This is a genomic window from Vibrio sp. PID17_43, from assembly GCF_002608565.1.
Taxonomy (GTDB): Bacteria; Pseudomonadota; Gammaproteobacteria; order Enterobacterales; family Vibrionaceae; genus Vibrio.
Genome location: NZ_LIXM01000021.1, coordinates 1 through 56,958, shown reverse-complemented (window position 1 = coordinate 56,958; position 56,958 = coordinate 1). Strand labels below are relative to the sequence as shown.

General features: G+C 45.0%; 55 protein-coding genes, 1 tRNA gene, 4 pseudogenes and 1 riboswitch (1 of these 61 only partly in view). Of the genes and pseudogenes, 28 read left to right on the top strand and 32 right to left on the bottom strand.

The features are described 5' to 3' along the window. The 4 genes from AK965_RS15225 to AK965_RS15210 form a co-directional block, all read left to right on the top strand. Positions 1–915 carry the 3' portion of a prolyl oligopeptidase family protein gene (locus AK965_RS15225; protein WP_099080405.1) on the top strand. It extends 1,242 nt beyond the left edge of the window, so the window shows 915 of its 2,157 coding nt (coding positions 1,243–2,157); its start codon lies beyond the left edge, outside the window; it ends in the stop codon at positions 913–915. Positions 916–1,137: 222 nt separating this feature from the next. After that, complete coding sequence (locus tag AK965_RS15220) at positions 1,138–1,536, top strand: NUDIX domain-containing protein (RefSeq protein WP_099080404.1); 399 nt, start codon at positions 1,138–1,140, stop codon at positions 1,534–1,536. Positions 1,537–1,686: 150 nt separating this feature from the next. Continuing rightward, on the top strand, positions 1,687–2,850 hold the full coding sequence (locus AK965_RS15215; RefSeq protein ID WP_099080403.1) for a MerR family transcriptional regulator: 1,164 nt from the start codon (positions 1,687–1,689) through the stop codon (positions 2,848–2,850). 63 nt (positions 2,851–2,913) lie between these two features. Beyond that, complete coding sequence (locus AK965_RS15210) at positions 2,914–3,423, top strand: GNAT family N-acetyltransferase (protein ID WP_253252705.1); 510 nt, start codon at positions 2,914–2,916, stop codon at positions 3,421–3,423. Between the two features lie 74 nt (positions 3,424–3,497). Here AK965_RS15210 and blaCARB read toward each other — a convergent pair whose 3' ends face one another. Continuing rightward, a complete protein-coding gene (gene blaCARB, locus AK965_RS15205; RefSeq protein WP_099080401.1) occupies positions 3,498–4,361 on the bottom strand; it encodes a CARB/PSE/RTG family carbenicillin-hydrolyzing class A beta-lactamase in 864 nt (287 codons plus the stop codon). A gap of 210 nt (positions 4,362–4,571) precedes the next feature. On the opposite strand from blaCARB, the gene AK965_RS15200 reads away from it, so the two are divergent. Beyond that, a complete protein-coding gene (locus AK965_RS15200; protein ID WP_099080400.1) occupies positions 4,572–5,903 on the top strand; it encodes a ferric reductase-like transmembrane domain-containing protein in 1,332 nt (443 codons plus the stop codon). A gap of 42 nt (positions 5,904–5,945) precedes the next feature. Here AK965_RS15200 and AK965_RS15195 read toward each other — a convergent pair whose 3' ends face one another. From AK965_RS15195 to AK965_RS15175, 5 genes are all read right to left on the bottom strand, one after another. Continuing rightward, positions 5,946–6,506 carry a cupredoxin family protein gene (locus AK965_RS15195; RefSeq protein ID WP_099080399.1) on the bottom strand — a complete coding sequence of 187 codons (561 nt, stop codon included), beginning with the start codon at positions 6,504–6,506 and terminating at the stop codon, positions 5,946–5,948. Between the two features lie 73 nt (positions 6,507–6,579). Further along, positions 6,580–9,723, bottom strand: a complete 3,144-nt coding sequence (locus AK965_RS15190; protein ID WP_099080398.1) for an efflux RND transporter permease subunit — start codon at positions 9,721–9,723, stop codon at positions 6,580–6,582. Further along, entirely contained in the window at positions 9,720–11,432 is a 1,713-nt protein-coding gene (locus tag AK965_RS15185; protein WP_172438167.1) for an efflux RND transporter periplasmic adaptor subunit, read from the bottom strand. Before AK965_RS15185 ends, AK965_RS15190 begins: the two co-directional genes overlap by 4 nt. Before the next feature lie 101 nt (positions 11,433–11,533). Beyond that, positions 11,534–12,925: a TolC family protein gene (locus AK965_RS15180; RefSeq protein ID WP_172438166.1), complete on the bottom strand. Its 1,392-nt coding sequence runs from the start codon at positions 12,923–12,925 to the stop codon at positions 11,534–11,536. A gap of 137 nt (positions 12,926–13,062) precedes the next feature. Next, entirely contained in the window at positions 13,063–13,506 is a 444-nt protein-coding gene (locus tag AK965_RS15175; protein ID WP_099080396.1) for a hypothetical protein, read from the bottom strand. 192 nt (positions 13,507–13,698) lie between these two features. Between AK965_RS15175 and AK965_RS20735 the strand changes: the two are divergent. Then, positions 13,699–13,899: pseudogene (locus AK965_RS20735) on the top strand (4Fe-4S binding protein); the annotation flags it as partial. Positions 13,900–14,076: 177 nt separating this feature from the next. Beyond that, positions 14,077–14,457 carry a hypothetical protein gene (locus AK965_RS15165; protein WP_172438164.1) on the top strand — a complete coding sequence of 127 codons (381 nt, stop codon included), beginning with the start codon at positions 14,077–14,079 and terminating at the stop codon, positions 14,455–14,457. Between the two features lie 157 nt (positions 14,458–14,614). Here the strand turns inward: AK965_RS15165 and AK965_RS15160 are convergent, their stop codons facing one another. Next, positions 14,615–14,902: a hypothetical protein gene (locus AK965_RS15160; RefSeq protein ID WP_253252704.1), complete on the bottom strand. Its 288-nt coding sequence runs from the start codon at positions 14,900–14,902 to the stop codon at positions 14,615–14,617. Between the two features lie 168 nt (positions 14,903–15,070). Between AK965_RS15160 and AK965_RS15155 the strand changes: the two genes are divergently transcribed. The 3 genes from AK965_RS15155 to AK965_RS15145 all read left to right on the top strand — a co-directional run bounded on the left by AK965_RS15155 (position 15,071) and on the right by AK965_RS15145 (position 17,301). Continuing rightward, positions 15,071–15,463, top strand: a complete 393-nt coding sequence (locus AK965_RS15155) for a hypothetical protein (protein WP_099080395.1) — start codon at positions 15,071–15,073, stop codon at positions 15,461–15,463. Between the two features lie 295 nt (positions 15,464–15,758). Beyond that, complete coding sequence (locus AK965_RS15150) at positions 15,759–16,454, top strand: VC0807 family protein (protein ID WP_099080394.1); 696 nt, start codon at positions 15,759–15,761, stop codon at positions 16,452–16,454. A gap of 328 nt (positions 16,455–16,782) precedes the next feature. Continuing rightward, positions 16,783–17,301, top strand: coding sequence for an RNA methyltransferase (locus AK965_RS15145; protein ID WP_099080393.1), 519 nt, complete (start codon positions 16,783–16,785; stop codon positions 17,299–17,301). A 271-nt stretch (positions 17,302–17,572) separates the two neighbouring features. On the opposite strand, the gene AK965_RS15140 is transcribed toward AK965_RS15145, so the two are convergent. Beyond that, positions 17,573–17,649, bottom strand: a tRNA-Pro gene (locus tag AK965_RS15140). A gap of 126 nt (positions 17,650–17,775) precedes the next feature. On the opposite strand from AK965_RS15140, the gene AK965_RS15135 reads away from it, so the two are divergent. Then, complete coding sequence (locus tag AK965_RS15135; protein WP_099080392.1) at positions 17,776–18,654, top strand: NAD(P)-dependent oxidoreductase; 879 nt, start codon at positions 17,776–17,778, stop codon at positions 18,652–18,654. A gap of 181 nt (positions 18,655–18,835) precedes the next feature. Here AK965_RS15135 and AK965_RS15130 read toward each other — a convergent pair whose 3' ends face one another. From AK965_RS15130 to malK, 6 genes are all read right to left on the bottom strand, one after another. Continuing rightward, positions 18,836–20,272 (bottom strand): catalase, encoded by a 1,437-nt coding sequence (locus AK965_RS15130; protein ID WP_099080391.1) that lies wholly within the window; start codon positions 20,270–20,272, stop codon positions 18,836–18,838. A gap of 301 nt (positions 20,273–20,573) precedes the next feature. Continuing rightward, on the bottom strand, positions 20,574–20,855 hold the full coding sequence (locus tag AK965_RS15125; protein WP_253252703.1) for a hypothetical protein: 282 nt from the start codon (positions 20,853–20,855) through the stop codon (positions 20,574–20,576). Between the two features lie 67 nt (positions 20,856–20,922). Continuing rightward, positions 20,923–21,954, bottom strand: a complete 1,032-nt coding sequence (locus AK965_RS15120; protein WP_099080390.1) for an NADP-dependent oxidoreductase — start codon at positions 21,952–21,954, stop codon at positions 20,923–20,925. Between the two features lie 100 nt (positions 21,955–22,054). Beyond that, positions 22,055–22,642, bottom strand: coding sequence for a TetR/AcrR family transcriptional regulator (locus AK965_RS15115; RefSeq protein ID WP_099080389.1), 588 nt, complete (start codon positions 22,640–22,642; stop codon positions 22,055–22,057). Positions 22,643–22,691: 49 nt separating this feature from the next. After that, complete coding sequence (gene yqfB, locus AK965_RS15110) at positions 22,692–23,012, bottom strand: N(4)-acetylcytidine aminohydrolase (protein ID WP_099080388.1); 321 nt, start codon at positions 23,010–23,012, stop codon at positions 22,692–22,694. Positions 23,013–23,165: 153 nt separating this feature from the next. Then, positions 23,166–24,284, bottom strand: coding sequence for a maltose/maltodextrin ABC transporter ATP-binding protein MalK (malK, locus tag AK965_RS15105; RefSeq protein ID WP_099080387.1), 1,119 nt, complete (start codon positions 24,282–24,284; stop codon positions 23,166–23,168). Between the two features lie 667 nt (positions 24,285–24,951). Between malK and malE the strand changes: the two genes are divergently transcribed. The 3 genes from malE to malG all read left to right on the top strand — a co-directional run bounded on the left by malE (position 24,952) and on the right by malG (position 28,687). After that, entirely contained in the window at positions 24,952–26,130 is a 1,179-nt protein-coding gene (gene malE, locus AK965_RS15100) for a maltose/maltodextrin ABC transporter substrate-binding protein MalE (RefSeq protein ID WP_099080386.1), read from the top strand. Between the two features lie 79 nt (positions 26,131–26,209). Beyond that, positions 26,210–27,784, top strand: a complete 1,575-nt coding sequence (malF, locus tag AK965_RS15095) for a maltose ABC transporter permease MalF (protein ID WP_099080385.1) — start codon at positions 26,210–26,212, stop codon at positions 27,782–27,784. Positions 27,785–27,796: 12 nt separating this feature from the next. Further along, positions 27,797–28,687: a maltose ABC transporter permease MalG gene (gene malG, locus AK965_RS15090; RefSeq protein ID WP_099080384.1), complete on the top strand. Its 891-nt coding sequence runs from the start codon at positions 27,797–27,799 to the stop codon at positions 28,685–28,687. A 434-nt stretch (positions 28,688–29,121) separates the two neighbouring features. On the opposite strand, the gene AK965_RS15085 is transcribed toward malG, so the two are convergent. The 3 genes from AK965_RS15085 to AK965_RS15075 form a co-directional block, all read right to left on the bottom strand. Further along, the gene (locus AK965_RS15085) at positions 29,122–29,367 is read right to left on the bottom strand and encodes a hypothetical protein (protein ID WP_099080383.1); all 246 of its coding nucleotides are present in this window, start codon (positions 29,365–29,367) and stop codon (positions 29,122–29,124) included. 140 nt (positions 29,368–29,507) lie between these two features. Further along, positions 29,508–29,993, bottom strand: a complete 486-nt coding sequence (locus AK965_RS15080) for an acyl-CoA thioesterase (RefSeq protein ID WP_099080382.1) — start codon at positions 29,991–29,993, stop codon at positions 29,508–29,510. A 159-nt stretch (positions 29,994–30,152) separates the two neighbouring features. After that, the gene (locus tag AK965_RS15075) at positions 30,153–31,058 is read right to left on the bottom strand and encodes a DMT family transporter (protein ID WP_099080381.1); all 906 of its coding nucleotides are present in this window, start codon (positions 31,056–31,058) and stop codon (positions 30,153–30,155) included. Between the two features lie 98 nt (positions 31,059–31,156). On the opposite strand from AK965_RS15075, the gene AK965_RS15070 reads away from it, so the two are divergent. After that, entirely contained in the window at positions 31,157–31,945 is a 789-nt protein-coding gene (locus AK965_RS15070; RefSeq protein WP_099080380.1) for a helix-turn-helix domain-containing protein, read from the top strand. Here the strand turns inward: AK965_RS15070 and AK965_RS15065 are convergent. Continuing rightward, the gene (locus tag AK965_RS15065; RefSeq protein WP_099080379.1) at positions 31,940–32,857 is read right to left on the bottom strand and encodes a M14 family metallocarboxypeptidase; all 918 of its coding nucleotides are present in this window, start codon (positions 32,855–32,857) and stop codon (positions 31,940–31,942) included. The genes AK965_RS15070 and AK965_RS15065 overlap by 6 nt on opposite strands. Before the next feature lie 191 nt (positions 32,858–33,048). On the opposite strand from AK965_RS15065, the gene AK965_RS15060 reads away from it, so the two are divergent. Next, entirely contained in the window at positions 33,049–33,954 is a 906-nt protein-coding gene (locus tag AK965_RS15060) for a DUF808 domain-containing protein (RefSeq protein ID WP_099080378.1), read from the top strand. 111 nt (positions 33,955–34,065) lie between these two features. Here the strand turns inward: AK965_RS15060 and pyrC are convergent, their stop codons facing one another. Continuing rightward, positions 34,066–35,094 (bottom strand): dihydroorotase, encoded by a 1,029-nt coding sequence (pyrC, locus tag AK965_RS15055; protein ID WP_099080377.1) that lies wholly within the window; start codon positions 35,092–35,094, stop codon positions 34,066–34,068. Positions 35,095–35,237: 143 nt separating this feature from the next. After that, on the bottom strand, positions 35,238–35,402 hold the full coding sequence (locus AK965_RS15050; RefSeq protein WP_099080376.1) for a YqaE/Pmp3 family membrane protein: 165 nt from the start codon (positions 35,400–35,402) through the stop codon (positions 35,238–35,240). 242 nt (positions 35,403–35,644) lie between these two features. Here AK965_RS15050 and AK965_RS15045 point away from each other — a divergent pair, with 242 nt between their 5' ends. Next, positions 35,645–37,462, top strand: coding sequence for a hybrid-cluster NAD(P)-dependent oxidoreductase (locus AK965_RS15045; protein ID WP_099080375.1), 1,818 nt, complete (start codon positions 35,645–35,647; stop codon positions 37,460–37,462). Between the two features lie 84 nt (positions 37,463–37,546). On the opposite strand, the gene nadE is transcribed toward AK965_RS15045, so the two are convergent. Next, positions 37,547–38,377 carry an ammonia-dependent NAD(+) synthetase gene (gene nadE, locus AK965_RS15040; protein WP_099080374.1) on the bottom strand — a complete coding sequence of 277 codons (831 nt, stop codon included), beginning with the start codon at positions 38,375–38,377 and terminating at the stop codon, positions 37,547–37,549. A 209-nt stretch (positions 38,378–38,586) separates the two neighbouring features. Between nadE and AK965_RS15035 the strand changes: the two genes are divergently transcribed. Together AK965_RS15035 and AK965_RS15030 are read left to right on the top strand one after the other, a co-directional pair. After that, positions 38,587–39,120 (top strand): nicotinate-nicotinamide nucleotide adenylyltransferase, encoded by a 534-nt coding sequence (locus AK965_RS15035; RefSeq protein ID WP_099080373.1) that lies wholly within the window; start codon positions 38,587–38,589, stop codon positions 39,118–39,120. 14 nt (positions 39,121–39,134) lie between these two features. Next, positions 39,135–39,617: a hypothetical protein gene (locus tag AK965_RS15030; RefSeq protein WP_099080372.1), complete on the top strand. Its 483-nt coding sequence runs from the start codon at positions 39,135–39,137 to the stop codon at positions 39,615–39,617. Between the two features lie 75 nt (positions 39,618–39,692). Here AK965_RS15030 and AK965_RS15025 read toward each other — a convergent pair whose 3' ends face one another. Then, positions 39,693–40,301, bottom strand: a complete 609-nt coding sequence (locus AK965_RS15025) for an AraC family transcriptional regulator (RefSeq protein ID WP_099080371.1) — start codon at positions 40,299–40,301, stop codon at positions 39,693–39,695. Between the two features lie 197 nt (positions 40,302–40,498). Here AK965_RS15025 and AK965_RS15015 point away from each other — a divergent pair, with 197 nt between their 5' ends. Further along, complete coding sequence (locus AK965_RS15015) at positions 40,499–41,605, top strand: 1-acyl-sn-glycerol-3-phosphate acyltransferase (RefSeq protein WP_099080369.1); 1,107 nt, start codon at positions 40,499–40,501, stop codon at positions 41,603–41,605. A 101-nt stretch (positions 41,606–41,706) separates the two neighbouring features. Here AK965_RS15015 and AK965_RS15010 read toward each other — a convergent pair whose 3' ends face one another. After that, a complete protein-coding gene (locus AK965_RS15010; RefSeq protein ID WP_099080445.1) occupies positions 41,707–42,306 on the bottom strand; it encodes a hypothetical protein in 600 nt (199 codons plus the stop codon). 148 nt (positions 42,307–42,454) lie between these two features. Here AK965_RS15010 and AK965_RS15005 point away from each other — a divergent pair, with 148 nt between their 5' ends. Beyond that, positions 42,455–42,727, top strand: a complete 273-nt coding sequence (locus AK965_RS15005) for a YnjH family protein (protein ID WP_099080368.1) — start codon at positions 42,455–42,457, stop codon at positions 42,725–42,727. A gap of 53 nt (positions 42,728–42,780) precedes the next feature. Here AK965_RS15005 and AK965_RS15000 read toward each other — a convergent pair whose 3' ends face one another. Beyond that, positions 42,781–43,080 carry a YfcZ/YiiS family protein gene (locus AK965_RS15000; RefSeq protein ID WP_099080367.1) on the bottom strand — a complete coding sequence of 100 codons (300 nt, stop codon included), beginning with the start codon at positions 43,078–43,080 and terminating at the stop codon, positions 42,781–42,783. Between the two features lie 522 nt (positions 43,081–43,602). On the opposite strand from AK965_RS15000, the gene AK965_RS14995 reads away from it, so the two are divergent. Both AK965_RS14995 and AK965_RS14990 read left to right on the top strand, forming a co-directional pair. Continuing rightward, positions 43,603–44,064, top strand: coding sequence for a TetR/AcrR family transcriptional regulator (locus AK965_RS14995; RefSeq protein ID WP_099080366.1), 462 nt, complete (start codon positions 43,603–43,605; stop codon positions 44,062–44,064). 218 nt (positions 44,065–44,282) lie between these two features. Continuing rightward, a pseudogene (locus tag AK965_RS14990) lies at positions 44,283–44,441 on the top strand (ATP:cob(I)alamin adenosyltransferase); the annotation flags it as partial. A 96-nt stretch (positions 44,442–44,537) separates the two neighbouring features. On the opposite strand, the gene AK965_RS14985 reads toward AK965_RS14990, so the two are convergent. Next, on the bottom strand, positions 44,538–45,452 hold the full coding sequence (locus AK965_RS14985) for a chemotaxis protein (protein WP_099080365.1): 915 nt from the start codon (positions 45,450–45,452) through the stop codon (positions 44,538–44,540). Positions 45,453–45,721: 269 nt separating this feature from the next. Between AK965_RS14985 and ppiC the strand changes: the two genes are divergently transcribed. Both ppiC and AK965_RS14975 read left to right on the top strand, forming a co-directional pair. Further along, the gene (gene ppiC / locus AK965_RS14980; protein WP_099080364.1) at positions 45,722–46,000 is read left to right on the top strand and encodes a peptidylprolyl isomerase PpiC; all 279 of its coding nucleotides are present in this window, start codon (positions 45,722–45,724) and stop codon (positions 45,998–46,000) included. A 483-nt stretch (positions 46,001–46,483) separates the two neighbouring features. Then, the gene (locus AK965_RS14975; protein WP_099080363.1) at positions 46,484–47,833 is read left to right on the top strand and encodes an alpha-amylase family protein; all 1,350 of its coding nucleotides are present in this window, start codon (positions 46,484–46,486) and stop codon (positions 47,831–47,833) included. Positions 47,834–47,926: 93 nt separating this feature from the next. Here the strand turns inward: AK965_RS14975 and AK965_RS14970 are convergent, their stop codons facing one another. Beyond that, positions 47,927–48,274, bottom strand: coding sequence for a GNAT family N-acetyltransferase (locus tag AK965_RS14970; protein WP_099080362.1), 348 nt, complete (start codon positions 48,272–48,274; stop codon positions 47,927–47,929). Positions 48,275–48,297: 23 nt separating this feature from the next. On the opposite strand from AK965_RS14970, the pseudogene AK965_RS14965 reads away from it, so the two are divergent. Continuing rightward, positions 48,298–48,660: pseudogene (locus AK965_RS14965) on the top strand (permease); the annotation flags it as partial. A gap of 278 nt (positions 48,661–48,938) precedes the next feature. Further along, positions 48,939–49,232, top strand: a complete 294-nt coding sequence (locus tag AK965_RS14960) for a hypothetical protein (protein WP_099080361.1) — start codon at positions 48,939–48,941, stop codon at positions 49,230–49,232. 50 nt (positions 49,233–49,282) lie between these two features. On the opposite strand, the gene AK965_RS14955 is transcribed toward AK965_RS14960, so the two are convergent. From AK965_RS14955 to AK965_RS20950, 5 genes are all read right to left on the bottom strand, one after another. Continuing rightward, positions 49,283–51,241: a monovalent cation:proton antiporter-2 (CPA2) family protein gene (locus tag AK965_RS14955; protein ID WP_099080360.1), complete on the bottom strand. Its 1,959-nt coding sequence runs from the start codon at positions 51,239–51,241 to the stop codon at positions 49,283–49,285. Further along, positions 51,238–51,855, bottom strand: a complete 618-nt coding sequence (locus tag AK965_RS14950; protein ID WP_099080359.1) for an NAD(P)H-dependent oxidoreductase — start codon at positions 51,853–51,855, stop codon at positions 51,238–51,240. The genes AK965_RS14955 and AK965_RS14950 overlap by 4 nt, the downstream gene beginning before the upstream one ends. 750 nt (positions 51,856–52,605) lie before the next feature. Continuing rightward, on the bottom strand, positions 52,606–53,037 hold the full coding sequence (locus AK965_RS14945; protein WP_099080358.1) for a YccF domain-containing protein: 432 nt from the start codon (positions 53,035–53,037) through the stop codon (positions 52,606–52,608). 191 nt (positions 53,038–53,228) lie between these two features. Beyond that, on the bottom strand, positions 53,229–54,443 hold the full coding sequence (locus AK965_RS14940; protein WP_099080357.1) for an MFS transporter: 1,215 nt from the start codon (positions 54,441–54,443) through the stop codon (positions 53,229–53,231). 12 nt (positions 54,444–54,455) lie between these two features. Continuing rightward, entirely contained in the window at positions 54,456–54,641 is a 186-nt protein-coding gene (locus tag AK965_RS20950; RefSeq protein ID WP_367379318.1) for a hypothetical protein, read from the bottom strand. Between the two features lie 182 nt (positions 54,642–54,823). Continuing rightward, positions 54,824–54,923: riboswitch (purine riboswitch) on the top strand. Between the two features lie 94 nt (positions 54,924–55,017). Between AK965_RS20950 and AK965_RS14930 the strand changes: the two genes are divergently transcribed. Further along, on the top strand, positions 55,018–56,025 hold the full coding sequence (locus AK965_RS14930) for an adenosine deaminase (protein ID WP_099080356.1): 1,008 nt from the start codon (positions 55,018–55,020) through the stop codon (positions 56,023–56,025). Between the two features lie 59 nt (positions 56,026–56,084). On the opposite strand, the pseudogene AK965_RS14925 reads toward AK965_RS14930, so the two are convergent. Beyond that, positions 56,085–56,852 (bottom strand): annotated as a pseudogene (locus AK965_RS14925) (TRAP transporter substrate-binding protein); the annotation flags it as partial. Between the last annotated feature and the right edge of the window lie 106 nt (positions 56,853–56,958).

Genomic DNA, 56,958 nt, shown 5'->3' with positions numbered 1-56,958 from the left:
TATTACACTTTCACCAACTACAAGACGCCTAGCACCACCTATCGCCTAGGCATAGAAAACGGAGACAGCACGATCTACCACAAATCCGATGCGCCATTCAAACCAGAACAATTTGAATCTCAGCAAGTGTTCTACAAATCCAAAGATGGCACTAGGATTCCGATGATCATTACCTATAAGAAGGGGACGCCAATAGACGGCACAGCTCCGACTATCTTGTATGGTTATGGTGGTTTTAATGTCAGCTTAACGCCTTACTTCAGCCCAAGCCGAGCGGCGTGGCTAGAGCTCGGTGGCATTTATGCGGTAGCCAACATTCGTGGCGGCGGCGAGTATGGCAAAGAGTGGCACAACGCTGGTACAAAGATGCACAAGCAAAATGTGTTCGATGACTTTATTGCAGCAGCAGAATTCCTTATCGATAAAGATTACACATCTAAGGGAAAGCTGGCGATCAATGGCGGTTCGAACGGTGGTTTGCTTGTTGGAGCCGTAATGACGCAACGTCCAGAACTGTTTAAAGTGGCACTGCCAGCGGTAGGTGTATTGGATATGTTGCGCTACCACACTTTCACTGCTGGTGCTGGGTGGGCGTATGACTACGGCACCTCGGAACAGAGCAAAGAAATGTTCCAATATCTGAAAGATTACTCACCTGTGCATAATGTGAAACCTGGTGTTGAGTATCCAGCAACGATGGTCACCACAGGCGATCATGACGATCGCGTGGTTCCGGCACATTCCTACAAGTTTGCTGCCGAGTTGCAATCAAAACAGGCGGGTACTAACCCAACACTGATCCGTATTGAAACCAATGCTGGCCATGGTGCGGGGACCCCAACGAGTAAAATTATTGAAAAAACTGCCGATGTATACAGCTTTACGCTCTTTAATATGGGCGTCGAAAAACTGTAACCGTACCTTTCCCTTCTCAAACGCAGCTTATCGGGCTGCGTTTTTGTTTTGAAATCGAAGCTCTATGAACATTGAGCTGCCAGTTATTCTCCTTTGAACCCACCTTCATTTTTCATGGGGCAATATATAAGGCATTAGGCAAAATTAGCCCTGATTTGTATTGACGTCTATGACTTGGGTGTAGAATGCTGCGAGTTTTCAGTCGTGTTTTTAGGAATCTAAATGCATAAATCAGCAGGAATAATTATTAAAGACGGGGCGTTGTTGGTCTTGCGTTCAAAAGGCAAAGACACCTTCTACGCTCCGGGCGGGAAACTTGATAGTGGTGAAACACCAGAACAAGCGTTGTGTCGTGAACTACGAGAAGAAGTCGGTATTGCGGTTAGAGAAGGTGACTTAACGGCTTTTGGTCGCTTTGAGGCGCCCGCTCACGATAAAGTCGACGTGACTCTCATCATGGATGTATTTTTTGTTGATTCTTATGCTGGTCATGTTGTCGCAAGCAATGAAATCGAAGAGTGCAAATGGGTGGATTCTTCAAACGTAGATAACATTTCGATTAGCACGATTTTCCGCAATGATGTGTTCCATCAACTAGTTGTGCAAGGGTTAGTGAATTAGCCTGCTTTTAAATCACTGACAAAATTTAAAACGCCCACAATGCTTGTGAATTGTGGGCGTTTTGTTTTTTGAATCTTTTTCCAAAATTAAAGTTGACCTGTCTAAAACTCTACAGTTTAAGATGCTTTTATCAGCGCTGAGGAAACAAACATGTATCGGATATCGGAACTGGCAGAGATGCTGGGTTTGTCTCGCACCACATTGCTCTATTACGAGAAGATCGAACTGATAAAAGGGCAGCGGTTAAGCAATGGCTACCGTGTTTATAGTGATGCGGATTTACAACGTTTACGCTTGGTCCAGCAATTGCAAAGTGGTGGACTCACGCTTAAAGAGTGCAAAGCGTGTTTAGAGGCCAAAGTAGACCGCGAATTGATGTTAGAGAGGCTCAAGCAGCTTGATGAAGAGATCGAGCAAAAGCAGAAATCGCGTCAGTTGTTGGCGGCACTGCTTGGTGAAACGCCGTTAACCGAATGGCATGAATCTTTGGATGAAGTCGCGCCGGATGCGCACTTAAAATGGCTAATGACGCAAGGTTTTAGCGAGAAAGAAGCCCTTCACTTACGTTGGTTATCAAAAGACATGAATACTCACGAAGACTACATGGCGGACTTCTTCTGCGTATTTGAAACCTTGGAGTTCTGGGGCCCAGGCTCAGAGCAAGATACGTTAAAAGCGCTGAGTTTATTGCCAACGCAACCTGATGATATTCTTGAAATCGGCTGCGGGCAGGGCATTGCAACTCGCACCTTAGCAAAACACGCGCATGTCACTGCGGTGGATAACGATGCTCCATCGTTGCAACGCTTAAATGCTAAAGCACAAGCGCTTGGTTTGAGTAACAACATCACTACCGTGTGCGCTAGCATGACAGAACTGCCATTTTCTGAGGGTTCTAGCCAGCTAATATGGGCAGAAGGTAGCGCTTACATCATGGGCGTAGAAAACGCATTCAAAGCATGGCGTCCTTTGTTAGCTGGCGATGGCATTTTAGTGGTCAGCGATCTGGTGTGGAATACAGAAACGCCAAGCGAAGACACGGTGGCATTCTGGCAGAAAGAGTACCCAGATGTCAGCCGTGTAGAGAAGCGCATTGCGCAGGCGACAGCCGCAGGTTATCGAGTGTTAGAGACGTTTCCAATTAGCCAGCAGGCTTGGGACAACTACTACCAGCCTTTGGATGAACGAGTGCAAAGCTTGAAAGCCGAGATGTTGGAATCACAAGCACTAAAAGACATACAACGAGAAATAGACATCGTTAAACGCCGAGGCAATGAAGTGGCGTATCAGATGTTTATCCTACAAAGAGATTGATAAAAAATGAGCGCAGCGACTAATAAAAAAATAAACTACACACTTTCTCCATACGAGAAAACAATGAGCGGCGATATGATCGCGCTATTTACGCAAACATTCTCTGATTCAGAGGGTGAAGCAGAAGGTAAAACGATTGGTGCGCTAGTCAGTGATTTATTGACCACAACACCAGAGCAAGAGCTTCAAGGTTTTGTTGCTAAACAAGGTGAACGCTTAATCGCAGGCGTGTTGTTTACGCCATTACGTTTTGAAAATGGCGAAGTTGGCTACTTATTGTCACCAATGGCAACACTGACTGAATGTCAAGGTCAAGGTGTGGGGCAAGCTTTAATTCGCTTTGGTCTTAATCACTTGAAGCAGCAAGGGATCGAATTCGTGTTTACCTATGGTGATCCTAGCTTCTACTCGCGCGTTGGTTTCCAACAAGTGACGGAAGAGCAATTCAAAGCACCACATGCATTGAGTTACCCGCACGGTTGGTTGGCGCAATCACTGACGAATGAAACGTTAATGCCAATTGCTGGTGGCTCGTCTTGTGTACAAGGTCTAGATAACCCGAGCTATTGGTAACTTCTTACCACCAAGATGAGCATAAAAACGGAGCTCAAAGCTCCGTTGAATTTTATAGGGTAACTGTTAAGCCGTTAACCTGCACTCGGGATGTTTATATATTCTTCTAGAACTAACTGACTAATTTTAGCAATCACTTGATCACGGGCTTGCAGTGATAAATCGGTCTCAGTGATGTAAATACTGATAAAGACAGGTTTGTGGTTCTCTTTCCATATCATTGCGGTGATACCACGTGACCCAAAACCGCCTGCGCCTGAGCGATCGGCAATCGACCAGTCTTTAGGTAAGACAGAACGCATCAGAGAGTCAGACACTTTGTTATCTTGCATCCAGATCTTTAGTTGGGTACGAGATTCGTACGACAGTGCTTCACCTTCAAGCAGAGTATGTAGCGTGTTTACCATGGCGTTAGGTGTCGTGGTGTCTTGCTTATCTCCAGGTGTTGCTTCATTTAAACCGGGTTCATAGCGGTCTAAGCGTGTGGCTTTATCGCCAATAGAGCGTAAAAACAGCGTCACTGCTCTTGGGCCGCCTACGCTACGCAACACAATATTGGCAGCCGTATTGTCACTCATTAGCATTGCCGCTTCACATACGTGCTCTACTCGTGTTGTTTGTCCTGTCATTCGATCCATGACTGGTGACCAAACCACGATGTCGCGTTCTTCTACTTTTGCTGTGGCATTTTTATCTAATTTGCCACTATCCATGTCGTTTAACATGGTGGCACATGCGAGCGTTTTGAATGTGCTCATCATCGGAAAACGCTCGTCACCACGGTAATCCCAACGTTGGTCTGTCTGGGTATCCCAAACAGTCACGCCAATACGACCAGCGATGTGTTGCTCAATGGCGGCTAGATCCTCATTTAATTGGGCGGCGTAAGTTGCACTAGAAAAGGCCAGTAGTCCAAATAGCAGCAATAGCTTTTTCATTATCGATTTCTTAGTGTTATTTAATCAGGTTCGCACTTTGCGATAAGTAGGAGCACTATAACGAGTGAATGCTTTAATCACTGTTAGATTTTCGTCTTTTTTCTGTAGGAATCTTTGCATATGCCAAGCTTTGCCTGCTTTTACGTTTATTGACGTTGCTTTACACCTCGTTGGTTAAAGTAAAGTTGTCGATTAACGGAGAACCTCAGCATGAAAATGGTCCGCAATATGCCTTGGGTAATGGTCATCGTAATCACTCTGCTATGGATTACGCTGGAGCCGCAACTTTTCTCGTCAACGAATATCTTTGAGTGGCGCTCTGCCCTGATCCAATACTCAGGTATTTTGTCGCTGATGCTGATGTCGATCGCCATGGTGTTGGCGATGCGTCTGCCTATAGTGGAAAACTGGCTGCATGGCATGGACAAAGCTTATCGAGTGCACAAATGGCTCGGTATCGGTGGTGTTGCATTGGGCGTGGCGCACTGGCTTTGGTATCAAGTACCAAAATGGTTGGTAATATCAGGTGTAATGGCTAGACCGGTAAAACATTCAGGTGAAGGCCCTGCGGGTAACCTCTCTGGTATCGAGGCTTGGATTCATGGTTTGCGGGGCCTTGCTCAAGGCATGGGTGAATGGGGCTTCTACATGCTATTGGTTTTGCTGGTGGTTTCTTTATCGAGCGCAGTGAAGTACAAACCATTTAAACTCTCACACCGCTTGATGTCTGTGGCGTATCTGCTAACCGCTGTCCATTCCGTACTGCTGTTGAAACGCGCGTACTGGGGTGAGCCAATTTACTATTTGACCGTTGCTTTTGCTGTGATTGGCTCGATTTCTGCGCTATATAGTTTGCTTGGTTTTGTCGGACGCCGTAACAAACACTCAGCGATTGTGGCTTCTACACGTTATTTCTCGCAAGCGGAAGTCATGGAATTGGTTTTAACACCGGAAGCTTCTTGGCAAGGCCACAAAGCGGGTCAATTTGCTTATTTACGCTTTGGTGATGAAGATGCTCATCCGTTTACCATCGTATCAGGTAGTGAAAGCAACGAGTTACGTTTCTTAATTAAAGAGCTAGGTGACTTTACCACTGGGCTTTATGAACGAGTCCGAGCAGGCGATGTGGTGATGGTTGAAGGCCCTTATGGTCGTTTAGAGTTTGATTTAGACCAACCACAAATCTGGATCGCTGGTGGCGTGGGGATTGCTTCTTTCTTCGCGGCTTTAGAGGAGCTGAAAGCACAAATAGCGCATCCCAATATTCATCTGTTCTACTGTACTCGTGGTATTGACGGCCAGTTGGTCGATGAACTGTGGCACTTAGCGCACCAAGCAAACGTCAAATTGCACGTGATTGATACGTTGAAATCACCTCGTTTGAATGCTGAACGTATCATCGCACAATGCGGTGATTTGGATCAGTATGAAACGTATTTCTGCGGGCCAGAAGCTTTTTCAAAAACACTGAAAAAAGAGCTAGATACGTACCAATTCGATATTGAAAAGCGTTATCACGAAGAGCTATTCGTGATGCGTTAAAGAAACAGAGGCGCTGTAAAATTTGCGCCTCTTTTTTATTCTCTAGAGTTCTATTTTTTTGACCATGCCAGCTTCCGCATGACCTGGAATGTTGCACGCAAATTCAACGTTACTGTCGCCGTGGAAATGCCACAGCAGCTGTTTTGCTTTGCCCGGTTCAACCGTGACAGCGTTACCTGAGTCGTGCATGTGGTCGCCGCTCATGTTCTTCATCATTTCACGGTGTTCTAATTGTTCTTTCGCTGAGCCGATGCTGAATTCGTGATTGATTTTACCTGTGTTCATTACCACAAATTGCACCACGTCATTTGGCTCAATCTTAACGTCTTTCTTGAACTTAATCGTCATGTCATCGCTCAAAATAACGTGTACGACTTTGTCTGGTTTTGCTCCCATCGCTGGCATACCAACAGTGGACATCCCGGGCATGTCCATCATGTTGGAGTGATCCATTTTGCTGTGGTCCATTTCACCATGATTCATGCTGCCATGATCCATATTATCGTGGCTCATATTATTATGATCCATATTGGAATGGTCCATTTGAGCGAAAGCGCCGGTCGTTGTTAGAGTGAGCGCTAGAGTAATGAGTGTTTTTTTCATTGTGAATATCCTTTGTAGCATCTAAGTCGGTGACCTCCCCCGAAGTGCTCGGACTTTGGGGGGAGGGCGTTAATTACGAACGTTTGTTTAGTTCGCTTTTATTCAGTTCATGTTGTTTCCATAATTTGAAGATGGCTGGCAGTACTAATAGCGTCAGTAGCAGTGCCGATGCCATACCACCAATCATTGGCGCGGCGATACGTTGCATCACTTCTGACCCTGTGCCTTCACCGTACATGATTGGGATCAGACCAATAATGACCGTCAGTACCGTCATCATTACAGGGCGAACACGTAAGCCAGCACCTTCACGAATGGCATCGGTTAGGTCTTTCGCCTCAAGTTGTTGCTTGTTCTCTTCTGCGTCGAGCTTTTTGTAGTACCAAGCTTGGTTGAGATACACGAGCATGATGACCCCAATTTCAACTGCGACACCGGCAAGAGCGATAAAGCCCACTCCGACGGCAATCGAGAAGTTGTAGTTGAGGATATGCATTAGCCACAAACCACCCACCATAGCGAGCGGTAGGGTAAGCATGATGATCATCACTTCACCGACGCGACGGAAGCTGAAGTAAAGCAACAACATAATGATGGCGATGGTGATTGGGACCACGACACTCAAGCGGTCTTTTGCACGCTCCATGTATTCGTATTGACCAGACCAAGCAAGCGAGTAACCTACAGGAAGTTCTAGTTGCCCTGCCACGACTTGTTGCGCTTCCACGACGTAAGAGCCCAAGTCACGACCATCGATGTCAACAAACACCCAACCGTTTGGGCGCGCGTTTTCAGTCTTGATCATTGGAGGGCCGTCTTCGTAATGGACGTCTGCAACGTCAGCCAATGCGATACGAGCGCCATTTGGTGTGACTAACGGTAAGTTTTGCAGTTTAACTACCGAGTCACGGTAGTCTTGTGGGTAGCGAACATTGATTGGATAACGCTCCAAGCCTTCGATAGTTTCACCCACATTCATGCCGCCTACTGCGGTGGAGATAACTTGCTGGACGTCTTTGATGTTTAAGCCGTAACGTGCTGCCGCACGACGCTTAATATCGATTGTGACATAGCGGCCGCCCGCTACACGCTCTGCGTAAACAGAAGCCGTGCCTTGTACGCTGTTAAGAATAGGTTCCAACTGAGAGCCTATCTTTTCAATCACTTTTAGATCAGGGCCTGCGATCTTAATGCCTATAGGGGTCTTGATGCCGGTCGCCAGCATGTCGATACGCGTTTTGATTGGCATTACCCACGCGTTGGTTAAGCCTGGGAATTTCACCAGATCATCAAACTCTTTGCGCAACGATTCCATTGTGACGCTGTCACGCCACTGTTCGCGAGGTTTGAGTTGAATCACGGTTTCAATCATGGTCAGCGGTGCAGGGTCAGTTGCGGTTTCTGCACGACCAATTTTGCCCCATACCGTTTGTACTTCTGGGACGGTTTTGATTAGCTTATTGGTTTGTTGTAGAAGCTCACGTGCTTTACCAATCGAGATACCCGGATAGGTTGTCGGCATATACATCAAGTCGCCTTCATCCAGGGGGGGGATGAATTCGCTGCCCAGCTTGCTGGTGGGGTAGTAAGCCGATGCCATCAAACCTAAGGCGATAACAATCATGGTCTTAGGGTATTTCAGACTGGTGTTCAACAGTGGTCGGTACAATGCGACCAAGCCACGGTTTACCGGGTTTTTGTGCTCCGGTAACACCTTACCGCGAATGAAGTAACCCATGAGTACAGGAACAAGCGTGATAGCCAAACCAGCGGCCGCTGCCATGGCGTAAGTCTTAGTGAACGCAAGCGGAGAGAACATCTTGCCTTCTTGACCTTCTAAGGCAAATACGGGCACGAAGCTCAGGGTAATGATCAGCAATGAGAAGAAAAGCGGGGCACCGACTTCTTCAGCCGCTGTGCCAATCACTTGCCAGCGGTTTTTATCGGTCAGTGGTGTTCGTTCTATGTGCTTGTGGACGTTCTCTATCATTACTATTGCACCATCCACCATGGCGCCGATGGCAATCGCGATACCACCGAGGGACATGATATTGGCATTAATGCCTTGCCAATGCATTACGATAAACGCAGTAAGAATACCGACCGGCAGGCTAAGAGCGATAACCAACGAGGAGCGAATGTGGAATAGGAATAGTGCACACACAATCGCAACGACGATGAACTCTTCTGCAAGCTTCTTCCATAGGTTTTCTACCGCAGCATCTATCAGAGTCGAACGGTCATAAGTTGCAACAATTTCAACACCTTCTGGTAGACCGCGTTGTAGGTCTGCGAGTTTGTCTTTAACTTTTGCGATTACCTCACTTGCGTTCTCACCAAAGCGCATCACGATAACGCCGCCAACGGCTTCACCTTCGCCATTCAGCTCTGAGATACCACGACGCATCTGTGGGCCAAGGTTAATGTCTGCAATATCACCCAATAGTAGTGGCGTGCCTTTGTCGGTGACTTTCAGAGGGAGCGATTTAATGTCTTCGATGCTGGTTAGGTAACCCGTGGTACGAACCATGTGTTCGGCTTCGGCTACTTCAATTACGGACGCGCCGGTTTCTTGGTTACCGTTTTGGATTGCCATGTTCACTTGTTGTAGCGTGAGGTTGTAAGCTCGCAGCTTGGCAGGATCAATTTGCACTTGATACTGCTTCACCATGCCTCCTACGGTGGCCACTTCCGATACGCCTTCAACGGTTTGCAATTCGTACTTTAAGAACCAGTCTTGTAGACTACGAAGATCGGCTAAATCGTGCTTACCGGCTTTGTCTTGTAAAACGTAGCTGTAAACCCAGCCCACACCGGTCGCGTCAGGACCTAAGGTCGGTTTTGCGCTCGGTGGTAGCTTTGGTGCTACCTGGCTTAAGTACTCCAACACGCGTGAACGTGCCCAGTACATGTCGGTATCATCGTTGAAAATGATATAAACATAGGAATCGCCAAAGAAAGAGTAACCACGAACCGTTTCTGCTCCCGGTACGGCAAGCATTGCGGTTGTTAGTGGGTAGGTAACCTGATCTTCCACTACTTGAGGAGCTTGACCCGGGTAGCTTGTCTTGATGATCACTTGCACATCAGAAAGGTCCGGAATCGCATCAACAGGCGTATTCTTTACACTGTAAAGTCCGCCTAATACCAGGGCTAAGGTCGCGATCAACACGAAGAAGCGGTTGTTGATTGACCAACGAATAATGGCATTGATCATAATTGCCCCTCAACGGCCACTAGTTGCTTCAGAACGTAGTCAGTCCCTTGTTTTTCCAATAGAAATCGAACTTTCTGGCCTTCTTTAAAGCCAGATAAATCCACTTCGTCACCAACGGAGAAGTTCATCTCGCCTGCATCCCAGTTCCAATCAGCAACGGGCAGGTGATTTAAGGTGATCATGCCAAAGTCTGCCATCAACATAGTGATGTCACCTGTTAGCCAGACTTCTGTTGCAATGACGCTCTTGTCCGATTTGTAATCAATGATTTGGTACTGACCAGATTCAGTCTTTTGCATTTCAAATTCAATGGATTGACCTTTTTTTAAGTCACCGATATCGATGCCCTCAGCAAGAGTGAAGTTCATTACCATGCCAGGCCAACCCCATTCAGGTACAGGTTGGTGGTTAATGGTCAGCATACTGTGTTCTTCCATCACATCGGTGATTTCACCTTTTGCCCAAGCAGTTTCTGCTGCAGGCTCTACACCGTTGATGCGAGAGAGATCCGCGGATTGGCTTGATTCAGAATCGAGCATGAAGTGTGATGAGGTGACAATCTTGTCGTCTTGTTTAAGGCCTTGTAATACTTCGATTTGCTCACCATCTTCGCGGCCTACTTCAATTCGGGCAGAGCGGTATTTGCCGTCACCTTCTGCCAGAACCACGCGAGTCATGCCACCAGAACGAATAACGGATGATTTAGGAATGGTTAATACCGCGTCTTCAGTAACAGGCTGCAATGCGATGTTGGCAAACATGTTTGGCTTTAATGCGCCATTTGGGTTAGGAAATTTAAGGCGAACCCGCAACGTACGTGTTTTCGGGTCGAGGATTGGGTACACGTAATCCACCACGCCTTGCCATTCATTTCCCGGAATCGCATCCAGGGTCATCGTGGCTTGAGAGCCAGCTTTTATCCAGTGTGCTTGGCGCTCAAAGACTTCCCCATCAACCCAAACATTGTCCAATGGACCAGCACTGATCACCGCTTGTGCTGGGGATAGGTAGCCACCTTCACGCACGTTTAGGCTTGCAATAACACCGTCAGCCGGTGCTTTAATTTCAATGGATTGAGAGGCTTTTCCGCTGCGCCTAATGGATTTTATTTGACCACGGTCTACACCAAGCGTCACCAAACGCTCTGTTGCACCTTTTACTAAACCGTTGCGACCAGTGCGGTAAGCATTCAGCAATTCTTCTTGTGCCTTAACCAACTCTGGTGAATACAGGGTGAAAAGCACATCGCCTTTCTTCACTTTTTCACCGACGGCATTGATGTAGAGTTTCTCAACCCAACCAGCAACACGCACGTTGGTTTGCCACAACAGGCTTTCATCGAAGGCGATATAGCCGACGGTCTCAATGCGCGGTGATAATTTTTCCAGCGTTACTTTTGCGGTTTTTACACCAAGGTTATTTTCTACTGACGGATCAATCGTAACTGTCCCTGGTTTATTTTGTTCGCCAGTTAAGTCTTCAGCGTAAACAGGGATCAAGTCCATCCCCATCGGAGATTTGCCCGGTTTGTCGCGTTTGTAGTTTGGATCCATTGGAGCAACCCAGTAGAGAGGGTCGTTGGAACTGGTAGCCGATTCGCCACCCATTGCACTCATGTCATGAGTTGAACCCACAAGAAAATGATTCGCACCAAACCCTAAAGCTCCACCAACAATCAGTGCGATGGTTGCTACTTGTAAAGTTTTCATTTTTATACCTTATTTTCCTGTTTTCATTTGACACTACAGTGTTTTTGATTGCTCTTGTTTGTCATATCGCTTCAGCCCCAATCGCGTTGGGGAATTACAAATTAATATGCCGAGATAGAGCGAGCTTCAGGGGAAGCTACTTGATAGTCGAAGCCGCCGAGTAGGGTGGCTAAATTGCTGTTTGCGATGTTGAGATCGGTCAACAGACGTTGTTGCTCTAGCTGTAATGCCAACTCATCAGTCGTGGCAGAAATCACATCGTTAAACTGCGCGGTGTTGTTTTGGTAACCTCGCTCCACGGCTTGAATGCGCGCTTTTGCTTGAGGTAATAAGGTGGATTGATAACGTTCTAGACGCTGGGTTAGGTTGCCGCGATCAACTAACAAAGTGTTCACTTTGGCGTTCATTTGCGTCAATAAGGTGTCTTTTTGTGATTGTGCAGCGCCAACTTGGTACTGAGCAGCGGCAAGATTGCGATCTTGACGGTCACCGGTGAACAAAGGAATGTCCATGGTTAGATAAGCGCTGACCAAGTCTGACGCTGGCTCGCCCTTCATATTGTTGGCTTGACGATAAGCGTACATCACTTCGACACCAAACTGAGGGTTGTAGGCTTGCTCAGCAATTTCGACCTGAGTTTTATTGGTAGAAATACTCACATCTGCCATTTTAACCATTGGGTGCTGGCGGAGTTGTTGGTAGTGCTTAGTCGAATCAAGACTGGACGCAAGTTTGTTATTGAGTGTGTCCCAGTTCAGTTGATTACTTGCATGCAGAGCCTGCTCGTTCGCTAACCAGTCTGAACCCAACCATTCGGATAGTTGAGAAATAAGACGACGTTGCATTTGCGCATTGGCTTGCAGTTTCTCGTCCAGTTTGCTTACTTGGAGTTGTGAGTTGAGTAGATCTTGCGCTTCACTCTTGCCAATCGAGTAGTTGGTTTGAATAAAGCTTTCCATTTCCTTCATCAACTTACGGTTTTCTCGCAAGATTTGCTCAGCTTGTTGCTGATAGCCAAGCTCTAGCCAAAGTTGAGTCATGCTGTTGGCAACCTCAAGCTCACGAGCATGTACTTGAAGCCCAAGTCCATCGGCTTGTTGATTGGCTTTCTTCTGTTGAAGGTCGAGCGTCGAGCCACGCTCAAACTGCTGCATTAATCCAACGGAGATGTTGGTCATTGGGTCTTCATCGAACTTGAAACTGTCGACAGGTAAGCCACCGAAGCCCACTTTCAGTTTTGGATCCATCAAGGTTGAGCTTGCAATGCCCGTTTCACGCATGGCAGTAGATTGCGCCGAGTATTGTTGGCGATTGCCATCGTTACTCAAGGCCACATTAATTAGCTGCGTGAGCTTGTCGTTTGAAGCACGCATATTTAACGCGGTAGATCCTGCTACTTTAGTTTTTGTGCTTGCTGCATTAACTAAGGTCGGCGCAGAAACTAGAGCCATGACTAAAATAGGTGCAGTTAGGCGGTATGGTTTGAAATCCATAATCTAAATCCAGTGTTCGCCGGATCGATAGGGGGAAGACTTGAGTTAAAGCGGGAACAGTAAGCCAGTCTTACACCATCGCTCGGGCGCATTAAAACAACCTGCGAGATACACGCAGGGTCGAATGCTTGACTGACTTAAACTATAGGGGGCCTGTACAGGTCGCGGGTGATATGCACGACAGGGGAAGCGAATTCGGGAGTAATGGCTGCACGATAAACGGTAGGCATTGGACTATTGACAGGAATAGGCAGGGGAACAAACACGATTGTGCATGCGGTTGTGCAGCAGGTGTGAACCATACCGGAACTGCCTCCGCAGTTCATGCTGGTTTCTTTTGCGTCACTATTTTCTACTAAGGGAGCGTCTGTCATTGAAACTTCTGTCATAGCAACGCCCATTATTTCGGGCATGTCACAGTGCTCACTGTCGCTCTTCATCATAGAATGTCCATGATTCATCTTGCCGTTTGACATCATTTGGATGTTCATCAAAGGCTCACTATTAGCCACACTCGATACCAAAAGTACCAGCGCAGTAAAGAGAGTTAACCAAATTGTATGCAGCGACTTTAAGTGCATACCTTTTCCCGTTTTGATGAAAATGATGAAAGCCTTTCTATTTTAAAGGTTAACCTTAGGGTAAGGTCAAGATTTAATTAATTTTTGCTTCCTATTGACTGAAGTGAACACGTTTCGCCAGCTTAAACGCCATGCCGCAGATGCAGATATGTCTGCGCATGAAGCTTGCGTATCAGAAAAGAAACCAAGGTTATGGACCGTAGCTCTGAGTTTATCGAGTTTGATGCTAACCACTGCATTAGCTGTGGTCAGTGCATCTAAGCGTGCCGCGATAAAGCCGTGCACGGTGTACTGAACTTTGTGTGCGATAAGCAAGGTTGACCAGCTTTGCGTCCCGACGATCGTCCCCACTTTGGTTCGAATAAAAATGGTTTAACCTTGATGGGCGATTCGATGGTCATTTTTTGGAAGATAGCGGTTTGTCATGAAATTGACTGACTCTGACCGTCGCTTGTTATTTGGGTCAATTCCTTACCCTAAACTCTTATACACAAGCATCTTGAGGTGACTCGGGTATATATCTAGCCTGAGAGATCCTCAGAATCTTTATAACGATAAGAGCCAACTTGCATGAAAAGAACGACATCAGCAGTGTTAATCCTTATCTTGGTGAGTGCTTACTTAGCGTATGAGCGTTTTTATGTTTACCCACAAAGGTTGGAAACCCAAGCAGAATCTATGTTGATTCAAATGGCAAACCGAGAAGAGTGGCTCGATGTATATGAGATGATGAAGCGCGTTAATGCCCATAAAGCGTATTTAGAATTGGCGGCAGACATCACCTCTAACGACGGTCAACGTGCTTATAGTGAAGGGTATATCACTTACAGCGAAAGCAATCGCAATGTTTGTAAATATGTGGTTTTTAATTTCAAAATCAATTCGCTGAGAAGTTACGTTATTTCTGATTTGCATGATTGCTCGTTAGGTGAGTATTACTCGTTTCAATAAAAACGCCTCGAAGTGGGAGGCGCTTATTGGTTTACCCAAGCATCTTGGGTTGCTTGGGTATATGCCTAAGGCAATACGTCCAGAGCCCTGCATGTTGAAGTCACCTAGGTGTGTTACAGGGACTAAGGTAGGTGTGACCGATAAGTTTTTATTATATCTAAATAATCAACTTATCTTGAACCCAAACGCATTTCACGTTCTCTTTTTGAGCCAGGCAGATGATCTTTTCTAGAATGTCTTTTGGTGAATCAAACTCCGACCAAATGTGAAGGTTGCCAACATCTTTGTTCGCCTCGACCACGATGGCATCGTAGTGATGGTTTTTCGCTAGCAGACCAGTCTTCGCATCTAATACTTGTGCGCCCCCGGCAGTCGGCATCCAAAATGCTTCCACAAAGCTGATTCGTGAACTCGGCGTACCATGCTGTGAGGCAGGTTGCATCACATCAACGCCTTCTTCACGGACGCGAGAGTGGCTGACCGCATCAAAAGCCGCACGGAAGATCGATGGTGAGGGAGCCTCCGCAATGTCGCTGCCGAGGCCAATTTAAACGCTTTGTATGTTGTTGCTCTAAAGGTACAATCGCAAGCCTTACAATACGGGCGGCCTACGATGCTATTTAACAACGATATCGACGAAATGATGAGCTATTTAGAGCGTTTCTGCAAAGAACCGCATATAAAAGCACTAGATAACGTTTCAGACGATCAAATTAATCTACTTCTCGATTTCTTAACGCTCGCACACCAGCTGAAGTGTGATATCTACGCGACTAGAAATCTGAAAAGCTCGCACTTTATCGGTGTTGGCGTGTTTGCTTTAACCCAAGATAGAGCCCCCCAAGGAAACCTATTTCTAAAGGTGGAATTTGGTCGCATTTACCTTACATTTGAATTAGATAACTGTAACGAAGATAACCTGTTAACGCCTATCCGCGTCATTGATGCGCTCGTCTATTTGACAGAGTACGCTGGCCACGCCCTATTGCCAGACAGTTACAAGTAGTGGATGTGACACGACGACCGTTTAAGTGCTGAGCAACGCCATGCGAATCCCTCTCTAAACGTTTGTTATAACAACATTTACATCATAGCTAAGGCGCATTTCCTTTTGCGTACAGCGAGTTAACGTGTCGTTTGCTCGTCTATTTCATAAGTCGTTACATAACTCGAGGCTTTAACCCTTTACATCTGGCGCTAAGCGGTGAACACTTCACCTCAAAGTAAACAAGTAACAGATATGCCCACTTAATCTCAAGGCAACCCGCCTTTTGGGGTTATAGTAGATTCAGTAGGAAATTATGAACAACACAACCGCGAAAAAGTCGAATCCTCTCTTCGAGATCCTTTTTAACGTATTCATCCCTTCTTTCATCTTGATGAAGTTCAGTGGCGATGAGCATTTAGGAACCGCGATGGCACTCGTTGTCGCTTTGCTATTTCCTATTGTTTACGGTGGTATGGATCTTATCCGTAACAAGAAGTTTAACTTCATCTCTGCACTTGGCTTTGTTAGTGTTCTATTAACGGGTGGCATTGGTTTATTAGAACTCGATACGCGCTGGTTGGCGCTGAAAGAGGCTCTGATTCCTGGCCTTATTGGTTTAGCTGTGTTGGGTTCAACGTTTACACGTTATCCTTTCATGCAGAAGATGCTCCTGAATGATACGGTGTTAAACCTTTCTTTGATCAAGGAACGCTTGAGCGCGCGCGGCCGAACTGAGGAGTTCGAGCGTTGCTTGATGTCATCAAATTATCTATTTGCTAGCACATTTGCGTTTTCTTCAGCAATGAATTACTTCTTAGCAACCTGGATTGTCACCAGCCCAGCAGGCACAGTAGCGTTCAATGAAGAGTTGGGTAAGTTGACACTTTACAGTTACCCTATCATTGCAATTCCAAGTATGTTGATGATGTTTGGTATTTTTTATTACATTTGGCGTCAAGTTCGAGCAATGACGTCTCTCGAGACCGAGCAGATTTTTCATACTAAGTAATTTGAGTGTTAATGCTTTGATTTAAAGAAAAAGAGCAGGGATTTATCTCTGCTCTTTTGGTTACAATTGCTCTTAGATGAATACCAATTATATTCGTATGCCTTGGACCCAAGACCAACTTTCTCCATTGATGAAAAGCTGCACAGAAATAAAACCAAGGAAGGCCAGACTCACTATCAGTCATCTTCTCTGTTAGCGATGGAGATGGTTTGACATATTGGAATAATCGCGGGCAAATATTGTGATCTAGCGATAGTACTTCGACCACATTAGGTCCATAATCCACCGTTTCGATTCAATATTCAAACGTAGAAGTAGAACACAAGCAATGACAACACAGCCAACGGTCATTATTGGCCTGCACAACCCGAAAAATCCAACTAACGTTGGCGCTGTTATGCGTGCTGCGGGCTGTTATGACGCCACACAGGTACGCTATAACGGTACTCGTTATAATCGCGCCGTAAAATTCCAAACAGACACCAAAAACATGCATGAACGTATTGGATTGGTCGAGATGGACGATCTTACCGCTGAGTTAGAAAGCGATGTAGAAATTGTATGCGTAGAATTGGCCGTTGGCGCAGTGGCGCTTCCGCACTTTACTCATCCCAAGAAAGCGGTGTATGTGTTTGGACCTGAAGACGGTTCATTGCCACAAGATGTGGTCGATCAAGCGCATCACGTTGTGTATGTCCCTACCACGGGCTGCATGAATCTTGCCGCGACCGTTAATGTTGTCTTGTATGACCGTTTAGCGAAAACGTTAGGTTCAATAGATGACCATCAACAAGTCATTGCTAACCGAGACAATAAAAATCGATTAAAAGTGAAAGCGAACGCTTAACTGAAACTGAATCACATGAAACCTATAATGCTTCGCCGTTGCGAGGCTTTTTTTTGCTCTGAGGTTCTCTGTTCGCAACGCGTTACCATTCACAAAATATTGGCTCATCACTGTGCTGAATGGCTTAGATTATCCCGAGCTGAGGTCACATAGGCTTGATAAAGTGAGACAGAGGAGTGAATGCTATCTTTTGGCGCACTAAAAAGTTAGAGAAGTGCGATTTAGATACTGTGTGCTGATATTGCGGAAATCATGAGGGGGGAATTGAAAATGGTCGGACTGACTGGATTTGAACCAGCGACCCCCGACACCCCATGACGGTGCGCTACCAAGCTGCGCTACAGTCCGATGTGTAAACGTTAATAATCTGTCCGGCGAAAGTCAACTAGGTTTTTACATAAATTGCAGGTAATGGTTTGAATTCTTTAGTAACATACTTCAAAACGAAACTAATTCGAATTCAGGAGTCTTGCAATGGATAAACTACGAGTAGCGTTTATCGGTCTGGGTGTTATGGGATACCCAATGGCTAGTTACTTAAGTAAAGCGGGCTTTGAAACCAAAGTGTACAACCGTACCAAAGCTAAGGCAGATAAGTGGGCTGAAGAATACCAAGGCGTAGCGTGTGAGACACCACGTGAAGCTGCCGAAGGTTGTGACATTGTCTTTACTTGTGTTGGCAACGACGATGATGTACGCAGCGTCGTATACGGTGAAGAGGGCATCTTGGTTGGCTTAAACGCGGGTGCAGTGTTGGTTGACCACACGACGACATCTGCTGACTTGGCGGTAGAGCTTGCCGAAGCGTGCGCTCAATACGGCAATCACTTCATTGATGCACCGGTTTCTGGTGGTCAAGCGGGCGCAGAAAACGGCGTACTAACCATCATGTGTGGTGGTGAGCAAAGTATTTTCGATCGCGTGTCTCCAGCGATGGACGTGTACGCGAAGCAGATGACACTACTGGGTGAAAACGGCCAAGGCCAACGCTGTAAGATGGTAAACCAAATTTGTATTGGTGGCGTGCTACAAGGTCTGAGTGAAGCTTTGCTGCTGGCACAAAAATCAGGCTTGGACATTGCCCAAGTGGTTGAAACACTGAAACACGGCGCCGCAGGTTCATGGCAGATGGAAAACCGTGCAAATACCATGGCGGAAGGTAAGTTTGATTTTGGTTTTGCAATCGACTGGATGCGCAAAGATCTAGGCTTCTGTTTGCAAGAAGCAGAGCGAGTGGGTTTAGACCTTCCACTGACTAAGAAAGTGGATGAGCAATACGCAGACCTTCAATGCGATGGTTTAGGTCGCATGGATACATCAGTACTGATCAAAGCGGTAGCTAAAAATCAGTAGTTGATGAATCAGTAATAGATAAACAGTTCTTGGGTATCAAAGAGCTTAAAGAAATCTAAGTTGATCATAATGAATCTCCTTGAGCATTGATTGTGATTAGTGATTTGAAATCAGGAGGTGCCTTAGGGCACCTCCTTTTTTATGTCTGTTAGTCACACAGTGTGATACTTGCAGCGTTCGCTTACTTGTTTAAGCCTAGCGCAATCTCAAGACCTTTGCCGTACGCTTCGTCCGCTTGGTAAGCGTGTTGAACGTGGCGCTGTTGGATGAAATCAGGCACGCCGTCCATTGCACGAGCCGTGTTGTCGAACAGAGTTTGACGTTGTTCTTCGTTCATCAGGCGGAATAGCTCACCCGCTTGGCTGAAGTAGTCTTCGTCTACACGGTGATCGTAGTGATCAGCGTTGCCGTTGATACGTAGTGGTGGCTCAGAGTAGTCTGGTTGCTCTGCCCATTCTTGTTTGTAGTTTGGCTCGTAGCCCAATGTTGAGCCAAAGTTACCATCAACTCGCATCGCGCCGTCGCGGTGGTAGCTGTGAACAGGGCAACGAGGAGCGTTCACAGGGATTTGATGGTGGTTCACACCTAAACGGTAATGCTGAGCATCGCCGTAAGCGAACAAACGGCCTTGCAGCATCTTGTCTGGAGAGAATCCGATACCCGGTACGACAGCTGCTGGGTTGAACGCTGATTGTTCAACTTCTGCGTAGAAGTTTTCTGGGTTACGGTTTAGTTCAAATTCACCAATGGGGATCAATGGGTAATCTTTTTGAGACCATACACGTGTTAGGTCGAATGGGTTGAAGTTGACTTCATCGGCTTCAAGCTCAGGCATGATCTGTACGTACATCTTCCATTTAGGGAAGTCTTGACGTTCAATCGCTTCGTAAAGGTCACGATGGTGGCTTTCACGGTCTTTCCCTATGATCGCTTCTGCCTCTTGATCAGTTAGGTTTTTGATGCCTTGCTGAGTTTTGAAGTGGAATTTCACCCAGTAACGCTCGTTTTCTGCGTTGATAAAGCTGAACGTATGGCTACCAAAACCATGCATGTGACGATAAGACGCTGGGATACCACGGTCACTCATTACGATGGTCACTTGATGGAAAGCCTCTGGTAGTGATGTCCAGAAATCCCAGTTGCTGGTAGAGCTGCGCATGTTAGTGCGAGGGTCGCGTTTTACTGCGTGGTTTAGATCTGGGAATTTTAGTGGGTCACGTAGGAAGAATACAGGCGTGTTGTTACCAACTAAGTCCCAGTTACCTTCTTCTGTGTAGAATTTTAGTGCGAAACCACGGATGTCGCGTTCTGCGTCTGCGGCACCGCGCTCACCAGCTACTGTAGTGAAGCGAGCGAATAGTTCTGTTTTTTTCCCGATGTCAGAGAAGATCTTAGCGCGAGTGTATTTTGTGATGTCGTGAGTTACTGTGAACGTACCGTAAGCACCAGAACCTTTTGCGTGCATACGACGCTCTGGGATCACTTCACGATCAAAGTGTGCCAATTTTTCAAGGAACCAAACATCTTGTAATAATTGAGGACCGCGTGGGCCAGCAGTCATAACATTTTGGTTATGTGCAACAGGGCAACCTGCTGCTGTCGTCAGTTTCTTGCTCATTTAAATTTCCTTGCAATAGTGATGATAAATCTTGTCTTTTGGATGAATCCGAAAATTATGCGAGGAGAATAGCGATGATAATGATAATGATAATGATAATGAAAACTATCATTAATAGCAAGTGTGATAGGTATCACATACGCATTAAGTGATTGTTAAGTAATAACTTACTGTCAATTAACATTGTTTGTTGTATGGATTAAAAATAACATTTAATAGTGGTTTGTGAGAAAAATTGCTGCCTATTTTAAATCGTTCACAATAGACAGAAATTCTCAATCGATTGAGCGGTAAAAATGAATTAACCGAATTTCACTTCAAGCTCTTCTGCCTTGTGAAAAGAAGGATGAGTCGAAAGTTGTGCGCCATAACGCTGAATATTAGAGAAGCGGTCAATCATGCCGAATTTGTTTAGGACATCGACAACAAACGACATCATGAAATTCGCACCAGTCAGGCGTTCTTCAATAAAGCAAGTTTTCCCTTCTAGGCTTTGATCAACGTAGCTCCTCACTTTCATCATTTCTGCATCGGCATAGTCGGCTAGAAAGTTTGTTTGCGCGCTATCTTTAGCAACAAACATCTATATGATTCGTTTTGAACGAGATTGGTTTAGGTGATGTAGCTTGATCATTGAACATTCCTTTTATTTAAAGCGGTTGATTCGTTTGTATAACCAACTTGCCAAAGTTTTTGCCTTCAAGGAGACCAATAAAAGCTTCTGGTGCATTTTCTAACCCCTGAACTAAGTGTTCACGGTAGTGAATTTTTCCCTCTGCTACCCAGTGGCTAACGTCTTTGACGAAGTTTGAATAATTTTGCTCATAGTGATCAAAAATGATGAAGCCTTGCATTTTGATGCGTTTAACCAGAATGTTGCCCATTAGCAGCGACATGCGATCTGGGCCCTCTGGCAGTGAAGTGGCATTGTATTGAGAAATTAAACCACAAAGTGGAACGCGAGCACCGACGTTAAGCAGAGGCAATACGGCATCAAACACTTTTCCGCCTACGTTTTCAAAGTAGACATCGATGCCTTTGTCGCAAGTTGCAGCTAACTGCTCGGCAAAGTCTTCTGCGGTATGATCCAGACACTCATCAAAGCCCAATGTTTCTTTTGCGTACTGGCACTTCTCTGCGCTGCCTGCAACACCAATCACACGGCAGCCTTTCAGCTTACCTATTTGACCAACTATCGAGCCTACAGCGCCAGTCGCAGCTGCCACAACCAGAGTGTCACCGACTTTTGGCTGACCGATTTCAAGCAGGCCCACATAAGCGGTAAAGCCCGGCATACCCAGCACGCCAAGCGCGTAAGACGGGTGAGTCAGCTCGTTACCGAGTTTAAACAGGCCTTCACCATCAGAAAGTGCGTAATCCTGCCAACCCGTGTAAGCCACCACCCACTCGCCTTGTTGGTAATCTGGATGCTGAGAAGCGGCAACCTGACACACCGTCCCCCCAACCATCACATCGTTGATTTCAACTGGATCGGCGTAAGACTTCGCGTCACTCATACGTCCACGCATATACGGGTCTAGAGATAGGTACACGCTGCGCAAAAGCACTTCGCCCTTGCTTGGGGTAGGGATAGCCGTTTGCTCTAATCGAAAGTTACTTTGAACTGGAGAGCCCACAGGGCGATTGGCGAGAACGATTTGACGGTTCAGTGATTGAGTCATGTTGTGTCCTTAGTAGTTATTAGACCAGTCGTCTAGTATTGATTCCTAAAAAATCCGCCGTACTTTTTGATTAAAGAGAAGGCGGATTAAGTGTGGCTGATTATTCAGCTTTTAACATATTTTGTGTGCTTTTAAAGCTACATTGTAAACCCGAGCGATCTAGATACAGCTTATTCAGCAAACTCGCGCCAATCCATTGGTGATAGAGCAAGTGGGCGGTTTCTTCTGCAGACGCTACCTGAATAGAGCCATCGTTTAAACCAATTTGAATACACTCTTCAATGGCTTTCACAACCTGACTTGCGCCGTTGGCGAGTTTAATCCGCATTGCATCAGACAGATCGGAAACCTCAGCGCTCAACTTTACGACCAGGCATTTGTTGGCGTTGCATTGGCCATTTTCGATCGCCATCCAACGTTCAAAGTAACTGAGTATACGATCACAACCAGAGCCATCACTTTCTGAAAAGTGAACCTTTATCATCTTAAGATAACGCGTGAAGTAAGCTTCAATTAAAGCCTCGCCAAATTGTTCTTTCGACTTAAAGTAGTGATAGAAAGAACCCTTGGGTACATCCGCTACTTTGAGCAATTCGGATAACCCTACGCTAGTAAAGCCTTTGGCGACGACCAATTGGTAGCCGACATCTAAGATGTGTTGACGAGTATCGTTCGTTTTTGCGTTCATGAATCTACCATAAACAAAATTAGACCAGTCGCCTAGCATTTCCTGGGTGTTATTTGATCAACTCGTACTCAATCACATAAAGTTCATCAATATTTGGATAGATCTCACGGATCAGCTCTTTCAGTTTTGGTAGCTCAATGGCTTCTTGTTCGGCGTGGAACTCGTTGATGTCGTCGAAATTCAATGGTTCTACTGACAGTATTCGAATGTTACATACCTTGCGATTAGTCTCTAAAGTAAAGACTTCGACTTCTGTATTTGGCACATAGTGACTTTCTGATTCGTCGCGGATAGTGATGGTCTTTTTACCCGCTGTGATCAGCGGAGTGAGGAACTCGAAAAAAGTAATTTCGGTTGGATGTGAAGACATGGTTAGTACTCATTATGGGTTTATTTACGTCAATTATATCTCGCTATTAAAGAAAAATATCCAAAAGAGTGCCGCCCCAAGCTTCTATTTTTTCACTTTCTCAAACAAAAAAATCCCTCTCGATTGAGAGGGATTGGTAGCAAGCAACCGTGTTTATTCGATCTCGATGCCGTTTTCTTTGTATAGGCGTCGGCAAGCGCGCCCATCGCTGTGGAATAGGTGACAACGGTGTGCAGGAATGCCAATTTCCAGTTTGTCACCCGTGTCGACGGCTAATGTATCTGGTTGACGGAAAATCACGTCAGCATCTGCGCCTTCTAAGTTTAGGTATACCTGAGTTTCGTTACCCAATTTCTCGACAATCATGACTTCGCCTTTAATCGTTGCATCCGCTTCGTTTGCCGTTACTAGATGCTCAGGACGAACACCTAGAGACATACGATCGCCACGATTAACGGTGGTGCCATCGACAGGGATCCAGAAAGACACACCGTTAGACAGTTGAACTTTAACGCGCTCAGCTTCGACTTCATCAATGAACACACTCATGAAGTTCATTTTTGGTGAGCCAATAAAACCAGCAACGAAACGGTTTTGTGGATAGTGGTATAGCTCCAATGGCTTACCAACCTGTGATACGAAACCACCGTCTAGAACTACAATTTTATCTGCCATTGTCATCGCTTCTACCTGATCGTGCGTGACATAGATCATGGTACAGCCTAACTGGCGTTGCAGCTTAGTGATTTGTGCACGCATGTTAACGCGCAATGCAGCATCCAGGTTGGAAAGTGGTTCATCAAGAAGGAATACATTTGGCTGAGACACCAGTGTACGGCCGATAGCAACACGTTGACGTTGACCGCCAGAAAGTGCTTTTGGTTGACGCTCTAGTAGGTGACCAAGTTGAAGAATTTCTGCAGCGTGTTCAACGCGCTTATCGATCTCTTTTTTGTCAGCTTTAGCCAGTTTTAGACCAAATGACATGTTGTCATAGAGGTTAAGGTGTGGGTATAGCGCATAGGATTGGAAAACCATACCAACACCACGTTTGGATGGCTCTACATCGTTCATGCGTTGGTCACCAATATACAAATCACCCGAAGTAATGTCTTCAAGACCGGCAATACAACGTAGTAGGGTAGATTTACCACAACCAGATGGACCTACGAAGACAACGAACTCACCTTCGTTGATCTCTAGGTCTACGTTTTTAGAAATCAGTACGTCGCCATACGCTTTACAAACATTTTTTAACGTGACACTCGCCATGTAGCTCGTCCTCGATCAATTTTTTATTATTTACCGCTCATCATTATATGAGTTATCTCGCGAGCAGTAACAGTAGGAATTGGTAAGTTATTAATGGTGGTAAGAAAAATAGGGTAATGTTCAAAATGTCATAAATAGGAACACTACCCCTCCTAGCCAAATACGAGTGTATCTCCCCCACATTATTCGTATCGTCTCCCCCGTGAATTAATTACCACAAACAAAACTAATAATGACATACCACTCGTATGGCAATGCAAACCAGCAAATCTATAACCTACAGGGTAGGGAATGCTGGGAAAGGGTTCTTACCATCCATTATTGGATGGCTGCAGTTTCTAAGATCGTGCTCAATGCGACATCCTCCCAAACAAAATAAATGTAGGGGGAGTAGGCAGGGAGGAGTAGAAAAATACGCGTAATGAATGATTTGGGCAGAAATCACATTATTGCATGGCCTAAAGTTGAATCTGATCACAGGAAGTGTTCATTTTGTGATTTGAGTCCCCAACCCTTGGCGATTCAGATCACGAAAATACGTCATAATGGCAAGGGCGTAGGGGTTAGGAGGATGAGACACAATAGATAATTTCAGATGATATGTGTCGAAATATGGCTGAACCTCAATGGACTAGCCCTACATCAAAAATATAAAAAGGATACGAACATGAAAAAATTAAGCGCTGCAGCACTAGGTACTCTTGTTGCACTGGGTTCTTTTGGTGCAAATGCTGCTATCGAGGAAGGACAACTCACTATCTGGATCAACGGTGACAAGGGTTACAATGGCCTTGCAGAAGTTGGTAAGAAGTTTGAAGAAGACACTGGCATTAAAGTAACAGTGGCTCATCCAGATGCGCTACAAGACAAGTTCCCTCAAACTGCAGCGACAGGTGATGGTCCTGATATCGTATTCTGGGCTCACGATCGCTTTGGTGGCTACGCGGAAGCAGGTCTACTAGCTGAAATTAAACCATCTAAAGAAATCCAAGAAGGCATCGTTGATTTTGCATGGGATGCAGTACGCTACGATGGCAAGCTGATTGGCTATCCTGTAGCAGTTGAGTCTTTATCTCTAATCTACAACAAAGATCTTGTTCCAAACCCACCTAAGACTTGGGAAGAAGTGGCAGCGCTAGACGCGAAACTTAAGAAAGACGGTAAGTCTGCAATCATGTGGAACCTAAAAGAACCGTACTTCACGTGGCCACTAATGGCAGCTGATGGCGGTTATGCGTTCAAATACACCTCTGACGGTTACGACGTGCAAGACGCTGGTATCGCAAACGAAGGCGTGAAAGATGCAATGAACTTCGTTAAAGGTCTAGTAGACAAAGGCGTGATCTCTGCTGATATGGACTACTCAGTATCTGAGTCTGCATTTAACCAAGGTACTGCAGCGATGACTATCAATGGTCCATGGTCATGGGGCAACATCGAGAAGTCTGGCGTGAACTACGGCGTAACTACGCTTCCTAAGTTCCAAGGCCAATCTTCTAAGCCATTCGTTGGTGTTCTAACAGCAGGCATCAGTACGGCATCACCAAACAAAGACCTAGCAGTGGAGTTCATTGAGAACTACCTACTAACAAACGATGGCCTACGTATGGTTAACAGTGATAAGCCACTAGGTGCGGTAGCGCTTAACTCGTTCCAACGTGAGCTAGATTCAGATGCTCGTATCGCGGCAACAATGGACAACGCGATGAACGGCGAAATCATGCCAAACATTCCACAAATGAACGCGTTCTGGGGTGCAGCTAAAAACGCTATCATCAATGTTGTTGATGGTCGCCAATCCGTTGACGCAGCTCTGGCTGACGCAGAAAAACAAATGACAAAATAATTCAGTAATACCCTTTTAAGGAGGGGGTAACTCCTCCTTACTTTTCTATATTTATTCTCTATTCGCTAGCAGGTTCCCTATGCAGTCAGTTCAAGGTACAAATGCTATGACAGCACCAGAAGCCAACCTTCCGAGCAGCAAAAAAGTGTTTATCAAGTGGGCACTATTAGGCACAGTCGGCATTATTAATGGCTACGCAACAATTCTTATGTATTCTCGTGGTGAGATTGCGTTTGCGTTACTTACGCTTCTTCTTACCGCTTTAGCACTGTATATCTTTGGTAGTAAAAAGACCTACGCTCACCGATATATCTACCCGGGTATCGCTGGGATGATTTTATTCATCCTTTTCCCATTGGCATATACTATAGGGTTAGCGTTTACTAACTACAGTGCAAAAAATCAACTCTCCTTTGACCGTGCACAGACTGTGCTGCTAGACAGAACATACCAAAGTGGTGATAGCTACCCGTTTACTCTGTATAAGACTGAGCAGGGGCATCAAATTGTGGTTAAGAAAGGCGAAGAGCTTTTAGCGACGCCTACCTTCCAGTTACAAGGCTTCTCTGCAACGGATCTTGATCTAGTGCCAATCACGGAAGTAACGGGTGAGAAGGAGCCAATCAAGACTATCGTTAAGAACCGCAGTGCATTAAGTAGCGTAGACCTACATTTTCCAGACGGTGATGATATCCGTATGAGTGGCCTGCGTAAGTTTGCTGCTGTGGTACCTCTATATACGCTACAAAACGATGGTGAAACGCTATACAACAACCGTACCAACGAAACACTGCGTCCAAATATGGAAGTTGGCTACTATCAGCCTGTAGATGAAAATGGGCAGTTTGTCGGCAATACGGTTTCTCCGGGCTTTGTTGTGAATATTGGCACACATAATTTTGAGCGTGTCTGGAAGGATGATGGCATTAAAGAACCATTCATCAGCATCTTTATTTGGACGATTATATTTTCTGCTTTAACGGTATTATTTACGCTTGTTATTGGTTTAGTTCTTGCCAGTGTTGTTCAATGGGAAGCACTGAAAGGCCGTGCTGTTTACCGACTTTTGCTTATCCTGCCATATGCGGTACCAGCGTTTATCTCAATCTTGATTTTTAAAGGCCTCTTCAACCAAAGCTTTGGTGAGATAAATATGCTACTTGAAGGGCTGTTTGGTATTAGTCCTGCATGGTTCTCAGACCCGTTCATGGCGAAAACAATGATTCTTGTGGTGAACACATGGTTGGGATTCCCTTACATGATGATTCTATGTATGGGGCTGCTTAAGGCGATTCCTGATGACTTATATGAAGCGTCAGCTATCGACGGTGCCAACTTCATCACCAACTTCACTCGCATCACTCTACCTATGATGCTGAAGCCACTGACTCCATTACTGATTGCAAGCTTTGCATTTAACTTCAATAACTTCGTACTTATCCAGCTATTGACGGGTGGTGGTCCGAACATGATTGGTACATCTGAACCAGCAGGTTACACGGATCTACTTGTAAGCTACACGTATCGCATCGCGTTTGAAGGTGCTGGTGGCCAAGATTTTGGTCTGGCAAGTGCAGTCGCAACGTTGATCTTCTTGTTAGTGGGCGCATTGGCTCTTCTAAACCTTCGTGTAACTAAAGTAGCTCAAGATTAAGGAGACAGAACAATGGCAATGGTACAAGGTAAGTCATTAAAATACCGTGTTTGGGCTACACATATCGCAATGTGGGCGTTTCTATCACTGATCATTTTCCCGTTATTGATGATCATCGCGATTTCATTCCGTGAGGGTAACTTTGCAACGGGCAGTTTGATCCCTGATAACCCGACATTAGATCACTGGAAATTAGCACTAGGAATATCCGTGACCAATGCGGATGGTTCGATTACGCCACCACCGTTCCCGGTTATGACATGGCTTTGGAACTCCGTTAAAGTTGGGGGCATTTCGGCTATTTTGATTGTGGCGTTATCGACAACTTCAGCTTATGCGTTTGCACGTATGAAGTTTAAAGGTAAAAACACCATCCTTAAGGCGATGATGATCTTCCAAATGTTCCCAGCGGTACTGGCTCTGGTTGCTCTATACGCACTGTTTGACAAGCTTGGACAATACATCCCATTCTTAGGCTTGAATACGCATGGTGGTTTGATTTTTGCTTACCTAGGCGGTATCGCTCTGCATGTGTGGACGATTAAAGGTTACTTTGAAAGTATTGACTCTTCTTTAGAAGAAGCAGCAGCACTCGATGGTGCGACGCCTTGGCAAGCATTCCGTCTAGTATTGCTTCCACTGTCTGTACCAATTTTAGCAGTAGTGTTTATTCTTTCATTTATCATGGTGATAGGCGAAGTTCCTGTAGCGTCGCTGCTGCTATCTGATGTAAACTCATACACTCTTGCTGTTGGCATGCAACAATACCTCTACCCACAAAACTATTTGTGGGGTGACTTTGCAGCCGCTGCGGTACTTTCAGCAGTGCCAATTACAGCAGTATTCTTGCTTGCACAGCGCTGGTTGGTTGGTGGCCTAACCGCTGGTGGTGTCAAAGGTTAATACTTAATTTGGTCGTTAAGTATGAACTGAAAGAATAAAAAGAAAAGGGCGACCAATGGTCGCCCTTATATATAGCTTTGATATTACGCTCTTTGGTTTGGCCGCCGATCAGTAATATCAGGCTTTATTGGCGTTACGCATAGCTGGCTGTTAGCTTAGTTCCTTACGTTTTAATCACTAACAGTTTTTGTAACCATAACCTGAGTCACGACTCAGGTTTTTTATGCGTATCGAAAATGTAGAGATAGCCTAGCGATTTTGTAATGGAGTATACAGAGAGACAGAGATAGGCCATGCGTCTCACTTCACATAAATAATGTAGGGATATTCTGAGGTGAAGGGATAATACCAATATGGATTGTGCCTTGGGAAGGGAGTCTAACCAGTAGGAAGGGTTAAGCAGCGAGTTGCCTTGGGTTTAAATGTAGAACAATCTAAAACTCACGACTGGAAGGTGCGCATCCGACGTATTGAAGCAGTGTATATAAACTCTCTTTCTGAAGCGCAACGCGGCGAAATAGATCCGCGAAAGTAACATCGCCACCAAAGCAAGCTTGAATGTAGTGGTTGATTTCAGCTTCGTTGTAGCCTTCGACATACATGGTTCTGACCCATTGGTATTCAACGGATTTTAAATTGGAGAGTGTCACTTCACTCAATGTGGTGTTCTTCAATCTCAAGATCCAAACTCTATACAACGCCAGAATAGTGATGGAATTTAAGCAAAACAAAGTGAAATATTTATGACAGAGCGCAAGCAAATGAAGCAACGATGACATTGCTTCATGCATGATGGGGAATCAGTTTGCGCTGAAAGGAATCATTTTGGGTATTTAACGTGCGCTTCCATCTCTTCGCCAATTTCTTTGCGCATGTTCATTAAGCGAATCGCTGACTGTTCGAGCGCTTTATCCTCATCGGACTCAGGAATCCATTTAGGTACGTCGATAGGTTTGCCATTTTCATCAACGGCAACCATGATCACGATGCAATGAGTGGTTAAGCGATTTTTCATCTTTTTAGGATCGCAGGCTTGAACATCAATTGCGATGTGCATAGAGCTTCGTCCCGTATAAATAACCTTAGCGCTGACTTCTACCAGGTTACCCACGTGAATCGGAGCGACAAAGCGAATCCCTCCAGCATACGCGGTAATGCAGTATTTGCCACTCCAAGCTGCGCTGCAGGCATAGGCCGCTAAGTCGATCCACTTCATGACTGCACCGCCGTGCACCTTACCACCGAAATTTACGTCCCCGGGTTCCGCTAGAAAACGAAGGGTAATGTCTCTTTGACCACTGCTCATCTGTCATTCCTTTGTGCGTTGCTGTTTCATCAATATTGTCGTTTCAATGTATCAGTAAGCACTTGGTTCTGGAATAGGCGGCGCAACAAAATGTTAACTTTTGTAGACTTCTTGAAATCAAAAAAGCCACGGTAGATTCCGTGGCTTGTTCACTGTTCATTAAGAGGTTGCAGGTGGTAACTCTGGACTGGTGATTGGCGTCTTTCTTCGTACCTTTATCTGCGAAAGAACGACTCCAGAGATAACCAGCATACCGCCGATAATGTGATAGTTGTACACCTGCTCACCCAACAAGGATGACGCAAGGGCAACGGAGACCACGGGCATCAAATTCATGAACATTGCGCTAGAATCCGCACCGATTAAGTCGATCGCTTTCACCCACATTAGTGGTGCAAAAATAGAAGCGGCAATACCCGCATAGGCGATCAATGGAAGCGCGCTTTGGCTTGGTAGCAACTGCTCGCTGCGAAGCCATAAAGGCATCAACATGACCAAAGTGAATGCCCCTTGCATGTACACTAGAGTCAGGCTGTTGAAGGGCATTTTCCAGCGTTTGAGCAACACACAGTAAATCGCGTAGCAGAGCGAGGCTGCTAGCATCAAGCTGTCGCCTTGAGTCATATTTTGGTGAAGGAAGTAGCTGATATCACCATGCCCTAGCATAAATGCTAACCCTGCTAATGAAAGGACACCGCCAACCAGACTTAACATGGAAATAGATTTGCCAAGTAGAGGCACGCTCAAGAATACGCTAATCAGCGGTACTAATGAAGAGATCAGTGCCATGTTCGATGCCGTGGTCGTTAGGCCTGCGTAGTAACCGAGAGATTGGTTTAATACCATACCTAACAATGCGAGCACTGCCAGTTTGGTGAGGTAAGGACGAATAATATGACGCTGCCTGATCACCGTGGGTAAACAGAATGGCGTTAGGATCAGCATTGCCAAAAACCAACGATAGAAACTCATTGCACTCGGTTCAATAGTGCTCGATGCCATTTTGTTGATGATGGCATTGCCCCCCCAGATCATAACGGTGAAAAATGGAAGTAAATAAACCATGAGAGCCCTATCGCATAATATTAGATAGCGCTAGTCTGACAGGTCTTTATAATGAAAAGTATCTCTGTAGAGACATTGTAAGCGACAGGAAGACAAATTTGAAAAAGAGTATGAGAAATCTTCATCCTTCATTATTAATCGACGCTGCACCATCAGATGTATTTATGAATTTTGAGGCGTTTTTGTCGAACACTGAAACGCGAGTTCATAGCCATGCATGGGGCCAAGTACAGTTGATCAGTGGCGGCATTTTGGAGATGGATGCCGAAGATACCCGCTTTCTTGCACCTCCACACCTTGCGATTTGGGTACCAGCCGGAATCCGACACACCAGTTACAATCGTAAGCCATTGGAATATTGTTCTTTAAATATTGCGCCAGAACTTACCCAGTATTTCCCAGAGAAAACCAGTCTGATTAAGGTCACTCCTATTGTTTCTGCGATAGTAGAAGATTTTCGCCAACGCGATATCAACGTGGCAAAAACCGATGAGGATAAGCGCTTAGTTCAGGTGTTACTCGATCAGCTAGCTAAACAAGAAGTCGAGCACCATTTCTTGCCGACTACTGACAACAAGTACCTTGAGCCGATTTTAAAAGCAGTAGAAGAAGCACCGACGGATGAGATTAGTTTGGGAGAATGGGCAGAGAAGGTCCACACCACAGAACGAACGTTGGCGCGTCACTGTCAGAGTGAACTGGGGATGAGTTTTACTGAGTGGCGATTAAGAGTGCGCTATTTGCACTCGATGGAGTTGTTACGTAAAGGACAGACAGTAAAAGAAGTGGCACTAACATTGGGTTACAACCAAGCAAGCCCATTTATTACCATGTTCAAAAAATACTCCGGCATTACACCGGAGCAGTATAAAAATCGCTTGTTATAGCTGAGTGAGTACGTAGTCCAGACCACCCACAACCGCTGCGACTTGAGCGTCATTACACTCTTCATCCGTTACTTTCGGGCTGTCTGGGTAAACTTCCGTTGTGGTGCCGTAAGTACAGTTGGTCACGCCACCACACAGACCTAGCTTTAGCATTGGGTAATTAATCACGCCAAATTGAACCACCGTTGAACCGATGATTTCGCCTTTATCATCGGCTGGGGCGATGTGCGTGACTTTGGCTACCGATTCAATAATGGCTTTTTGAAACTCTGGTTGCGGGTTTTCTGTGTCACCTACTGTGTAGAAACCGTCCGGGATCATACCCTCTACGTACTCAATGCCATCGCGAGCAGCGAGTGCAGGACGAAATTCGGTTTCGTCAGAATCCGTCGTTTCATGAAGGTCAATGTGCATCAACACATCGCCTAACGTTGCAACCAACTTAATTAAGTTTGCCGATTCTTCTGCAGGACTATCAGCATAGAAAGAGCGGTTTGGATCAATCGCATTTGGGTTCCAACGGTTGATGACTTCGTAACCCCAAGGGCTAACACAAGGAGCAACGACAATATTGAAGTGCTCAGCGTAACGTTCGGCTTGAGTATCAACAAACTTCAGTGCGCCATGCACACCGCTCGTTTCGTAGCCATGAACCCCACCTGTTACTAAAACAACCGGTTTGTTTGCATCCCAGTTACGGGTTTTGATGCAAAACAGTGGGAAGCGTGATTCGTCGTAAGAAAGCGCGCCATATTGCTCCACCTCGAAACGATCACGAAGCGCATTAATCTTAGACACCACTTCTTCTTGATAGCTGCGTTTTACGTCACGTTGTTCAAACCATGCTTTGCGTTCCGCTTCACCCCAAGGTTCACCTTGGGTACCGATTGGGTCAGTGTATCCGCTTTTCATCTATACTTTTCTTTTATGTGCTTGAAGGTAAGACAAGACTAGTATTCTCTGAATCTGACGGCAATAGAAAACACAATTTGTCACACCATTGTTTGCAAAATCATTACTTTGTTGAGCTTTCTGTAGTGTTGCATTTTGTTACTTAACCTGAATGTAGGTTACTAATTCAATTCTATAAAAGAGATAAGAAAATGGCTGGAGCGAGTTTACTCACGTTGTTGGATGACATAGCGACTGTATTGGATGATGTCGCCTTAATGTCTAAAGTCGCGGCAAAGAAGACCGCAGGTGTATTGGGTGATGATTTAGCATTAAATGCTCAGCAGGTATCAGGCGTTGCCGCTGAGCGAGAAATTCCGGTGGTTTGGGCGGTGGCTAAAGGATCATTTAGAAATAAACTTATCCTCGTCCCTGCAGCGTTACTAATTAGCGCTTTTATACCTTGGTTAATCATGCCTTTACTCTTGCTGGGGGGCTTATTTCTCTGTTTTGAAGGGGCAGAGAAAATTCTAGAAAAGCTTTTCCCACATGCACATAAACATGAAGAAAAACAAGACGAAGTCGATTCTGACGAGTCGGTCGAAGAATATGAGAAGAGAAAGGTCGCGGGAGCGATTCGTACCGATTTCATTCTTTCAGCTGAGATTATTGTTATCGCACTTGGCACTGTGACGGGCGCCAGCATGCTGACTCAAATTTTAGTCGTAAGCTTAATTGCATTGCTGATGACAATCGGTGTGTATGGGCTGGTGGCTGGCATCGTGAAACTCGATGATCTGGGCTTCTATCTTGAGCGCACATCGAAAGGTAAAGGAGTCAAAGCCAAGATTGGCAGCGTGCTGGTTAGTTTTGCACCAAAACTGATGAGGTTTTTGGGGATAGTCGGTACCGCCGCAATGTTCTTAGTCGGTGGTGGTATTGTGGTACACAATGTGCCTGCTGTTCACCATCTGATAGAACCCATCATTATGGATTTCCGAGGTCACACCATTGCGACAGCGATTGTACCGACGCTACTAAACGGTCTTGTCGGTGTTGTTGCAGGCCTTGCTGTTGTTGCGGTTTGGACAGTCGTAGAAAAAGTACGCGGTGAGTAATCTGAGTTCTGGTTATTTAGAGGCAGTGAGTATGAAAAGGCCCAAAGAAAAGGGTCATGCCCTTCCCAACTAGGTGTGGCAGATGACCCTTTTTTCATTTTGGAGGCGTGATTATTTCACTTCCCACTCAATCTTGTCGTTGGCACGAATAGGAACAACGATGTCGTTACCAAATGGCATCGTTTCTGGCACATCCCAAGAGGTTTTTTCAAGAGTGACGGTATCAGTGTTACGTGCGATGCCGTAGAAATCAGGGCCGTTAAAGCTTGCGAAGGCTTCTAGGTTCTCTAGCTTACCTTCTTTGTCGAACACTTCAGCATATAGCTCTAGTGCTGCGTGTGCAGTGTATGAGCCCGCACAGCCACAAGCTGACTCTTTTGCCCCTTTCGCATGTGGCGCAGAGTCCGTTCCCAGGAAGAATTTCTTGCTGCCGCTAGTTGCAGCTGCAATAAGCGCTTGTTGGTGGGTATTGCGCTTAAGAATTGGCAGGCAGTAGAAGTGAGGCTTAATACCGCCTACAAGCATGTGGTTACGGTTGAATAGTAGGTGGTGAGCGGTAATGGTTGCCGCAACGTTATCAGATGCGTTGGTGACGAAGTTTGCGGCATCTGCCGTTGTGATGTGCTCAAGAACGATCTTTAGGTTAGGGAAGTCATTAACGATTGGAGCAAGAACGGTATCAAGGAATTCCTTCTCACGGTCGAAGATATCTACGTGATTGTGGGTGACTTCACCGTGCACCAATAGAAGCATACCGACTTCTTCCATCGTTTCTAGAACGTGGTAAATGTTCTTCGCGTCAGTGACACCTGAATCTGAGTTGGTGGTTGCACCTGCAGGGTAAAGCTTTGCGGCGACGATTTTGCCCGTTGCTTTGGCTTTGCGTATTTCGTCAGGTGAGGTGTTGTCAGTCAGATAAAGTGCCATAAGTGGTTCGAATTGGTCACCGTGTGGTTCAGTAAGAATTCGATCACGGTAGGCGAGCGCCATTTCGGTATTGGTAACAGGTGGGACGGTATTTGGCATGATCAGCGCACGGCCGTTATAACGGCTAATATCGCGAACGGTGTCTTTTAGAACTTCACCATCGCGTAAGTGAACGTGCCAGTCGTCAGGACGAGTAATAGTCAGTGTTGTCATTAATGGCTCCCACCAGTGAAAATATGTGATTGGAGCCTAAACGCTGCATTTACCTCAAGAGCAAACGCTTGCGCTTAGGCGACAGGATGATAGAGGAAATGCACATCCATTTCATCCCATTTTTCACTTTTCTTTCTGCGGGGTTATTTCATCGTTAACCAACGTGCGTGAATTGTACCCGGTAGGAAGAAGAAAAACGTCAAAACGAGGTTGATGATAAAGTCCTTACTTAAGCCCTTCTCCATAAAAACTGCAACGGGTGGAAGAAAGATACACAGCAATATCAGAATGAGTTTATTTGTATCCATGGTTTAAACTCAGGATAAGTGACAATGGTGGCGTCAAAAAAAACTGACGAGATTGCATAAGCAATGACACAATTTGGCAATCCCTGTTTAGTTAGAAGCCTGCAAAATCATGGAACATTGTTCATCACAGGTGGTTTTTCTAAAACCTAGCTGATTGGTGTGGCTCTTTTATCGGCACTTGGGTCAAAGAGCCGATGGAGATAGAATAGTTTAATCATTAACGAATCGGTAGGAATAGGGTCGTGTCTCAGTCTGTGTTGTCTCAAATAAATGTATTTCCAGTAAAATCCGTTGGTGGCGTCTTGCTTTCGTCTGCGTGGGTAGAAAAGCAAGGGTTGAGTTTTGACCGTCGTTTTATGATTGCGAAAGCTGACGGGGCGATGGTCACTGCAAGGAAGCACCCACAAATGGTGACCATTAAGTCTGCCTTGTTGCCAGATGGTGTGGTATTCACCAGCCTTGAGGCGAAACCGCTAAAAATTCGTTATCAAGATTTCAAAATGCAGGAAACCCCAGCCACGGTTTGGAAGGATACGTTTACGGCTTTTACCACAACGGATGAAGCCGATGACTGGTTTAGCAAGGTATTGGGACTGCGTGTCGAGTTGTTGTTTACCGGAGAGCAATCGAATCGAGTACGAGAAAAGCTGGGTCATAATGTCAGCTTTGCAGATGGTTACCCAGTATTGGTGATCAGTGAAGCGTCACTAGAGGAGCTGAATCGCAGAAGCTCAGAACAGCACTCGATGGAACAGTTCCGCACCAATCTTGTCGTTGCCGGCACAAAGCCATTTGAAGAAGATTCATGGAAACGCATTCGAATTGGTGAAGTGGAATTTGAAACAGTTAAGCCTTGTGAGCGCTGCATCCTAACGACCGTAAACACACAACGCGGTACATTTCGTGAGAGTAAAGAGCCACTAAGAACATTGCAAGAATTTCGTGCCAATGAGCGTGGGGGTGTCTTCTTCGGACAAAATCTGGTTGCACGCAATGAGGGCATTATCCGTCAAGGCGACAAAGTCGAAGTATTGGAATACAAAGAACCGGAGTACTATCCAGACAACTCACCGAAACGAATGTCGCTTACTTGTGTTGAACGTGAAGCGATCGCCCGCGACTTCGTGACTTTTTGGCTAGAACCAAGCAAAGGCTTACTGCCCCCATATCTACCAGGCCAACATCTTCCAATTGATGTGGAAATAGACGGCAAGAAAGTGGGGCGTCGTTACACGCTTTCTTCTAGCCCATCAAGGCAGGGTCGATATGCCATTTCCGTCAAGCGAATTGCAGGAGGCCGAGTCTCCAATGCATTATTGGACAACTTGCAAGTTGGGGATGTCCTAGAAACAGGAACACCCGATGGCCAATTTCACTTGAAAGAACATCAAGCCCAACCATTATTATTGCTTTCTGCTGGGAGCGGTGTGACGCCAATGCTTTCGATGTTGCGTTATTTAGCCGATCAAAATCAGTTAGATGATGTTGTGTTCTATCATCAATGTCGAAGCGAGATGGATATTCCTTGCAAAGCGGAATTGGAGGCGCTTAAACGTCAGCATCCAGGATTAGATTTGAAAATCAGTTTGACCCAACCAACGATTGATTGGTTTGGTCTAAAAGGTCGCTTAAGCCTTTCTCATATCAAACTCATCAAAGACGTTGAACAGAGGCAAGTGTTTGTATGTGGCCCGGATGGCTTTATGCAAAAGGCGAAGAATCTGCTGTTGAAGAAAGGGTTACCAGAAGACAACTACCATCAGGAAGCCTTCGGTATTGCGGCAATGGCTGCGAGACCGGAAAAGAGGGTAGGGATTGAATTTAATGGTTTTAAACTGTTGGGCAACAATCAACAAACGTTACTGGAACAGATTGAAAATGCAGGCAAGCGTGTTTCAAATAGCTGCCGAGCGGGTTTATGCGGTGCTTGTAAGGTGCAGTTGGAGTCAGGTAAAGTTGATCATCCTGACGTTCCTGCACTCACCGATGAAGAGCGTGCAATGGGGACGGTTCTAGCTTGTTGCGCGATTCCAGAAACGGACGTCATAGTGACAGGCTAGCGCCTATTAACTAATAAAACGCCGCATAGGGTATGCGGCGTTTTTACCTGAGCGGTACGAAGCGGTTATTCGTAGTAGCACTATTTAGTCATAGATCGTAGGAATCGGTTGACGTTTGTGCTGGGTTGCCTTGTAGATAGAAACCAAACGATCGCTGACTTCTTGTGATACTGGTTCCCCCTCAAGAAAGTCATCAATCTGCTCGTAAGTCAGGCTTAGAGCATCTTCATCTGCTTTTTGCGGAGCAAGTTCTTCTAGGTCCGCTGTTGGGACTTTTTTCACCAGTAATTCAGGTGCACCTAGCGTTGCTGCAACTTCACGAACTTGACGTTTGTTTAGACCAAATAGAGGAGCCATATCACAGGCACCGTCACCAAATTTGGTGTAAAAGCCAGTAATGTTCTCTGCGGAGTGATCGGTACCAATGACCAAACCGCCAACATAACCAGCGATTTCATATTGCGCGATCATGCGAGCACGTGCTTTAACGTTACCTTTTACAAAATCTATTTTTGCTGCATCTGTAGGCAAAAGCCCCGTTCCCTCAAGTGCAACATGAGACGCCGCGTGGAGACCATCAACGCCTTCTTTGATGTTAACGGATACAGAGTGTGTTGGTTGGATGAAAGAGAGCGCCAGTTGCGCTTCATCTTCATCCTTCTGCTCACCGTAAGGCAGTCGAACAGCAATAAACTGATAGTGTTGGTGGCCTGATTCTTCATTCAACTGGTCAACAGCAATTTGTGCTAGGCGGCCACACGTTGTTGAGTCAACACCACCACTGATGCCAAGCACAAGTGACTTACAACCGGCTTCTTGAAGCTTACGCTTAATAAAAGCGACACGGCGCTCAATTTCGAAATGCGGGTCAATTGATGGCAATACACGCATTTCATCGCGGATGGACTGTTCCATTTAAGGTTCCTTTTCCTGCAAATATGTCAGACACCAAAATCCATTTTAATAGATTTTACAACGGCAGGCGTTTATCGTTCACAAATGGCGCAAAACCATTCAATTGATGTTCATAAACGTCGCTTTGGTGTCAAAAGCTTTAAAGATTTGTAGTATCATACCGAATTCATCGAATTAGAAAACACCCTTCAACCAGGTAATCACCGGATATGAAAAAAATCGCCGTTTTTGGCAGCGCATTTAACCCGCCTAGCTTAGGACACAAGAGCGTAATCGAGTCACTGAGCCACTTTGATCTTGTGTTGCTAGAGCCCAGTATTGCACACGCTTGGGGCAAAAATATGTTGGATTACCCAATACGGTGCAAACTGGTCGATGCTTTTATTGAGGACATGGGGCTTTCTAATGTTCAACGATCAGATTTAGAGCAAACTTTGTACCAGCCTGGGCAACGTGTGACGACATTTTCGTTATTAGAAAAAATTCAAGAAACTCATGAGCAAGCCGATATAACTTTTGTTATCGGTCCTGATAATTTCTTCAATTTTGCTAAATTTTATAAAGCAGAAGAGATTATGGGGCGTTGGTCTGTTATGGCGTGTCCAGAAAAGATAAAAATCAGAAGTACGGACATTCGTAATGCATTGTTGCAGGGCAAAGATATCAGTGCATATACGACCCCAACAGTCAGTGAATTATTGCTAAGCGAAGGCTTATATAAAGAAACATTATCTGGTAACTAAGAGGTCAGATTCTCATGGTCAGAATGGTGGTATTTAGTGCATGCGCGCTGCTTGTGGCCACACAGGCGAGTTCTGCTTGTAACTATTTGTCTGATCGGTCGGTTGTTTTTGTGAATAACACCATGCCTGTTTGCGAAGACGTTTTTGATAGCGTTGGTGTGCTCAGTGTCGATACGCTCAGTTGGTATGAAGAGATAAAAGTGACGGATGAGCTAACTGATAACTATTGGGATGAGTGGGCGATTAAATCGCTAGATACGCCATTACTCACGAAAAACCATAAAAACAATTACTTTGGTTTAGGTGTCTGGATGCCAGAAGAGTTGCAAGGCGATGAAAATAAAATGACCACAGAGGAATGGCTACGCAGCCATGGCTTGATGTTTAGTGTTGGTTTTGGTGATAAAAATGATGGCGAACCACGGATGCGTTTTGATTATCGCTGGCACGAGTATTACGACGCGGACTGGATGATGCAAATCGAAGTGCCGTTCTAACCCACGTTAACTGATTGAAGGGCTCACATTATGTACGCCCTTTTTGTAATTCTGTTCGACAATGAACGGTAAAACCTAGAGTACTTCTCCAAACACCAAGTAGCATAACTGCTCATATTCTTCTTCATTGCCCGCAAATAATTGCTCGACAATATCTGCTTGCTTTAAGCCAGATAGTTTCATTTTTCTAGCTTCACGAAGTGTTAACACTAGGCACAACTCTCTTGAAATGCGCTCCTCACTCCCTGGCTTCCACTGATTAATGGAAGTGGTTAGAGGGGAGGTGTTCAAGCTAGGTTTTAGGGTAAGCGCCTCATGTTTAACAACGGTCAATAAATCAAGTTGATATGTACTACGTTCTTTCGTAGTGGAGAGTTTTTCCGCGAGGGCTTTCAATAATACCGAAGGCGTTACAAAACCCGCTTGGTGTGCGAATGAGTCTTTCAAGCGGACAGAGAAATCACAGCGATTGACACGAGTGTTAGGTAAAAAAGTGAGGGAGCTCAAACATCCCTGTGGAATCCAAAAATATTGACCCGGTTCGATGGCATACTCCTGCCTACCCAATTTTATGATCGCCAAACCTTCTACAACAGATAGCAAACTGTGTTTGAGCGCATTTTTACGTGCTGTTACATGCAGAAAAGGGAAGTGAGCGTCGTGAAATTCAATTGCGTAGTTCATTATGAATACCAGAGTTTTTGGGCCGCTAAGAGTACCGCTAAAGCATTTGAATGCCAACCGGGTAACAGATTTTTTTGACAAGTTAAATTGTAATACGACTGGTATGACCATGTTAAAAGTATGGGTTGAACTGCTGCGGCGTGGCAAAACAATGCGTAGAATGTGCCAGCTTTTTTTGAAATGAAATGAAATAAATAATGACAACCAATACCGATCCCTATATTGAAATTCGTCCATACAATGACGAAGAGATTCCAGCGGCGCTAGACCGTCTGATCCAAGACGATGAATTCATCAGTGCAATTTTAAAGCACCGCTTTGCGAATAAAGCTGGTTGGTTTAAAGCATTGATGAGCCCAGTTATCCGCATCTACTTAAAAGCGAAGTGGAGTAAACTGAAGTCGGTGGAGGCCATTCAGTTAGAAGTAAAGAAATATCTTCGAGATACCTTAGATGCGACAACGGATGGCGTGACCTTTTCTGGCTTAGATAAGTTAGACAAAAATACGTCTTACCTCTTTATTTCTAACCACCGTGATATTGCGATGGACCCAGCGCTTGTTAACTATGGTTTACACCAAAATGATCACCGAACGGTACGTATTGCTATTGGTGATAACTTACTTAAGAAGCCATGTGCGACTGAACTGATGAAACTGAATAAAAGTTTCATCGTCAAACGTTCGGCAAGAGCGCCACGAGAGATGATGAAGGCCCTAGGGCAACTCTCTAGCTACATCAAACACTCTCTGGATACAGGGAACTCAATTTGGATTGCTCAAAAAGAAGGCCGCGCGAAAGATGGGAACGACTTTACCGATCCAGCGATTCTCAAAATGTTTCATGTGGAAGGCCGAAAACATAAAATTAGCTTTGGTGAGTATACGCGTTCTTTGAAAATTGTTCCTGTTTCTATCTCGTACCAAAACGATCCTTGTGATATCGCCAAGGCTAAAGAGTTGTATGAGAAAGCAGAGAATGGTCGCTATGAAAAAGGCGAATTTGAAGACATTGAGAGCATCATCCAAGGAATCATAGGCTACAAAGGTAAAGTGCACGTTTCTTTTGGGGATGTCATTGACCAAGAGTTTGAAACGCCAGATGCATTGGCGGCAGAAATCGATCGTCAAATCCATCACAACTACCGTGTGTTCCCAATCAATCTGCTAGCCGCAGGGCGTGAAGATGAGAGCATTACCGACTCTGTGAGAGCTCAACTGGCTGAGAAGTTAGAGAAATTACCGACTGGCGCGCAAACCTATTTGGTTGCGAGCTATGCGAATCCGGTAAACAATCAGGAATAGTCAACGCGGAACTAAGATCCGTGGCAGTGAAGCAGTGAGAGGCGAAGTCTAAATAGGGTTTATCTGTTGATTCTATACTCGTTTCTCACCTTAATTCTTTACTACGGCGCGACAGCGCCACCTAGTGTTAGGTTGCGAGGCCATTTTGATATTTTGTTTCCACCTAAAAAGATATTCCCTTTAACGGTCATCATATCTGGAAATTGAGTAAGTGAAGAACCACCAATATAGAGGTTTCCATCCACGATTAACCCTTCTGGTAATGCCGTTAATGGTGTACGAATGACACTCAAGTCTCCTTTCACTCGTAGCCTTGCAGGGAGACTTTTTAGGGGAGTATCTGTTAAATTTAAGTACCCACCCAGTTTAATCCCTATAGGCCAACGCTCAATTTTACTGCCCAATAAATCGGCATAACCTTTTATCTTTGTGCCGGGGCTGATGGTTTTCAATGCACTATGCTTCGCTTCTAAATTACCACTGACATCTAGCGCTTTAGGTAACTTAGTGATGGGGGTTTGTGAGATATTCAAGTTACCCTTCACCGCTAAGCCATCGGGCAACTGACGATAGGGTTTATTCCTCAGGTCAAGGTTGCCATAGTTATCGGTATGACCAAATTTGGAATAGTAGTCGAGTTCATAGGCGGTAGGTGAACCACTGACAGCCATTAATGTTAATAATAATGGGACAACACGCATCGTCGACACTTCTAAATTTAAAAACATGAAAAGCATAGCGTAAAGCAACTTGCGCATCTAGAGCCTGACTTACCAATAGTATGAGATGCTGCCAAGAACATAAAAGATCTACCTGCTAGTATGCTTAAATCTATTTGAGGAGATATGCATGAATTTGAAATCGATTTTAATAATGATCATGAGCTTGGCGTCGTTGTCGGTTTCTGATGCAGTGGTGGCAAAGTCTTATAGTACACCAGAGCTGGGAGCCTTCATCGCAGCGGATGGCAAGGTCGGACAGCGTATTTGTCACTATGATGATAAAGCTTATACCGAGGGGGCGATGCTTAAAGTCGACAATGTACTTTTGGTTTGTGCGGAGGCCAATGATTTTGAATCCAATGGTGCACTTAAGTGGGTCATACTTAAGAAACAACCGTGAGGCGGTACTCACCGAAGTTAAAAAAGCGAGCGAGTGCTCGCTTTTATCCATGACTAGCGCATTAGAGAGCGAGTCTTTAGTTCAAAGATTAGCTTTTCAGCGCTGACTTCAAACTTGAATCGAGCGGTTAGCTCTTTTGATTCTTCAGTCAGTTCAGATGTGTTGTATTCAACATCTGCACATACTGATTTAGCCAATTCAACGTATTTTTCTAACTCTGCTTCCAATGTTGCTTTTGACTCTGCGAAAATCGTTACGTCAGCAACATCGTCGCCTTCTTTGATGATAAAGCCCATCTCGCCAGCACAACCACAAGCTTCACATACTTGATTTTGTTCTAATTCGATACTCATAACAAATCCTCATGTAAATACTGTGGGTATTCTATCAGGTATTTGATCTGTATCTACAAAAATGAACGTTTTTGGACAAAAATAGAACAGCATGTTATGTTGTTAATCAAAAGTAATAGGCTAGGTTTCGATGCTTATAGGAAAATAGTGTGATGCCTGTCAATGTTTAAAAGCAATTAACCAACATATTAGAGAGATTTTCGTTTGATTGGTTGAACTGGAATTCAATTTATAAGACTATTTCCGATTGATTGTTTTTATACAATTATCACTCTTAATCTTAACATAGTTTTGATGAATGATTTGGTGTAAAGTTCTGATGGAATGAATTTTTACCATGTTTTTAGTCACATATAGTGATAGTCCTATTACTATGGTTCGCACTGGAATACAGTGCAAATGGGGTATGTTGGTTCCTAATATAAGATTAGGGGCGCGAAGTAGATACTGTTAAGGGTGATTTTCATTCTAGCTTCATCGAAAAGTGAGTTAGATGGATTTATGAAGAGAAGAGCTTAGAATATGCCAAAGCGTAGTAAAGAAGATACCGAAATTACTATTCAGAAGATTATGGATGCCGTTGTTGATCAACTTTTAAGACTTGGTTACGACAAAATGTCTTACACAACGTTGAGTCAGCAGACGGGGGTATCACGTACGGGTATTAGCCACCATTTCCCTAAGAAAACGGATTTTACCGCGGCACTCGATGGTCGTATCTTTAAAATGTTCGTCGATCATTTGGAGTTTGATAAAGGCTTAGAGGTGTTTTCTCAGAGCTGGATTAAGGCTCTTGATGATTCAGAATTTTTGGCGATCTTACGCCTATTATTCCATCATATTGTTACTTCAGAAAATGCTCATGAGTTTGCTGCTAATGGTATAGACCGTTTGTACAAAATGGCAGAAAGTCAATTTGGAGACGGCAGCGCGAGAGAAATTGAGTGGTTGCTTGGCCGATCATTGATTCAAATGAGCAAGTAACTCAAACACCATAGACCAACCCCGCAACGATGCGGGGCTTCTTTTTTCTTTTCGTTAAAACCTTTCGGGTGTATCAGGTGATAATGTCCTTGATTTGTCCTCCTCCAACATGGCCACAAAATAGTTGTAATCATTAGGTGTAACGCGAAATAATGAATGTGGAGGGAAGTTAAGTCACTCGGGTATATACGGATTTCTTTTGATCTTGGAACAAAAGCATGAGACCCATAAGTAAGGAACTAGCCGAGATTTGCTACCCATTCATTTATGAAGCCAGCCCAGTGTGTGACTTTGAAATTGCTGCTGATGAGCTATGCAGCCGCATTGGGTTAGTACTAACGATGGAGTTGGATGATTTTAGTCGCAATATCCTGACTTGATTACAGCCTAACGTGTATCACATATTAATGACCTTTATCAGGTTGCAGAGACGGAGTTTGTGTCTCGCAGCTACACAATGCCAAAGAAGTAAACTAAGAAGCCATGGCTTTGGCTTCTAACTCTTTTGCCCCTCGAAGCATGGCTTCCACCAGTTCACCTGCGTTGAATTTCTCAAGTGCCTCGTGTGCACCGACTTGGTGAGCGCGATCAACACAAATCTCACTCGACAGGGAAGTGTGAAGAATACGGTAAGAGTGGTTCAGCGCGGCATCATTTTGAACTTCAAAGGCAAGCTCGTATCCGTCTAAGCCAGGCATTTCAATATCGCTGACCAACAAGTCGATAGGACGATTAGCGGCGGCATCATGTTTCATCAATGCCAATGCATCAGTTCCGTTTTTACAGATTTGGTAAGGAATGTTGATGCTATCTAACGCATCACAGAGCTGTTTTCGTGCGATGGCGGAATCATCAACCAGTAAGATATTCAATGCTTTCAATCGCTCGCGCTCAATGTCCGTTAGCATTGGAATTTTCGCATTTTCATACTGTGGATAGATTTTTGAAAGTAGCAGTTCGACATCCAACATCTGAACAATGTTATCTTCATAACGAGTGATACCCGTAACAAAGATATTGTTACCAGCGCTTTCTGGCGGCGTTTCAATTGTTTTCCAGTCGCATTCGATGATTTTTTCAATGCCACGAACCATGAAGGCGACGACGGTTCTTAGGCAGTCGGTCACAATCAAGTAGCAGTCTTGGTACTCTTCTTCGTGCATAGGGCGAAAACCAATCGCTGCCGCCATGTCGATCACGGGGACGGTTAAATTACGAATCGTAACGGTCCCGATTACGTGATAATGTGAATAAGGAATTTTAGTCGTAGGCAGATAAGGAACAATTTCACGAACTTTTAGGGTGCCTATTGCAAAGTGCTGTTGCAGGGTGAGTTTAAATACCAGCATTCCCTGTGATTGATTCGCTTTGCTAATGACTTTAGTCATAAAATATCCTTATCTATACTGCTGATTTATGACGCTAATCTAATCTTATAAGGCGACAGCTTCAACCGTTTAGCAGAGAAAAGTTAGCTTTTGAAGCAATCTTCCTAATTTGAGTGGATATCGTGTGAATGGCCACACAGTATTTCACTAAATTATCAGTTTTTCCTTGCTCATTTTTCGCTCCAAAATAGAGCTGTATGTGAGAAATTATTGGCGATATCAGGTCAATTCGGTAAACTTGCTCGATCCGAACAGTGAGAGACAGGCACATGGCAAATACAGCAGCGGCTTTGCACATTCTTGTGAAGCATAAAGAACAAGCTGAAGACATCATTGCGCAACTTAAAAAAGGCGCTAAATTCCAGGCGTTAGCAAAGAAATACTCGACTTGCCCATCTGGTAAACGTGGTGGCGACCTAGGTGAGTTTCGACGTGGTCAAATGGTGCCACAGTTCGATAAAGTTTGTTTTTCCGGTGAAGTGCTAACGCCACACCTTGTGAAGACCAAATTTGGTTGGCACGTCGTTAAGGTCTTGTACCGTACCTAATAAAAAATAGCGCGTTTATCGCGCTATTTTTGTATTTACCGCCCTTTATTCGCGCTCCTCTCGTTATCTTTTCGAGCCTTTGTCGACTTTCCTATCTATTTATAAATTGCACCGATCGTGATGTAAGTAACAGTTTTGCTTTCTTAAATGTTTGTTACATAGCGAGTGATTTCTCCATTGCTACATTCTTCTTGAGCTAAGGCGTATTAGTGAGAATGGAGGCTGGGCAGAAGATGTCATCTTTAAAAGTTACTATAAAACAGGGGTTTATGCACTGGTTTTTTGTAGTTTTGATGATGGTTTGGGCGCTAACATAGCTTATTAAACCTTTACAGGGGATGAGCTACGCCCTGTTTTTCCCCCTAGCAGAAACGCAAAAGGGGTGAGGGAGGCGCGTCAATAGTTCTTATAATTTTGGCTATTGGATTCGCTCACGATGAATTCGAGTAACAATGGGTGAGCGAACGCGACGAGGAGAGAAACATGAGTGGCTTACAGGACACACAATCAACGGGTGCCAATGTTATCTTGCATGCTTTTGATTGGAAGTATGTTGACATTGCCCAACGCGCAGCGGAGATCAGCGAGCTAGGTTATGGCTCGGTATTGGTTTCACCACCAATGAAAAGCGCACAAGACGAACGCTGGTGGCAGCGTTACCAACCTCAAGACTATCGTGTTATCGACAATGCGCTCGGTAATACCACAGATTTTAAAAGCATGGTTGAAGCGCTCGACCGTGCAGGCGTATTAGTTTATGCCGATGTCGTTTTTAATCACATGGCAAACGAAGCACATCTACGCTCGGACCTACAATATCCGCGCCAATTAGTGATGGATGACTACCAGAAAAATACGGACAAGTATCAAGACCTGATTCTATTTGGTGACTTATCTGAGCCGCTGTTTGATGAAAATGATTTTGTTGAAGCCTTTGGTATCACAGATTGGAAAGACAAGTGGGAAGTGCAGAACGGACGAATTACCGGAGGCCCGACTGATCCTGGCTTGCCGACACTTCGAGTTTGTGACGACGTCGTTAAACAGCAGCGTGCTTATCTTAACGCATTAAAAGTACTCGGTGTGAAAGGCTTCCGTATTGATGCGGCTAAACACATGACTTTGGAACATCTAAAGCGGGTTTGGACCGAAGACATTACCCATGATATCCATATTTTCGGTGAAATCATTACTGATGGTGGGGCTACAGAAGAAGAGTACGAACTGTTTCTTGAGCCATATTTGAAAGAGACGCGTTTGGGAGCCTACGATTTCCCTTTGTTCTCAACCATCTTTAAGGCGTTCTCCAAGAAGGGCAGCTTCAAATCTTTGATTGACCCTTATTGTTTTGGTCAGGCGTTATCGAATGGTCGCGCAATTACGTTCGCCATTACCCATGACATCCCGAACAACGATGTGTTCTTGGACTTGATCATGGATGAAGAGGACGAGTGGTTAGCGTATGCCTATATTCTTGGTCGTGATGGCGGTGTGCCGCTGATTTACACCGACCTCGATACTAGCGGTATTAAAGGCAAAGATGGCAAACCAAGATGGAAGAATACGTGGAAAGACTCAAGAATGGCGAAGATGATCGCGTTTCATAACCGAGTTCATGGTGAGCCGATGATGGTGCTAGAAGGCAACGATGATATGTTAGTACTTCAACGGGGTGAGAAGGGAATTTTGGTGTTGAATAAATCTGCTCGACCTCAATCGTTGTTGCTGCAAGGAGGCAACGATCTAGTCGATATGATATCCAACTTGAAGGTAGCTAGTGGGCAAGAGGTGAAGGTTGCAGCTAAATCCGCCATGCTTTTAGTGTCTGAATAATATGTGTTTAAAAAGCGACTAAATGCCGAGTATGGTATTTAGTCGCGTCGTGTTCACCGCTTTACCATGAGCATTACTAAGGAGCTGATTTAATCAACTCAAAACCAGTTTTAGTGAAATATCACCATCGTCTAACACGCCATCTTCAACAAGAAGGTTGAGTACTTGTGTTCCATAGCCTTTATTTTGATGATCTTTATCGATCATAAAACGGAACAGCCAGTAGATAGAATAATCCAGTGGCTCATCTTCATGACAAAACGCCAATAGACCAATAACCGTCTCTTGTTCATAAATCACTTTCAACTGGTAATCGATTTCGAAGTGAGACTGGGCAATCGTAATGGCATTGGACGCGAGGCTATCTTCCTGTTTTGGATGCAAATTGAGCCGGATGCAATCCAAGTAGTTTTCTTTGGTTAGCTCTCTAAGTGAGATCATAAAAACGTCGTTCCTTCTTCCCAGTATTCCCATACCTAATGATGGGTATCGCAATTGGCTCTTTCATCTACGGTTTCATTCCGACTGATCTGATCGTAGAGTACGCAGGTGAAGCTAAGTGGTACGCGATTCCAGTTGCCGCTGTGATTGGCATTCCATTGTACATTCGAGCAGAAGCGGTGATTCCACTAAGTGCGGCGCTAGTACAAAAAGGCATGGCGTTGGGCTCAGTCATGGCGCTTATCATTGGTAGCGCGGGCGCAAGTCTTACAGAAGTGATTTTGCTAAAATCTATCTTTAAGAACCAAATGATTGCGACGTTTCTATTCGTGATTCTAAGCATGGCGATTAGTGCAGGATACCTATACACCTTTATTTTTGCTTAAAAGAATAAAGCTGAATACGCACGATTGCTTTCAAACAAAAATCCCCGAGCCTAGACTCAGGGATTTGTTTATTCCTTGTGGCTCATTAACTTCACATTCACAGTGTATTTCAAACTCGTGAGACGGTAAGAACAAAACGCATACTGTTTGATCTTTGTTCGATAATTTAGTTGCGGTTTTTTTAATCAAGATCAATCTTCAGCGTAATTTAATCTTTGGATCACATGCCTTCATCTATACTTCTAAAAGGTAGCCTATTGGAGGATCAAGGAGGCACCATGATTACCGTGCATCGTGAATACAGTTTGAAGAATAGCCTAGACTTGCATGCTAGCGTTGAAGTCAATCCAGTTGGAATGTTGGAAGTCGATATCATTGAGCTGGGTGAGCATCATACGACGGATTTTGGTGACTTGTCTTTTGAAAGTCGTGGTAGCGAAACCAGAGTGCGTGGGAAAGAAGGCAACGTGCCGTGGCAATTCAACCTTGCGAAAAAAGATGCGTTGGAGCTTTCTCACCTAGTTGATGAAGCCAATGAAGAATATGAGACCTTAATGAGTGATCTTATGTAACTTCAGTTGATGCTTAGACGAGAAAAAACCTCCCGCGGGAGGTTTTCATTTTATGGGGTGTCTTCTGTTGGAGTCGGCAAATCTGGAACGTTTTCACCATCAAACTTGTCTGCGTAGCTCTTCGGTGGTGGTGTCCAACCTCGTTCTGATCGCGAGAGTTTATCGTGCCGGTCTTTTCGCATCTCTTCGGCCATTTTCTCTTCTAGGTGAATAAACAGCTGAAGGAAGTTATTGTCGTAGCGCTCACCTTTTGAATCATCGGCCCATGCTTCGTACAGAATATTGGATTTTCTATCTTCGACACGCTTATAAGTGGTTTTTTGTTGTTCAACAAAGAACGGATGAATACCAAGCAGCTTCATCGCATGACCACCAACTTCTAATGCAGAGTGGTAAGTCTCTGATTCTATAATATCCGCTCCTGCCTGACGGAGACGGTAGCCATGACCGCGGTCGAATGCACGTGCGATGATTTTCACCTGAGGGTAAGTGTGTTTGATGTATTTCACCAATTCGACACTTGATTCTTGGTTATCAATCGCGACAACAATTGCCGAGGCCTGTTTAATGCCAGCGGTATGAAGCATATCGGGACGCGTTGCATCACCAAAGTAAGCACGGGTGCCAATTTGGCGCATGTTGTCAATTTGGCTCGCTTGGTGATCCAGAACGACGGTCTTTACACCATTGGATACTAAGAGACGGTTGATGATCTGACCAAAACGACCAATACCCGCGATGATAACCGTGCCTTGCTCTTCAATAGTATCGATTTCACGTTCGTTCGATTCACTTTGATAGCGAGGAAGAATCACTCTATCAAACAGAATAAATAACCCCGGAGTAAGGAACATCGAGATAGCCACGACGAGGGCTAATGTTTGAGATAGCTCGAATGGAATAACGTGGTTTTGTACTGAGAAACTTAATAGCACAAAACCGAATTCACCCGCTTGCGCTAAGCTCAACGCGAACAACCAACGGTTGCTCCCTTTAATGCGAAATATAAACGCTAAAATGAGCAAAATGGACGCTTTTAGTAGCATGACGCCGAGCGTGAGAGCGATGATTAAACCGAAGCCACTAAATAGGACAGAGAAATCGATGCCTGCACCAACCGTGATAAAGAACAGGCCGAGCAACAAGCCCTTAAAGGGTTCAATATTTGACTCAAGCTCATGGCGGAATTCACTGTTTGCCAAGACGACACCTGCGAGGAAAGTTCCCAAAGCCGGTGATAGACCAACTAAACTCATCAGGGCAGCAATACCGATCACCAGCATCAACGCTGTAGCCGTGAATATCTCACGCAGACCTGAGCTTGCGACATAGCGGAATAATGGGCGACTCAGGAAATGGCCGCCAACGACCACGAGAGCAATCGAAGCGGTAATCGCTAAGCCATATGTCCAACCAGGCAATCCAGCGACTAAGCTTAACTCTTCATGATGCTCTGCCGCCGTTTGCGCAGCGGATTGTGCTTGCTCTACTAATTCGGGCAATGCTAGGAGGGGGATAAAGGCTAGCATTGGAATGACGGCGATATCCTGGAAAAGAAGTACAGAGAACGCGTTCTGACCACCTTCTGTTTTGGTCAACCTTTTTTCGCTGAAGGTTTGTAGCACAATGGCGGTTGAAGATAAGGCGAAAATCAAGCCGATGGCTAAAGCAACGGTCCAAGGCTGCCCAACATAAAGCGCAATCCCCATGATCACAGCAGCAGTACCACCAACTTGCAAACCACCTAAGCCCATTAGACGATTGCGCATTGCCCAGAGCATTTTGGGCTCTAGTTCCAAACCGACGAGAAATAACATCATCACCACACCGAACTCAGCGAAGTGCTGAATGGTGGTGGTCTCTTTGCCGACTAGACCAATGATGGGGCCAATAATCACACCGGCAATTAAGTAGCCGAGTACAGACCCCAACCCCAAGCGCTTCGCTAAAGGAACGGCAATCACTGCCGCTATTAGGTAGATAAAAGCTTGTAAGAAAACCCCAGTCATGATGCTCCCTTAATCAGTTCTGGTAAGGCGCTGTTGAGCTTAATGAGTGATGCTGCTGCTTTGATATTGAGTTTGTCTTCGACTAACGCGGTGAGCAGAGTCCGGTAGCGTTCAAGATGATGGGGGATTCGCCCTTCTTCTAGCGCGGTGCGAGAACCAAACAAAGCAAGAGGGGCAATATAGTTCATTCCGGTTAGTGAAGACATTTGTTCGATAGGTGCAAGTAGCTCCCGAATGGTAAAGTGGTTGTAGCCTTCGGCTTTGTAGGCTTCTTCTTTACCGCCCGCAGAAAGCACGCATAGCATCGTTTTTCCCCGCAATTCTGTACCTTCTGTGCCATAAGCAAAACCGTATTCAAGCACAAGATCCTGCCACTCTTTTAAGATAGAAGGGGTGGAGTACCAATAGAGAGGAAACTGAAAAATCACCACATCATGATCGCATAAGCGTTGTTGTTCTCGGTCGATATTAATATTGAAATGAGGATACTCACTGTACAGATCGACGCACGTCACTCCTTCAATTTCTTGGGCGGCTTTGAACATAGGGGCGTTCACTTCGGAGCGGTGTTGGGAAGGATGGGCAAAGAGAATGAGTACTTTTTTATTTATCATAGAAATCCTTGCTGTGTGCCCAAACTATTTTTGGTATAAGAATGAGAGACTTTAGTGATTGTAACAAACTGTAACTCATATCTCATTCGCTCGCCAGCATCGCCCACATAGAAACCGTGTTAGGCGTCAACTATGAGATCAGTCACTCCCCGAAAGAGCTTTTGACCAAAGCTATTGTTCAGGATGCATTTTGCGCTTATGTACGTAAGGATCATCCGCTAAAAGGTGGACGCTTACAGATTACGGATTGTGAGAACTTAGAGTTCGCCACCATCATTGCAGCCGACTGGAACTCCAACGTTTCATTTGCGAAAAATTATAAAGGTCAAAGGTGTAGAGCCTAACATTGCTTTCGTTGTGAACTGCCTTTCGCCATTGTGGATGTAGTCGAAAACTCGGATATGGTATTTCCTGCCTCAAAGACGCTGAATGCCGAGAAACTTTCTTATCTATGTCGGATCGAATTCAAGTACGGTGGATGGTTATTAAGCCCGCCTTGCAGGCTTGCTATCATCACAAAAATCTGAGCAATGTCACAGTGCATTGGTTACGCGGTATCGTTACAGAGATTATCAAAAACAACTTAGACTCGAGAACTCACCATTAATAACCACCGGTTATTACCCCATTTACTTGGGTTTATTAATAAACCGTCGTTAATGGCGGGTTACCTATTACCGGAATAACCCTCTAAGCCATTTGCTGAGAGGGTCACTATACCGAAACAATCTCAAGGTACTTGGTTATAGATTATCGTTTGATGTTGTAGCGAGCCATTGTGGCTTCTTCTGTCGATACGACGGTTTTACCAATCGGTGCGAGAGAAATGACCGCCAGTTTTAGGTGTTGAAGTGCAAACGGAATACCGATGATCGTTACAAAGCATGCCACGGCAGAAAGTACATGACCGATTGCTAACCAGATACCCGCAAACACAAACCAAATCACATTACCGATCACCCCGAGAGGGCTAGTGCCGATGTCCATCTCGTTCGTGAGTTCATCTCGTGAAACGGCTTCTTTGCCGAATGGGAAAAACGAGAAGTTACCCATTACGAAGCAAGCGCGTCCCCATGGAATGCCGATGATACTGATGAATGCCAGTAGCCCGAAGAACCACCATAGCAAACCCATGAATACGCCACCGAATACAAACCAGATGATGTTGCCGAGTGTTCTCATTTAAAACCCTTTTGATTTATAGCGTTAAGTTAAGTATGTCATATAAACATTAACCGAGGATGAATAATTGCAATGAGATTGCACTATTGATATCCAGCATGTCCAAGTTCAGGTTACTTGGGTATAGCACATTGGAGCGTTGAAACGACAGATAAAAAAGGCTCTCAACGTGTATTGAGAGCCTTCAATACTTAGGCCTTAACCATAGTTAAACGCGGTACAGGTTTGTCATTAATCGGCAGGTGAATCAGTGCGGCGATCAACGCAAGAACCACGGTAGACCACCAGATAGGCTCGTATGAGCCGTAGTAATCGTAAATTCGGCCGCCCACCCAAGCTCCCAAGAAACTGCCGACCTGGTGAGTGAAGAACACCAGACCATAAAGGGTCGATAGGTAACGTGAGCCGAAGATTTGGCGAACCAGGCCAGATGTCAGCGGCACTGTTCCAAGCCAGCAGAAACCGATTGCACCACCAAAAATAGCTGCCGTGTGTTCAGTGACAGGTAGCGTCACAAAAGCGGTGATCACAACTGTGCGCATCAAGTACAGTGCTGACATTACGTGGCGTTTGTTGAAACGGTCGGCCATTACTCCCCAGAAGTAAGATCCAAAGATGTTGAAGATACCAACGTAAGCCAACGCCATTGCCGCGGTTGATGCTGGCAGGTTTTTATCGGCCAGGTAACTTGGAAGGTGAGTGGCAATAAACATCACGTGGAAACCACACACAAAAAATCCGGCATGAATCAACCAGTAACCTTTATGAGCAAAGGCTTCTTTCAATGCTTCTTTCAGTGTTTGATTGTCTTCTGGTGCATTGGTAGCGGCATTGGCTTTTGGCTTTGCCGTCCTCATAAATAGGGCAAACACCACCATAAAGCTACATAGCACAGCGAATGCTTGCATTGCCCCTTGCCAGCCAAAGTCGCTCATTAGTGTCTGTGCGCCTGGGATCATGGCAAACATACCAAATGAACCAGCGGCCGTGGTTAAACCGAATGCTTTTGCAGCATGCTCTGCTGGTACGACTTTCGCGACGGCACCCAGAACGATCACGTAGCTGGTGGCACTCAGACCAAGACCAACAAGTACACCCAGTGATAGGTACATCATGGTTGGTGCAACGGCTATCGATGTCAGAAACAGTCCCAAAGCGTAAGAGATGGCACCTAAAATGATAATACGCTTTGCTCCCCAACGGTCGGCTGCCATACCCACAAAAGGCTGGAAAACACCAAACAATAGGTTTTGCAATGCTATCGCAAAGCTAAAGAACTCGCGCCCGGTTTGAAAGTAGTCGGAAATTGGCATCATAAAAATGCCAAATGATTGTCTGATCCCTAGACAGATAATTAGAATCCCTATTCCCAGCCAAACTAGGAGTGGAAACCGGAAAATACTCATAAATTGCTCTTATTAATGATGGTGGTGATGATGAGAGTGTTCTTTATTGTCACCTGTGGTTTGGTGACAGCCACTATTAATGGCTTGTGCTGCCAGAATTTCCAATAACTTAGGAGAGTTATGGACAATGATTAATGACAAGCACAACATGACCGATATCCTCAGCACCTGAGCGAAAATGGATTGAGAAAAAAGCATGCATTGTGCGCTCACGTAAAAAAATGAGCGCGAAGTGTAGTGATAAACCAGTAATGACGCAAATGACAAAAAGTGGAATAGGTTATGCGTTTAATGCATGTGTAAGGGAGGGAGAAGCGTTTTTTTGGAGTTTGCGTATGGCTATTGAACAATCATCGATTTGAGATTCATCTTTTATCACGTAAAATAGCGCAGGTTTGCTTCGTATAACCCCAATAATATGGATTGGGGATCTCTACCAGTTCCCGCAAAGTGCTGATTACGAAGAGTTGAGGTCACAGTGGATCTTACTCTTTGTAATGGCGTTCGATTTTTTCTAATCACTATCTATTCTTAGAGTAATTGCATCCACAAAACATAACTAAATAGGTGGAATATGAATGCATTTATTCAAGGGCTTCCAAAAGTAGAGCTACACTTACACATTGAAGGTTCGTTAGAACCGGAGCTGCTGTTTGAACTTGCAAAACGAAACAACATCGACATTCCATATGACTCTCCAGAGACATTACGCCGCGCTTACGAATTTGAGGATTTACAGTCTTTCCTCGATATCTATTATCAAGGCGCGAACGCGCTGCGAACCGAACAAGATTTTTATGATCTCACTTGGGCATATTTAGAACGATGTAAAGCGGACAATGTCATCCATACCGAGATCTTCTTTGACCCGCAAACGCATACCGACCGAGGCATTGATTTTGATACTGTTATTAATGGCATATACCGAGCCATGCAAGACGGTCACGATAAGCTTGGTATCACTTCGCAGATCATCGCGTGCTTCTTGCGCCACCTTTCAGAAGAAAGCGCCTTTGAAACGTTGCAATCCGTCCTGAATCATCAAGATAAAATTATTGGTGTGGGGTTGGATTCTTCTGAGCAGGGGCACCCTCCAGAGAAGTTTAAGCATGTGTTCCAGCAAGCCAAAGTGGCGGGTTTACTAACCGTTGCGCACGCAGGGGAAGAAGGGCCAGCGCAGAACATTATTGATGCGATAGAAATGCTTGGCGTTAACCGTGTCGATCATGGTGTTCGCTGCGTAGAAGATGCGTCTTTGGTAGAAAGATTGATTGAGAGCAAAATGCCATTAACGGTGTGCCCACTTTCCAATATTAAATTGTGCGTGTTTGATAACATGGCGCAGCATAATATCGTCGAGCTGCTTCGTAAAGGTGTGGCAGTCACGATCAATTCAGATGACCCCGCTTACTTTGGCGGCTATATGACAGACAATTTCTTAGCGGTGAGTAACGCTCACTCGATGAGCAAACAGGAGTTGGCTCAGTTCACTATTAACGCCATCAATGCAAGTTTCATCAGCGATGGATTAAAAACAGAGTATCGTGCGCAGGTAGAAGATTATCTGACTGCTTACCAGTAGGAAAAGGCAGACAGTGAAAGGGCTAGTTTGTTAGCCCTTTTTCAGGTGCATGATCAATATTATTGCTGACTTGCGTCAAGGTACGCCTTGGAAGACATATTTGTCCAAGCCCGTACTTTGGTTAAATACTGTTGCTGCGACTCAATAATCTCTTTGGTTAAAGGATCATTACTGGCTTGTTCTTGGAGCAGATCCTCGGTCGCTTTTTGCATCGCTTGCAGTACTTCTGGTGGGAAGTCTCGGACTTTAATATCAGGGTACTCTGCACTCATTGTTGCCCAGCTATTTGCGTTAGCATCGACTGCTTGGGTATACATATCAAAGGCAGCCACGCGGAACGCAGTTTCCAGAATTGAGCGTAAATCAGCGGGCAGTGTTTCCCATGTTTTCTTAGTTACGAGGAACTGGGTTTCAGATCCAGGTTCATGCCACGCGGTGTAATAGTAAGGCGCAATTTTTTGGAACCCCATTCTTAAGTCAAAAGCGGGACCAACCCACTCTAACGCGTCTATCGTTCCTCGTTCTAGCGATGTGTAAAGTTCACCGGGTGCGATATTGGTCGGTTTTGCGCCAACCTTTGCCATTACCTCCCCAGCAAAGCCCGGAATGCGGATCTTCAAGCCTTGCAAATCATCGAGAGAGTGGATCTCTTTCTTAAACCATCCTCCCATTTGGATATCTGAGTTACCACCAGGAAACGACAGTAAGTTGTGCGGGGCGTAGACCTTTTCCATCAACTCCATGCCTCCGCCTCGGTAGAACCAAGCGTATTGCTCGGTCGAAATCATGCCAAAGGGTATAGAAGAGAAATAGAGGGTATTGGGTAATGCCGATCAGTTAAGAGATAAATGATCGGTTGAACGATCCTACAGATGGCTTATAAAGGCTCTAAGTTCCCAAAACTTAGAGCCTTTTATTTTGCAATTAACCACA

Excerpts from the sequence above, each read along its gene's own strand:
- AK965_RS20950 (WP_367379318.1), bottom strand. The coding sequence starts at position 54,641 with ATGCTTTTTTCTCAATCCATTTTCGCTCAGGTGCTGAGGATATCGGTC.
- AK965_RS15065 (WP_099080379.1), bottom strand. The coding sequence starts at position 32,857 with ATGAAAAGCGGATACACTGACCCAATCGGTACCCAAGGTGAACCTTGG.
- AK965_RS15200 (WP_099080400.1), top strand. The coding sequence starts at position 4,572 with ATGAAAATGGTCCGCAATATGCCTTGGGTAATGGTCATCGTAATCACT.
- AK965_RS15035 (WP_099080373.1), top strand. The coding sequence starts at position 38,587 with ATGAAAAAAATCGCCGTTTTTGGCAGCGCATTTAACCCGCCTAGCTTA.
- AK965_RS15175 (WP_099080396.1), bottom strand. The coding sequence starts at position 13,506 with ATGCACTTAAAGTCGCTGCATACAATTTGGTTAACTCTCTTTACTGCG.
- AK965_RS15195 (WP_099080399.1), bottom strand. The coding sequence starts at position 6,506 with ATGAAAAAAACACTCATTACTCTAGCGCTCACTCTAACAACGACCGGC.
- AK965_RS14930 (WP_099080356.1), top strand. The coding sequence starts at position 55,018 with ATGAATGCATTTATTCAAGGGCTTCCAAAAGTAGAGCTACACTTACAC.
- malG (WP_099080384.1), top strand. The coding sequence starts at position 27,797 with ATGGCAATGGTACAAGGTAAGTCATTAAAATACCGTGTTTGGGCTACA.
- yqfB (WP_099080388.1), bottom strand. The coding sequence starts at position 23,012 with ATGTCTTCACATCCAACCGAAATTACTTTTTTCGAGTTCCTCACTCCG.
- malE (WP_099080386.1), top strand. The coding sequence starts at position 24,952 with ATGAAAAAATTAAGCGCTGCAGCACTAGGTACTCTTGTTGCACTGGGT.
- AK965_RS15220 (WP_099080404.1), top strand. The coding sequence starts at position 1,138 with ATGCATAAATCAGCAGGAATAATTATTAAAGACGGGGCGTTGTTGGTC.
- AK965_RS15030 (WP_099080372.1), top strand. The coding sequence starts at position 39,135 with ATGGTCAGAATGGTGGTATTTAGTGCATGCGCGCTGCTTGTGGCCACA.
- AK965_RS15075 (WP_099080381.1), bottom strand. The coding sequence starts at position 31,058 with ATGGTTTATTTACTTCCATTTTTCACCGTTATGATCTGGGGGGGCAAT.
- AK965_RS15050 (WP_099080376.1), bottom strand. The coding sequence starts at position 35,402 with ATGGATACAAATAAACTCATTCTGATATTGCTGTGTATCTTTCTTCCA.
- AK965_RS14940 (WP_099080357.1), bottom strand. The coding sequence starts at position 54,443 with ATGAGTATTTTCCGGTTTCCACTCCTAGTTTGGCTGGGAATAGGGATT.
- AK965_RS15015 (WP_099080369.1), top strand. The coding sequence starts at position 40,499 with ATGACAACCAATACCGATCCCTATATTGAAATTCGTCCATACAATGAC.
- AK965_RS15080 (WP_099080382.1), bottom strand. The coding sequence starts at position 29,993 with ATGAGCAGTGGTCAAAGAGACATTACCCTTCGTTTTCTAGCGGAACCC.
- AK965_RS14970 (WP_099080362.1), bottom strand. The coding sequence starts at position 48,274 with ATGATCTCACTTAGAGAGCTAACCAAAGAAAACTACTTGGATTGCATC.
- AK965_RS15010 (WP_099080445.1), bottom strand. The coding sequence starts at position 42,306 with ATGCGTGTTGTCCCATTATTATTAACATTAATGGCTGTCAGTGGTTCA.
- AK965_RS14950 (WP_099080359.1), bottom strand. The coding sequence starts at position 51,855 with ATGATAAATAAAAAAGTACTCATTCTCTTTGCCCATCCTTCCCAACAC.
- blaCARB (WP_099080401.1), bottom strand. The coding sequence starts at position 4,361 with ATGAAAAAGCTATTGCTGCTATTTGGACTACTGGCCTTTTCTAGTGCA.
- AK965_RS15185 (WP_172438167.1), bottom strand. The coding sequence starts at position 11,432 with ATGAAAACTTTACAAGTAGCAACCATCGCACTGATTGTTGGTGGAGCT.
- AK965_RS14960 (WP_099080361.1), top strand. The coding sequence starts at position 48,939 with ATGATTACCGTGCATCGTGAATACAGTTTGAAGAATAGCCTAGACTTG.
- AK965_RS15120 (WP_099080390.1), bottom strand. The coding sequence starts at position 21,954 with ATGACTCAATCACTGAACCGTCAAATCGTTCTCGCCAATCGCCCTGTG.
- AK965_RS14945 (WP_099080358.1), bottom strand. The coding sequence starts at position 53,037 with ATGAGAACACTCGGCAACATCATCTGGTTTGTATTCGGTGGCGTATTC.
- AK965_RS15180 (WP_172438166.1), bottom strand. The coding sequence starts at position 12,925 with ATGGATTTCAAACCATACCGCCTAACTGCACCTATTTTAGTCATGGCT.
- ppiC (WP_099080364.1), top strand. The coding sequence starts at position 45,722 with ATGGCAAATACAGCAGCGGCTTTGCACATTCTTGTGAAGCATAAAGAA.
- AK965_RS14985 (WP_099080365.1), bottom strand. The coding sequence starts at position 45,452 with ATGACTAAAGTCATTAGCAAAGCGAATCAATCACAGGGAATGCTGGTA.
- AK965_RS15150 (WP_099080394.1), top strand. The coding sequence starts at position 15,759 with ATGAACAACACAACCGCGAAAAAGTCGAATCCTCTCTTCGAGATCCTT.
- malF (WP_099080385.1), top strand. The coding sequence starts at position 26,210 with ATGCAGTCAGTTCAAGGTACAAATGCTATGACAGCACCAGAAGCCAAC.
- AK965_RS15000 (WP_099080367.1), bottom strand. The coding sequence starts at position 43,080 with ATGAGTATCGAATTAGAACAAAATCAAGTATGTGAAGCTTGTGGTTGT.
- AK965_RS15215 (WP_099080403.1), top strand. The coding sequence starts at position 1,687 with ATGTATCGGATATCGGAACTGGCAGAGATGCTGGGTTTGTCTCGCACC.
- AK965_RS15130 (WP_099080391.1), bottom strand. The coding sequence starts at position 20,272 with ATGAGCAAGAAACTGACGACAGCAGCAGGTTGCCCTGTTGCACATAAC.
- AK965_RS15190 (WP_099080398.1), bottom strand. The coding sequence starts at position 9,723 with ATGATCAATGCCATTATTCGTTGGTCAATCAACAACCGCTTCTTCGTG.
- AK965_RS15210 (WP_253252705.1), top strand. The coding sequence starts at position 2,914 with ATGAGCGGCGATATGATCGCGCTATTTACGCAAACATTCTCTGATTCA.
- AK965_RS15125 (WP_253252703.1), bottom strand. The coding sequence starts at position 20,855 with ATGTTTGTTGCTAAAGATAGCGCGCAAACAAACTTTCTAGCCGACTAT.
- AK965_RS14975 (WP_099080363.1), top strand. The coding sequence starts at position 46,484 with ATGAGTGGCTTACAGGACACACAATCAACGGGTGCCAATGTTATCTTG.
- AK965_RS15025 (WP_099080371.1), bottom strand. The coding sequence starts at position 40,301 with ATGAACTACGCAATTGAATTTCACGACGCTCACTTCCCTTTTCTGCAT.
- AK965_RS15145 (WP_099080393.1), top strand. The coding sequence starts at position 16,783 with ATGACAACACAGCCAACGGTCATTATTGGCCTGCACAACCCGAAAAAT.
- AK965_RS15060 (WP_099080378.1), top strand. The coding sequence starts at position 33,049 with ATGGCTGGAGCGAGTTTACTCACGTTGTTGGATGACATAGCGACTGTA.
- AK965_RS15165 (WP_172438164.1), top strand. The coding sequence starts at position 14,077 with ATGAAAAGAACGACATCAGCAGTGTTAATCCTTATCTTGGTGAGTGCT.
- AK965_RS15155 (WP_099080395.1), top strand. The coding sequence starts at position 15,071 with ATGCTATTTAACAACGATATCGACGAAATGATGAGCTATTTAGAGCGT.
- AK965_RS15135 (WP_099080392.1), top strand. The coding sequence starts at position 17,776 with ATGGATAAACTACGAGTAGCGTTTATCGGTCTGGGTGTTATGGGATAC.
- pyrC (WP_099080377.1), bottom strand. The coding sequence starts at position 35,094 with ATGACAACACTGACTATTACTCGTCCTGACGACTGGCACGTTCACTTA.
- AK965_RS14995 (WP_099080366.1), top strand. The coding sequence starts at position 43,603 with ATGCCAAAGCGTAGTAAAGAAGATACCGAAATTACTATTCAGAAGATT.
- AK965_RS14955 (WP_099080360.1), bottom strand. The coding sequence starts at position 51,241 with ATGACTGGGGTTTTCTTACAAGCTTTTATCTACCTAATAGCGGCAGTG.
- AK965_RS15115 (WP_099080389.1), bottom strand. The coding sequence starts at position 22,642 with ATGAACGCAAAAACGAACGATACTCGTCAACACATCTTAGATGTCGGC.
- nadE (WP_099080374.1), bottom strand. The coding sequence starts at position 38,377 with ATGGAACAGTCCATCCGCGATGAAATGCGTGTATTGCCATCAATTGAC.
- AK965_RS15005 (WP_099080368.1), top strand. The coding sequence starts at position 42,455 with ATGAATTTGAAATCGATTTTAATAATGATCATGAGCTTGGCGTCGTTG.
- malK (WP_099080387.1), bottom strand. The coding sequence starts at position 24,284 with ATGGCGAGTGTCACGTTAAAAAATGTTTGTAAAGCGTATGGCGACGTA.